General features: G+C 47.2%; 53 protein-coding genes and 3 tRNA genes (1 of these 56 running past the window's edge). 29 read left to right on the forward strand and 27 right to left on the reverse strand.

The window, feature by feature from the left end; genetic code table 11:
- Window positions 1-146 precede the first annotated feature (146 nt).
- From recR to rnr, 4 genes are all read right to left on the reverse strand, one after another.
- Window positions 147-752: a recombination mediator RecR gene (recR, locus tag ACTHR7_RS00005; RefSeq protein ID WP_107868301.1), complete on the reverse strand. Its 606-nt coding sequence runs from the start codon at window positions 750-752 to the stop codon at window positions 147-149.
- Between the two features lie 82 nt (window positions 753-834).
- Window positions 835-2,688 carry a SurA N-terminal domain-containing protein gene (locus ACTHR7_RS00010; RefSeq protein WP_440370107.1) on the reverse strand — a complete coding sequence of 618 codons (1,854 nt, stop codon included), beginning with the start codon at window positions 2,686-2,688 and terminating at the stop codon, window positions 835-837.
- Window positions 2,689-2,833: 145 nt separating this feature from the next.
- Window positions 2,834-3,181 (reverse strand): ArsC family reductase, encoded by a 348-nt coding sequence (locus ACTHR7_RS00015; protein WP_440370108.1) that lies wholly within the window; start codon window positions 3,179-3,181, stop codon window positions 2,834-2,836.
- Window positions 3,182-3,262: 81 nt separating this feature from the next.
- Window positions 3,263-5,743 (reverse strand): ribonuclease R, encoded by a 2,481-nt coding sequence (gene rnr / locus ACTHR7_RS00020; protein WP_440370109.1) that lies wholly within the window; start codon window positions 5,741-5,743, stop codon window positions 3,263-3,265.
- A 94-nt stretch (window positions 5,744-5,837) separates the two neighbouring features.
- Here rnr and ACTHR7_RS00025 point away from each other — a divergent pair.
- The 3 genes from ACTHR7_RS00025 to ACTHR7_RS00035 all read left to right on the forward strand — a co-directional run bounded on the left by ACTHR7_RS00025 (window position 5,838) and on the right by ACTHR7_RS00035 (window position 6,203).
- Window positions 5,838-5,924 (forward strand) — tRNA-Leu (locus ACTHR7_RS00025).
- A 38-nt stretch (window positions 5,925-5,962) separates the two neighbouring features.
- Window positions 5,963-6,049, forward strand: a tRNA-Leu gene (locus ACTHR7_RS00030).
- Between the two features lie 63 nt (window positions 6,050-6,112).
- Window positions 6,113-6,203, forward strand: a tRNA-Ser gene (locus ACTHR7_RS00035).
- A 177-nt stretch (window positions 6,204-6,380) separates the two neighbouring features.
- Here ACTHR7_RS00035 and ACTHR7_RS00040 read toward each other — a convergent pair.
- The 5 genes from ACTHR7_RS00040 to dnaQ all read right to left on the reverse strand — a co-directional run bounded on the left by ACTHR7_RS00040 (window position 6,381) and on the right by dnaQ (window position 9,845).
- Complete coding sequence (locus tag ACTHR7_RS00040; protein WP_107868304.1) at window positions 6,381-7,124, reverse strand: thermonuclease family protein; 744 nt, start codon at window positions 7,122-7,124, stop codon at window positions 6,381-6,383.
- A 73-nt stretch (window positions 7,125-7,197) separates the two neighbouring features.
- A complete protein-coding gene (gene rpiA, locus ACTHR7_RS00045; protein WP_003679072.1) occupies window positions 7,198-7,869 on the reverse strand; it encodes a ribose-5-phosphate isomerase RpiA in 672 nt (223 codons plus the stop codon).
- A 43-nt stretch (window positions 7,870-7,912) separates the two neighbouring features.
- A complete protein-coding gene (gene ispF, locus ACTHR7_RS00050) occupies window positions 7,913-8,392 on the reverse strand; it encodes a 2-C-methyl-D-erythritol 2,4-cyclodiphosphate synthase (protein WP_070608281.1) in 480 nt (159 codons plus the stop codon).
- Between the two features lie 32 nt (window positions 8,393-8,424).
- On the reverse strand, window positions 8,425-9,111 hold the full coding sequence (ispD, locus tag ACTHR7_RS00055; protein ID WP_070585435.1) for a 2-C-methyl-D-erythritol 4-phosphate cytidylyltransferase: 687 nt from the start codon (window positions 9,109-9,111) through the stop codon (window positions 8,425-8,427).
- On the reverse strand, window positions 9,108-9,845 hold the full coding sequence (dnaQ, locus tag ACTHR7_RS00060) for a DNA polymerase III subunit epsilon (protein WP_070585437.1): 738 nt from the start codon (window positions 9,843-9,845) through the stop codon (window positions 9,108-9,110). Before dnaQ ends, ispD begins: the two co-directional genes overlap by 4 nt.
- A gap of 340 nt (window positions 9,846-10,185) precedes the next feature.
- On the opposite strand from dnaQ, the gene ACTHR7_RS00065 reads away from it, so the two are divergent.
- From ACTHR7_RS00065 to ACTHR7_RS00075, 3 genes are all read left to right on the forward strand, one after another.
- Complete coding sequence (locus ACTHR7_RS00065) at window positions 10,186-10,662, forward strand: hypothetical protein (protein WP_049348077.1); 477 nt, start codon at window positions 10,186-10,188, stop codon at window positions 10,660-10,662.
- Between the two features lie 144 nt (window positions 10,663-10,806).
- Window positions 10,807-11,490, forward strand: coding sequence for a 16S rRNA pseudouridine(516) synthase (locus ACTHR7_RS00070; protein WP_107868305.1), 684 nt, complete (start codon window positions 10,807-10,809; stop codon window positions 11,488-11,490).
- Between the two features lie 781 nt (window positions 11,491-12,271).
- Window positions 12,272-13,636: a sodium-dependent transporter gene (locus ACTHR7_RS00075; RefSeq protein ID WP_107810484.1), complete on the forward strand. Its 1,365-nt coding sequence runs from the start codon at window positions 12,272-12,274 to the stop codon at window positions 13,634-13,636.
- Window positions 13,637-13,696: 60 nt separating this feature from the next.
- Here the strand turns inward: ACTHR7_RS00075 and dld are convergent, their stop codons facing one another.
- The 4 genes from dld to ACTHR7_RS00095 form a co-directional block, all read right to left on the reverse strand.
- Window positions 13,697-15,388: a D-lactate dehydrogenase gene (gene dld / locus ACTHR7_RS00080; RefSeq protein WP_107810485.1), complete on the reverse strand. Its 1,692-nt coding sequence runs from the start codon at window positions 15,386-15,388 to the stop codon at window positions 13,697-13,699.
- A 163-nt stretch (window positions 15,389-15,551) separates the two neighbouring features.
- Entirely contained in the window at window positions 15,552-17,675 is a 2,124-nt protein-coding gene (gene pnp / locus ACTHR7_RS00085) for a polyribonucleotide nucleotidyltransferase (RefSeq protein WP_107697060.1), read from the reverse strand.
- Between the two features lie 233 nt (window positions 17,676-17,908).
- Window positions 17,909-18,772, reverse strand: coding sequence for a phosphoribosylaminoimidazolesuccinocarboxamide synthase (locus tag ACTHR7_RS00090; protein ID WP_440370110.1), 864 nt, complete (start codon window positions 18,770-18,772; stop codon window positions 17,909-17,911).
- Between the two features lie 163 nt (window positions 18,773-18,935).
- Window positions 18,936-20,369 (reverse strand): calcium-binding protein, encoded by a 1,434-nt coding sequence (locus ACTHR7_RS00095; protein ID WP_440370111.1) that lies wholly within the window; start codon window positions 20,367-20,369, stop codon window positions 18,936-18,938.
- A gap of 445 nt (window positions 20,370-20,814) precedes the next feature.
- Between ACTHR7_RS00095 and rfbD the strand changes: the two genes are divergently transcribed.
- From rfbD to ACTHR7_RS00115, 4 genes are all read left to right on the forward strand, one after another.
- Entirely contained in the window at window positions 20,815-21,678 is an 864-nt protein-coding gene (gene rfbD / locus ACTHR7_RS00100) for a dTDP-4-dehydrorhamnose reductase (RefSeq protein WP_285069944.1), read from the forward strand.
- Between the two features lie 150 nt (window positions 21,679-21,828).
- A complete protein-coding gene (gene uvrA, locus ACTHR7_RS00105; protein WP_440370112.1) occupies window positions 21,829-24,675 on the forward strand; it encodes an excinuclease ABC subunit UvrA in 2,847 nt (948 codons plus the stop codon).
- Window positions 24,676-24,745: 70 nt separating this feature from the next.
- Window positions 24,746-25,258 (forward strand): hypothetical protein, encoded by a 513-nt coding sequence (locus ACTHR7_RS00110; RefSeq protein WP_107792054.1) that lies wholly within the window; start codon window positions 24,746-24,748, stop codon window positions 25,256-25,258.
- Entirely contained in the window at window positions 25,224-25,829 is a 606-nt protein-coding gene (locus tag ACTHR7_RS00115) for a helix-turn-helix domain-containing protein (protein ID WP_107792055.1), read from the forward strand. Before ACTHR7_RS00110 ends, ACTHR7_RS00115 begins: the two co-directional genes overlap by 35 nt.
- Before the next feature lie 675 nt (window positions 25,830-26,504).
- Here ACTHR7_RS00115 and ACTHR7_RS00120 read toward each other — a convergent pair.
- From ACTHR7_RS00120 to ACTHR7_RS00140, 5 genes are all read right to left on the reverse strand, one after another.
- Complete coding sequence (locus ACTHR7_RS00120; protein ID WP_049344783.1) at window positions 26,505-26,894, reverse strand: DUF5339 family protein; 390 nt, start codon at window positions 26,892-26,894, stop codon at window positions 26,505-26,507.
- Between the two features lie 187 nt (window positions 26,895-27,081).
- Entirely contained in the window at window positions 27,082-28,863 is a 1,782-nt protein-coding gene (gene nrdD / locus ACTHR7_RS00125; RefSeq protein ID WP_070695565.1) for an anaerobic ribonucleoside-triphosphate reductase, read from the reverse strand.
- A gap of 118 nt (window positions 28,864-28,981) precedes the next feature.
- On the reverse strand, window positions 28,982-29,491 hold the full coding sequence (gene nrdG, locus ACTHR7_RS00130; RefSeq protein WP_440370113.1) for an anaerobic ribonucleoside-triphosphate reductase activating protein: 510 nt from the start codon (window positions 29,489-29,491) through the stop codon (window positions 28,982-28,984).
- Window positions 29,492-29,778: 287 nt separating this feature from the next.
- Window positions 29,779-30,921: a THUMP domain-containing class I SAM-dependent RNA methyltransferase gene (locus ACTHR7_RS00135; RefSeq protein WP_440370114.1), complete on the reverse strand. Its 1,143-nt coding sequence runs from the start codon at window positions 30,919-30,921 to the stop codon at window positions 29,779-29,781.
- Between the two features lie 116 nt (window positions 30,922-31,037).
- Complete coding sequence (locus ACTHR7_RS00140) at window positions 31,038-32,429, reverse strand: nucleobase:cation symporter-2 family protein (protein WP_063075522.1); 1,392 nt, start codon at window positions 32,427-32,429, stop codon at window positions 31,038-31,040.
- Between the two features lie 336 nt (window positions 32,430-32,765).
- Here ACTHR7_RS00140 and dapA point away from each other — a divergent pair, with 336 nt between their 5' ends.
- The 8 genes from dapA to ACTHR7_RS00180 all read left to right on the forward strand — a co-directional run bounded on the left by dapA (window position 32,766) and on the right by ACTHR7_RS00180 (window position 38,753).
- On the forward strand, window positions 32,766-33,641 hold the full coding sequence (gene dapA / locus ACTHR7_RS00145; RefSeq protein WP_107867610.1) for a 4-hydroxy-tetrahydrodipicolinate synthase: 876 nt from the start codon (window positions 32,766-32,768) through the stop codon (window positions 33,639-33,641).
- A 125-nt stretch (window positions 33,642-33,766) separates the two neighbouring features.
- Window positions 33,767-34,852 (forward strand): outer membrane protein assembly factor BamC, encoded by a 1,086-nt coding sequence (bamC, locus tag ACTHR7_RS00150; protein ID WP_432760666.1) that lies wholly within the window; start codon window positions 33,767-33,769, stop codon window positions 34,850-34,852.
- 121 nt (window positions 34,853-34,973) lie between these two features.
- On the forward strand, window positions 34,974-35,204 hold the full coding sequence (locus tag ACTHR7_RS00155) for an NGO_0222 family membrane protein (protein WP_003679018.1): 231 nt from the start codon (window positions 34,974-34,976) through the stop codon (window positions 35,202-35,204).
- Between the two features lie 9 nt (window positions 35,205-35,213).
- Window positions 35,214-35,807, forward strand: a complete 594-nt coding sequence (rdgB, locus tag ACTHR7_RS00160) for an RdgB/HAM1 family non-canonical purine NTP pyrophosphatase (RefSeq protein ID WP_293206498.1) — start codon at window positions 35,214-35,216, stop codon at window positions 35,805-35,807.
- Window positions 35,808-35,882: 75 nt separating this feature from the next.
- Window positions 35,883-36,392: a hypothetical protein gene (locus tag ACTHR7_RS00165; RefSeq protein ID WP_293206501.1), complete on the forward strand. Its 510-nt coding sequence runs from the start codon at window positions 35,883-35,885 to the stop codon at window positions 36,390-36,392.
- Between the two features lie 72 nt (window positions 36,393-36,464).
- Complete coding sequence (locus tag ACTHR7_RS00170) at window positions 36,465-36,803, forward strand: thioredoxin family protein (RefSeq protein ID WP_440370115.1); 339 nt, start codon at window positions 36,465-36,467, stop codon at window positions 36,801-36,803.
- Between the two features lie 96 nt (window positions 36,804-36,899).
- The gene (gene hemW, locus ACTHR7_RS00175; protein WP_293206507.1) at window positions 36,900-38,075 is read left to right on the forward strand and encodes a radical SAM family heme chaperone HemW; all 1,176 of its coding nucleotides are present in this window, start codon (window positions 36,900-36,902) and stop codon (window positions 38,073-38,075) included.
- 135 nt (window positions 38,076-38,210) lie between these two features.
- The gene (locus tag ACTHR7_RS00180; protein ID WP_049344773.1) at window positions 38,211-38,753 is read left to right on the forward strand and encodes an opacity family porin; all 543 of its coding nucleotides are present in this window, start codon (window positions 38,211-38,213) and stop codon (window positions 38,751-38,753) included.
- 111 nt (window positions 38,754-38,864) lie between these two features.
- On the opposite strand, the gene ACTHR7_RS00185 is transcribed toward ACTHR7_RS00180, so the two are convergent.
- From ACTHR7_RS00185 to ruvB, 7 genes are all read right to left on the reverse strand, one after another.
- The gene (locus ACTHR7_RS00185) at window positions 38,865-39,233 is read right to left on the reverse strand and encodes a VanZ family protein (RefSeq protein WP_293206514.1); all 369 of its coding nucleotides are present in this window, start codon (window positions 39,231-39,233) and stop codon (window positions 38,865-38,867) included.
- On the reverse strand, window positions 39,230-39,439 hold the full coding sequence (locus tag ACTHR7_RS00190; protein ID WP_107769413.1) for a dioxygenase: 210 nt from the start codon (window positions 39,437-39,439) through the stop codon (window positions 39,230-39,232). Before ACTHR7_RS00190 ends, ACTHR7_RS00185 begins: the two co-directional genes overlap by 4 nt.
- Window positions 39,440-39,542: 103 nt before the next feature.
- Window positions 39,543-40,121 carry an aminoacyl-tRNA hydrolase gene (pth, locus tag ACTHR7_RS00195; RefSeq protein WP_107769415.1) on the reverse strand — a complete coding sequence of 193 codons (579 nt, stop codon included), beginning with the start codon at window positions 40,119-40,121 and terminating at the stop codon, window positions 39,543-39,545.
- Window positions 40,122-40,175: 54 nt separating this feature from the next.
- Window positions 40,176-40,448 (reverse strand): RnfH family protein, encoded by a 273-nt coding sequence (locus ACTHR7_RS00200; protein ID WP_070460839.1) that lies wholly within the window; start codon window positions 40,446-40,448, stop codon window positions 40,176-40,178.
- A complete protein-coding gene (locus ACTHR7_RS00205; RefSeq protein WP_070460841.1) occupies window positions 40,441-40,872 on the reverse strand; it encodes a type II toxin-antitoxin system RatA family toxin in 432 nt (143 codons plus the stop codon). Before ACTHR7_RS00205 ends, ACTHR7_RS00200 begins: the two co-directional genes overlap by 8 nt.
- Before the next feature lie 90 nt (window positions 40,873-40,962).
- Entirely contained in the window at window positions 40,963-42,870 is a 1,908-nt protein-coding gene (locus ACTHR7_RS00210) for an ATP-binding cassette domain-containing protein (RefSeq protein ID WP_293206524.1), read from the reverse strand.
- A gap of 122 nt (window positions 42,871-42,992) precedes the next feature.
- Window positions 42,993-44,024: a Holliday junction branch migration DNA helicase RuvB gene (gene ruvB / locus ACTHR7_RS00215; RefSeq protein ID WP_293206526.1), complete on the reverse strand. Its 1,032-nt coding sequence runs from the start codon at window positions 44,022-44,024 to the stop codon at window positions 42,993-42,995.
- 216 nt (window positions 44,025-44,240) lie between these two features.
- Here ruvB and cmk point away from each other — a divergent pair, with 216 nt between their 5' ends.
- From cmk to ACTHR7_RS00265, 10 genes are all read left to right on the forward strand, one after another.
- Window positions 44,241-44,900, forward strand: coding sequence for a (d)CMP kinase (gene cmk, locus ACTHR7_RS00220; RefSeq protein WP_293206528.1), 660 nt, complete (start codon window positions 44,241-44,243; stop codon window positions 44,898-44,900).
- 154 nt (window positions 44,901-45,054) lie between these two features.
- Window positions 45,055-46,740 (forward strand): 30S ribosomal protein S1, encoded by a 1,686-nt coding sequence (rpsA, locus tag ACTHR7_RS00225; RefSeq protein ID WP_003678994.1) that lies wholly within the window; start codon window positions 45,055-45,057, stop codon window positions 46,738-46,740.
- 10 nt (window positions 46,741-46,750) lie between these two features.
- On the forward strand, window positions 46,751-47,065 hold the full coding sequence (locus ACTHR7_RS00230; RefSeq protein ID WP_003678992.1) for an integration host factor subunit beta: 315 nt from the start codon (window positions 46,751-46,753) through the stop codon (window positions 47,063-47,065).
- A 259-nt stretch (window positions 47,066-47,324) separates the two neighbouring features.
- Window positions 47,325-48,461 (forward strand): cell division protein ZapE, encoded by a 1,137-nt coding sequence (gene zapE, locus ACTHR7_RS00235; RefSeq protein ID WP_049333700.1) that lies wholly within the window; start codon window positions 47,325-47,327, stop codon window positions 48,459-48,461.
- Window positions 48,462-48,555: 94 nt separating this feature from the next.
- Complete coding sequence (ndk, locus tag ACTHR7_RS00240) at window positions 48,556-48,981, forward strand: nucleoside-diphosphate kinase (RefSeq protein ID WP_004519785.1); 426 nt, start codon at window positions 48,556-48,558, stop codon at window positions 48,979-48,981.
- 168 nt (window positions 48,982-49,149) lie between these two features.
- Window positions 49,150-50,238: a 23S rRNA (adenine(2503)-C(2))-methyltransferase RlmN gene (rlmN, locus tag ACTHR7_RS00245; protein ID WP_003683577.1), complete on the forward strand. Its 1,089-nt coding sequence runs from the start codon at window positions 49,150-49,152 to the stop codon at window positions 50,236-50,238.
- 8 nt (window positions 50,239-50,246) lie between these two features.
- Window positions 50,247-51,002: a type IV pilus biogenesis/stability protein PilW gene (gene pilW / locus ACTHR7_RS00250; RefSeq protein WP_107867600.1), complete on the forward strand. Its 756-nt coding sequence runs from the start codon at window positions 50,247-50,249 to the stop codon at window positions 51,000-51,002.
- Window positions 51,003-51,884, forward strand: coding sequence for a helix-turn-helix domain-containing protein (locus tag ACTHR7_RS00255; protein WP_293206541.1), 882 nt, complete (start codon window positions 51,003-51,005; stop codon window positions 51,882-51,884).
- Between the two features lies 1 nt (window position 51,885).
- Window positions 51,886-53,151 (forward strand): flavodoxin-dependent (E)-4-hydroxy-3-methylbut-2-enyl-diphosphate synthase, encoded by a 1,266-nt coding sequence (gene ispG / locus ACTHR7_RS00260; protein ID WP_440370116.1) that lies wholly within the window; start codon window positions 51,886-51,888, stop codon window positions 53,149-53,151.
- Window positions 53,152-53,184: 33 nt separating this feature from the next.
- Window positions 53,185-54,030, forward strand: a complete 846-nt coding sequence (locus ACTHR7_RS00265; RefSeq protein ID WP_070589759.1) for a DUF817 domain-containing protein — start codon at window positions 53,185-53,187, stop codon at window positions 54,028-54,030.
- 58 nt (window positions 54,031-54,088) lie between these two features.
- On the opposite strand, the gene ACTHR7_RS00270 is transcribed toward ACTHR7_RS00265, so the two are convergent.
- Together ACTHR7_RS00270 and ACTHR7_RS00275 are read right to left on the reverse strand one after the other, a co-directional pair.
- Window positions 54,089-55,630 (reverse strand): L-lactate MFS transporter, encoded by a 1,542-nt coding sequence (locus ACTHR7_RS00270; protein ID WP_440370117.1) that lies wholly within the window; start codon window positions 55,628-55,630, stop codon window positions 54,089-54,091.
- A gap of 224 nt (window positions 55,631-55,854) precedes the next feature.
- Entirely contained in the window at window positions 55,855-56,436 is a 582-nt protein-coding gene (locus ACTHR7_RS00275) for a superoxide dismutase (protein ID WP_070460856.1), read from the reverse strand.
- Between the two features lie 154 nt (window positions 56,437-56,590).
- On the opposite strand from ACTHR7_RS00275, the gene dnaB reads away from it, so the two are divergent.
- A protein-coding gene (gene dnaB, locus ACTHR7_RS00280; RefSeq protein ID WP_440370118.1) for a replicative DNA helicase crosses the window boundary here: on the forward strand, window positions 56,591-57,671 show its 5' portion. Its footprint extends 326 nt past the window's final position; only the first 1,081 of its 1,407 coding nucleotides appear in the window; it begins with the start codon at window positions 56,591-56,593; its stop codon lies off the right edge, out of view.

Genomic DNA, 57,671 nt, shown 5'->3' on the forward strand with positions numbered 1-57,671 from the left:
CGATGTGTTTGGCGATCATGGCTTGGACGGTTTGCTGGAAGAAGGTGCTCATGGAAAATCCCCTAAATGTCTTGGTGGGAATTTAGGGGATTTTGGGGAATTTTGCAAAGGTCTCAGACTTTCAGACGGCCTTTTTATATTGGCATTTAAGATTGGATATTTCTTCTATCGTAAACAGCCTGAGCCAAAGTACCGGCATCCACATATTCCATCTCGCCGCCCAAAGGGATTCCCCTCGCCAACCGGCTGACTTTATAAGGAAGATTTTTAAACAATTCCGCCAATACATATGCTGTCGCATCACCTTCGGCTGTGAAGTTGGTTGCAATGATAATTTCCTCAATATCACTCGCCTGCAAACGGACAACCAGCTTATCTAACGCTACTGCCGAAATATCCATGCCCTGCGCCGGACTGACTTGCCCCATCAAAACAAAATACAGGCCATCATGACAATTAGCCGCCTCCATACTGGAGACATCCGCCGGCATATGGACAATCATCAAGCGGCTTTTCTCGCGTTTTTCGTCCGCACAAATTTCACACAAATCGCCTTCGCAAAATGTATTACACATCCGACAATGCTGCACCTGCCTCAAAGCAAACTGCAAAGCATCCACCAACTCCTGCGCTTCTTCGCGTTTGTACTGTAAAAGCCGGTAAGCCATGCGTTGAGCGGATTTCGGGCCGACATTGGGCAGGATTTTTAATGCATTAATCAAGCGGACAAAGGCATCAGGGTTTTTACTCATGATTTCAGACGGCCTTTAAAAAGATAGCTAAAAATAAGAAAACAGCCGGAATTCATCCGGCTGCCCTACTCAAATACTCTGCTTATTCGGCAGCATTATTAACTTGCTGTGCGCCTTGCTTACGATCGATTTTTTTACCCAAATACTGGAGTAAATTATCGAACACATTGGCAGAAAGCTGCTGAACCAAAGCCTGTTTGGCAGCCGGAATCTGTGAATCGGCATTTTCAGGAGCAGAAACACTCTGAACTTCCATAATCACCGGTGCAGGCATACCTTCCAACAATGCGTACGCAGGTTTACCGCCGACAGGGCGCGCTTTCAGCAAAGCCGCATAAGCCTCCGGAGACATGGTTTTACGTGCATCTTGCGCGCTCAATTGAGAAACAGGCGACCATTGAACATCGGCAACTTTACCGGCTTTCAAAGCAGCCAAAGTTTCCTGGGCTTTTTTCTCTGCCAGTTTGGCGGCTTCAGAGCGCTGATATGCTGCACGGACAGTGTCTTTGACTTCCGCAAATGGTGCGATTTTCTCTTCGCGCACTTCTTTCGCACGAATGACCCAAACGGTATCGTTGTTGATGGCGATCACTTCAGAATTGTGTTTTTTCTTCAGTACATCATCACTAAACGCGGCATTAATCAATGCTTCAGGCAAGCCGGCTTCCTTCGCGCCCGCTTTGGTCACCCATTCATCCAGGCTTTCCACTTTCAAACCTGAATTGGCGGCTGCTTTTGCCAAAGAAGATGGATCATTAAAGGTATCTTCACCCAGTTTTTCTTTCGCAGCATTAAAGGCAGAAGCTGCTTTTTTCAGTTTCAAGGCTGATTCGATACGCGCCTTGGCTTGTTCCAAAGTCGGCTCAGCTTCGACATTCAAAACTTTAATGACGTGATAACCCAAAGATGATTTAACGGTATCGCTGACTTCGCCTTTGCCCAATGCAAATGCCGCTTTATCGAATTCCGGCCCAAAGCCGCTACCACCGCTTTTGCTTAGATAACCCAAATTGCCGCCTTTGTTGCTGCTGGACAAGTCTTTGGAGTACTTGGCCGCCAGCTCAGCAAAAGCATCTGGGTGCGCTTTGAGCTCTGCAGCCATTTTGTCCACTTCGGCTTTAATTTCTGCATTGCTTGCTTCATCTCCGTTAGGCATAACCGGAATGAAAATATGCGCAATTTCGGCTCTTGGCGACAAATCTACGCTTTTGCTGTCGTAAGCTTTTTGTACTTCTTCCGCACTGACGGTTTGCTTGTCAGCCAAATCTTTGATGTTCAAAGCCACATATTCCAGCTTAACAGCTTGAGGAATCAAGTAATCTTTTTTATGCGCTTCATAATACTTTTGCAAAGCCGCATCATCTACTTTTACTTGTGCCGCAAATGCTTCAGGGCTGAAAGTAAATGAACGGATGGTACGTGTTGCTTGAGTCAGGTTAATCAACTGACGTGCTTGCGCATCGCTGACCAAAGCGCCGTTTTGCACCAAATTCAACAGATTTTGCAATTGGAACTGTTCGCGGATATCTTCGACAAACTGATCCTCTGTCATTTTGCGCTGATCCAAATACTTCTTGAGCAAATCCTGACTGAATTTGCCGGAAGCATCATGGAAATTCGGATCATCCACGATAACTTGCTTGATTTGTTCCAGAGACACAGCAATGCCCATCAGCTTGGCACCCTGCTTCAGGTAAGCTCTTTGCAATAAAGATTGGAATATAGCATCACGCGAAGGCGCATTATTGCCTGCGGCCTGCTCATTTTGTATTGCAATCTGTAAAGCATGCTCGCTGACCTTCTCATCCCCGACTTTGACAATGTAATCAGAACCCGGCGAAGACAAATTATTGGCACCGAATCCGATAAAGGTCAAACCGATGATACCTAAAACAATCTGGGCGGGTGTTTTATATTTTTCAACAATATGGAACATATTTATCCGAAAGAAAAGTATGGTGCGGCAGCCGGAAAATGCTGCCGCAAAAATCTTAAAATCCTGAAAACAGGCTCAAAGTGCGTATTGTAACGTATTTTTTCGAGGCTTGCTTTTTCAGACGGCCTAAAAACCTAAAAATGCCTTATCCAAAAATTTCCTGATACGCTTCTACGGAGAATCCGACATAAACCTGCCCTTCTTTGACCAATACAGGCCGCTTGATGATACTGGGATTCTCCACCATCAAAGCAATCGCACCTTCTTTTGTGGTGGCAGATTCCTGCGCATCTTTATCCAACTTTCGCCAAGTCGTACCTCTTTTATTGAGCAAAATTTCCAAAACTACCTGCTCCAGCCAGCCATCAATCAATTCGGCAGTCGGGACGTTTTTCTTAAAATCTACAAACTCAAACTCGATGCCGTTTTCCGCCAACCAACTGCGCGCTTTTTTAACCGTATCGCAATTGAGAATACCGTATAGTTTTATCATCTTATTTATCCTTGGTTTTATTCATAAAATCACAAATTCAGGCCGTCTGAAACTTTTCAGACGGCCTGAATTGAATGCTACTTATTTCTTAGCAGCTTTCTTCACTTTAATCTTCACGCTTTTGCCTTGAGCATTATTTTTACGCCCGGCTTTGACGGAAGCTGTTTTCGCCTGCGCTTTTTTATTGCTTGCGGCTTTAGGTTTGCTTGGCTTGGCAGGCTTGGAGGCAGGTTTACTTTTCACCTTGCTCTTCTTTGCCTTCACAGGAGCGGCCAACGCCTCATCAATTTCTTTAGCCGAAAGTTTACGCTTACGCTTTTCGACAGGCTTATCAGCAGCTATTGGCTTGCTTACAGGTTTTGCTTTTCTACCGCCGCGCTTCTTACCGACTGAACCGCCGCTGATTAAGGTCAAATCAATCTTACTGGTATCCAAATCGGCTCGCGCGACTTTTACAGTGACCGTATCGCCCATGTTGAAACGGACACCGCTGCGTTCGCCCTCAATCGCCATAATTTCAGGACGGAAGTTGAAATAATCCTCTCCCAAATCACTGATATGTACCAAGCCGTCGATATGAATATCGTCCAAGGTTACAAAAATACCGAAACTGGTCATGCCCGAAATCTTGCCACTGAAGACTTCACCGACTTTGTCGCGCATATAATAAGTTTTCAGCCAGTTTTCCACATCGCGGCTGGCATCATCGGCCCGGCGCTCGCAGAACGAGGTATGCACACCCAACGCCTGCCAGGTTTTATTGGGTTGGTAAGTTTGCCCGTTCAATACAGCCTTAATGGCACGATGGACCGTCAAATCCGGATAACGGCGGATAGGCGATGTAAAGTGTGCATATGCGCTATAAGCCAAACCAAAGTGACCGTCGCAATGCGGCTCATAAACCGCCTGCTGCATAGAACGCAACATCATCACTTGCAATAGCTCCGCGTCCGGACGGTTTTTAAATTGCTCGGCAAGCGCAGCATAGTCTTTCGGCGTTGGATTGTCGCCGCCACCCAAACTCAGCCCTAGCAAACTAAGTTGCTCGCGTAAAGTGGCCAGTTTTTCGGGAGTCGGACCCAAGTGATTGCGGAATAAAGCCGTATGTTTGTTTTTCAACAAAAATTCTGCCGCGCAAACATTCGCCGCCAACATACATTCTTCAATCAGCTTGTGCGCATCATTGCGGACAACGGGAACGATCTTGTCGATTTTACCATTGTCGTCAAAAATCATCTGTGTCTCAACGCTCTCAAACTCAACCGCGCCACGCTCGAAACGTTTTTTCTGCAAGATTTTAAATAAATTATACAGAGTATTGATTTGCTGCTTAAACGGATGATCCTGGCCGTCTGAAATCCAATCCCAAACTTGATTGTAAGTCAGTCGCGCATGCGAACGCATTACTGCCGGATAGAAACGGTATTCCTTGATATTGCCGGCATAAGTAATCACCATATCGCACACCATACACAGGCGTTCGACATCAGGATTGAGCGAGCAGATGCCGTTGGACAACTTCTCCGGCAGCATCGGAATCACACGACGTGGAAAATACACGCTGGTACTGCGTTCCTGAGCATCTACATCAATCGCATCATCAGGGCGGACATAATGGCTGACATCGGCAATCGCCACCACCAAACGGTAATTGCGGCCGACTTTTTCAGCAAAAACCGCATCGTCAAAGTCCCGCGCAGTTTCGCCGTCAATGGTTACCAGAGGCAAATCGCGTAAGTCCACGCGCCCTTTCAAGTCGGTTTTACGCACATGATCGGGAATTTTCTTCGCAGCTTTGACACATGCTTCGCTGAATTGATGAGGCAAATGGTGCTTGCGTACAGCAATTTCGATTTCCATACCGCTGTCGGCATAATCGCCCAACACTTCAATCAGCTTAGCCACAGCAGGACGATGCGCTTCAGGATACGTCTCAATTTCAGCCACAATCACTTGACCGGATTGCGGTTTAAAGTGCGCCACGCTTTCAGGTTCCAGCACGATACTTTGGCTCAAACGCTTGTCTTCGGCTTCCAAAATAGCCACGCCGCGATCCATATAAAAACGGCCGACCACTTTAGACTGCGCACGCTCCACCACATCCAAAACCGTACCTTCACGACGGCCTCTGCGGTCGATACCGGCAGGACGCACGGTAACAATATCCCCGTGCATCACACCGCGCATCTGACGCTCATACAAAACGAAATCGCCCTCTCCTGTCGGCGTTAGCGGCACGGCAAAACCAAAGCCGTCTTTATGCGCTTCGACACGGCATTTAACCAATGCCAATTTTTCTGCCGCACACACCGCGCCACGTCTGTTGATCAACACCTGACCATCACGCGCCATCGCTTTCAGACGGCGCTCGAAGAATTCATATTCATCTTCTGTAATCGACAATTCATGTGCCAAAGCTTCGATTTTGGTCGGCACACCTTTTTGTTCCAATAATTCAATGACCCATTCGCGGCTGGGCAACGGATGAGCGTAACGTTGTTTCTCCCGCTCCAAATACGGGTCTTTTTCTCGTAAATTTAAAGATTTAGTATTTTTGTTCATTTTGATAGTTGACATTCTTTTTTTAAAATATATAATAGCTGCTTCTTCGCAGTTCAGGTAGTCAACTGTACCTTAAATTGAAGAATAAAGCAAAGCCCAGGTGGCGGAATTGGTAGACGCGCTAGCTTCAGGTGCTAGTGTCCTCACGGGCGTGGAAGTTCGAGTCTTCTCCTGGGCACCAAATAATTTGGTGCTTCTTTGCTTAAGAAAATTTAAATTGCCCAGGTGGCGGAATTGGTAGACGCGCTAGCTTCAGGTGCTAGTATCCTCACGGGTGTGGAAGTTCGAGTCTTCTCCTGGGCACCACTGATAAATCAATCAGTCAAGTTTTCACATTATTCTGAATAATAAGTCAGAATAATAGTCCACAGAGAGGTGGATGAGTGGTTTAAGTCGCACGCCTGGAAAGCGTGTATACGTGAATAGCGTATCGAGGGTTCGAATCCCTTCCTCTCTGCCAGATACTAAAGACACCAGCTAACGGTGTCTTTTTTAATATCCGCTCTTCTTAAAAATATTACACCACACTTTTATTTCTATTACCCTCTAATCAGAAACCTGCCACTCATTCTTATCTTATACTAAACCTTAATGATTAAAGGCCGTCTGAAAATTTTCAGACGGCCTCTCTTAAAACCTACCAAATCCCGAACCATTGTTTATCAGACTGCTTTTTATCACCGTTCTGCTGCTCGTAATTTTGACGGCGAAATTGCCAAGGCGCTTGCGGATTGTCTTTTTTCCATAAGCCTTTACGTTTTTCCTTGGCTTGTTTTTGTGCGGCCGAATAGTCAGTGTAGGCAGTTTTACTTTGTTGTTTTTTGGCATAACTTTCATAATGCCATGCGGCGCCATCCCGTATCTGCATTAAATTCAAGTCAATCGTGCCGACAGATACTTGGGCAACTTCGCGCTGGTAGCGGTCGGCTTCAAACACACGGACTTTGGCTTTTTTATTCAATGCAGCATCAATCAGATTGTCTCGTGATTGCGTACCATAGGCTTGATTGATTTCCGGCGCATCGATATAGGCCATGCGGATTTTGTGTTTCCGGCCGTCGCCATCGATGATGTGCATAGTATCGCCATCATGGATTTTGATGATTTTTCCGTTGTATGTGTAAGTTTGTCGCGATGACTTTTGTTTTTGTTTCTGTTCTTGCTTAGGTTCAGCTTCGGTTTTGGTGTCAGATGTGGCTTTGACGACATTTTCTCCCAGCCATTCATTGACCTTTTCCAAACCGATATTGTCGCCTTGTGCCAATGTTGCAGCAACGCTTACCCCGGTACGAATCAACTCAGTATCGCGTGAGCTGTAACCAAGCGCGCCCAACACGGATAAAACAACGGGCAACCATTTTATAATTTTACTGATTTGCATATTTTGCCAAATTGAAGGCCGTCTGAAAGACCTGATGCACTTTCAGACGGCCTTTAAGATTGATTAATCTTCATTAATCCTGACAAGGCAGGATGACTTTTGCGCCTTCTGCCGTACCTAAAACCAACACATCGGCGGCATCTCGGGCAAAAATACCGTTTTCGAGTACGCCGGTGATTTTGTTGATTTCGTCTTCCATTTTCAGGGCTTGATCGATATTGAGGCCATGAACATCAACGATTTGATTTCCATAGAAAGTAGTATAACCGACACGCAACTCAGGCTGTCCGCCCATGGCAAGCAGTTTACGCGACACCAGCGAACGGGCATTTTCAACCACTTCCACCGGCAATGGGAATTTACCCAAACGGGAAACATATTTGCTTTCATCGGCGATACAAACAAATTTATCGGATGCGCTGGCCACGATTTTTTCGTTCAAATGCGCACCGCCGCCGCCTTTAATCATTTGCAGCGCGTGGTTGACTTCGTCTGCACCGTCAACATAAACCGCCAAACCCATCACTTCATTCAGTGAAACTTCTGGAATCTCGTATTTCGCCAAAAGCTCGCTGGATTTTTTAGAAGTAGACACGGCACCCTTGATTTTCTTACCGCTTTTACCCAAAGCTTCGATAAAAAAGTTGATGGTAGAGCCGGTACCGATACCGATGTATTCGTTTTCAGGAACAAATTCCACCGCTTTTTCGGCGGCAATACGTTTGAGTTCGTCTTGAGTTGCCATGTTGTCAGTCTTTTAGTTTGAATAATAAAGTAATTTTAAGCTCTTAGGCTTTAATCAGCAATACTGCCGCTTGCGCTTCAATGGCTTCCATCCGTCCCAGATAGCCAAGTTTTTCGTTGGTTTTACCTTTGATGTTCACGCAGTTTTCAGGTAAACCCAAATCTGCGGCAATATTGGCGCGCATTGCCGGAATATGCGGCGCAAGTTTTGGCTTTTGAGCAATCACGGTCGTATCGACATTAACCACCTTCCAACCCAACTCCTGCACGCTTTGATAAGCCTCGCGCAATAGCACACGGCTGTCTGCATCTTTAAATTCGGCTGCAGTATCAGGAAAATGGCTGCCGATATCGCCCAAACCGGCCGCTCCCAACAGGGCATCGGTAATCGCATGCAAAAGCGCATCGGCATCTGAATGACCCAGCAAGCCTTTTTCAAACGGAATGTTGACGCCGCCTAGTATCAAATCTCGTCCTTCGACCAACTGATGGACATCGTAGCCCTGTCCGACACGGATATTCATGTTTGTTTCCTTAAATAATAGGTTTTGATTGTTCAGACGGCCTTGAGCAACAATCTGACAATGTATTCGTCTTGCGGCAGCGTCAATTTTAAATTGCGCGTATCGCCCTGCACCAAGCGCGGCCGGATACCCAGTTTTTCAATCGCTGATGCTTCATCCGTAATCTCACTTAAATCATCAACCGATAAAGCACGATGTAACAAGGCCGTCTGAAAAAGCTGCGGCGTTTGCGCCTGCCATAATCCTGCGCGTGCAACGGTTTCATCAATATGATGACTGCCGTCTGAGCGCTTGAGCGTATCAGCCACCGGTATGGCCAAAATACCGCCTTCATCATTCTCACCCGCCTCATCAAGCAAACGTGTTAACGCTTCAACAGGCAGGTAACAGCGCGCGGCATCATGAACCAAAATGTTATCTTGCGCCTCGGCCAAACCTTGCTCCAATAAAACGGACACACCATTGCGTACCGTTTCGGCACGACTTGCGCCGCCTACTCGAAAGACGCGTACTTTCTCAGACAGGGCCGTCTGAAAAACCGAATCTTCCGGCGAAAGAATAACAGCAATTAAATCTATGCGGGGGTGTTGCTCAAAGATTTCTATGGTATGTTGCAATACGGTTTTACCATTGATTTCAACATATTGTTTAGGTTTTCCTGCACCAAATCGCGCTCCCACACCGGCAGCAGGAATCAAAGCGATATTGCGGCGCATCATGCTGACACTCCGGCATCGGCCTCATCCGGCGTTTCAGCCTTGCGCCATACGCACGCTTCGCCCAAATCGTCCAAATATTTTTCATGTGCGGCCAGCTCGTCCGCATTGGCTTTGATAACTTTCAACTGCGAGGTACGTTTGGTTTCCGCAATAACGGTTTGTTTGACTTCGCCCTCTTCTTCCGCCTCGCCGCCCATCAGGTCGAACTGCTGACGCGTCATGGCAAGATAGACTTCACCCAAAAGCTCGCAGTCGATTAGCGCGCCGTGCAAAACCCGTTTGCTGCGGTCAACGGAAAAGCGGTTACACAACGCATCCAAGCTTGCCTTTTGCCCCGGAAACATTTCACGCGCCATAGCCAGCGTGTCGGTGACTTTACAACCCAGTTCCTCGATAGAAGGCAAACCCATGCGGCGGAACTCCATATTCAGGAAGCCGACGTCAAACTTAGCATTATGGATAATCAGCTCTGCGCCACGAATAAAGTCGGCAATCTGTTCACCCACTTGAGCAAACGGCGGCGCATTCTTCGCTTCCAATACTTCAATCGTCAAACCATGCACCTTCGCCGCTTCCTCCGGCATATCGCGTTCGGGGTGGACATATAAATGAAGATTGGAGTCGGTCATTTGGCGGTTGATCATTTCCAAGCCGGCAAATTCGACCAGACGGTCGCCGTTTTCAGGATAAAGACCCGTGGTCTCCGTATCGAGGATAATCTGACGTTGGCTCATGGTTGGTGGTTTCTGCAATTATCAAAACGTCCTGAATCATACTGAAGGCCGTCTGAAATGTATAGTCAGCAAAACTTTAGCTACTTTTGAAATACCCTTTTATAGCTGGATTTTTTCAGACGGCCTTTATTCTTTTTTCATCTATTGGCCAGCTATTACTCCAATTTGAGTAGAAAGCCCAATTTCTAAAAAATTTTTTAAATTTAATTTCTTTAATAATTAATACCTTACTTATAAATTAAATAATAGGAACAATTATCATTTGCAAATTTAAAAAATCGCCGTATAATACAACCCATCGAAACAAAACAACCGCACAACAGAATGAAAGGAGAAGAAAATGCCCGAAAGTATTTTTAAGCAAGTCTCCCTCGACATTCTGAGACTGCACCAGCAAGCCATCCGCTCTTTGATCGCTACCAAGTGTTGCGATGAGTGCGAAGTACACGACGCAGTATTCATTACTTTAGATGGCCGATATTATGTTTGGCTCCCTTGTATGGGCAAATCGCCCCAATCAGAAACCGGCATCCTGCTGATTGAAGATGAAGACGGCAATACACGCTTGAGCTGGGTTGCCGATACACGCGAAGTCAAGCAAAAAGATAGTCTGTACAACCGCGTTGTTTCCGCCCTGCAAAGAAAAATGCAGCGCACGAAAAACAAATTTATTCAGTCGGCAAACGCTAGATTGCTTGAGCTGACGCCTCAGCAAGGCCGTCTGACGACAAACAGCAAAGATTTCTCGCTTTCACCACATGACTTGATGAAAGCACTTTATCCGGCAACACATCAAATAGGAGAATTTGCCCTGTAACAGTTTTTGGTAGTGGTTTGTGTTCCTTTTGCGCCCCTTAAAATTTTAAAGGGGCGATTTTTTTTTGCCCCTACTTTTCAGACGGCCTAAACATCGGTTTTCCAGTACAATAAAGGCCGTCTGAACATTTCCTACTTTTCAACCATGCAACTGCTCAAATACATCCAATCACAAGGCCTCGGCAGCCGCAAGCAATGCCAATGGCTGATAGACAATGACTGCATTGCCATCAACGGCGAAATCCATAATCGTGCTAAAGACGATATCGATCCGTCTCAAGTGTACACCCTGTCTGTTGACGGCGAAGAGATTGCCGCCGTACCCATGCCCTATTTCTACATTTTGCTTCATAAGCCTGCAGATTACGAGACTTCGCACAAACCCCAGCAATATCCAAGCATCTTTAGCCTGTTTCCCGACCACATGCGCAATATCGATATGCAGGCAGTCGGCCGCTTGGATGCAGACACAACCGGCATTATTCTGATTACCAACGACGGGCAATTTAACCACCGCGTTACCTCGCCCAAACACAAAGTTCCGAAGCTCTACCGTGTCACTTTGAAACATCCTGCCGACGATACCCTTTGCACTACGCTGAAAAACGGCGTCCTCCTACATGACGATAATGAAACCGTCGCCGCGGCCGAAGCAGTATTGGCCGACCCAACCACATTGATGATGACCATTACCGAGGGTAAATACCATCAGGTCAAACGCATGGTTGCAGCCGCAGGAAACCGTGTCGAACAGCTCCACCGTGAGAAATTCGGTGACTGGAATGTCAATGATTTGGCCGCCGGAGAATGGAAATTTATCCAAATCTAAAAAAATTCCAAATTTTTTCGATCAATTTTTAAACAATATGGATTTTTTATTTATTTAAAATCAAACATCTAATCCTTATCATTTTTATTTAACAGAATTTAACACTGTAAAGACTGAACTATTGTATAATTCGCCTGTCTGAGTAACACTTGCTTCGAAAGAAGTGAGTAAGTGAGTAAGACGTTTTCCCCGTAATGTGTTTGGCCATCTATACTTTCCCCTTAGTATAGATGGTTTTTTTTATCTAAAATTTGGCAATCAAGCGGGCATGCTTTCAGACGGGCCTTTCTCATCTAAAGAAGCCATCATTGCTAAACCCCATCTCCACTCATTAACTTGCCATTACTCCTTTTCTCTTTCTCGTCTCTTCCGCATCAATCTGTGCCGTTCCAATTTCAGATAAATCATTTTATAGAAAGAAAAACTATCGGCGACTATCCAAGCTAAGGTTACAGGATGTTATTAGGCAGCCTTAGATAAATACCATCTTTGTTGCCGACATACTTGAAAGCAACACCTTAGTACTATCCAATATCCTTACAACACCCCTTTCCCATATCCCACTTTCAGACAGCCTTTATCGTTACGGCTCTTTCAATCATTCATACCGTTTCAGCCAAATTCTCTGTTTGCAGGTTTCAACACCAAGCAAATCAGAGGAACTCACTAAAAATTATTCATTACATAGTTTTTTTAACTAATTTTCTTTTCCGACTTTAGTCAAGATTCGTTAAATCTTTACGGTAAAATGTTGTCTTTATTTTTATGCATCTGAGTATTTATGTCTTCCAATCAACCCCGTCAAACTTGGTCCAACCGTTTGACTTACATCCTTACTGTTGCCGGCGCGACTGTCGGCTTTGGTGCAACTTGGCGTTTCCCGTATTTGGTCGGTGAAAACGGCGGCGGCGCGTATGTATTCCTGTTCTGTATCGCCATGCTGGTCATCGGTATTCCGATGATTTTGGTGGAAAACGTCATCGGCCGCCGTAAAGGCGTGAACGCGCTGGATGCGTTTGGCGGCACAATGAATGGCAAACCCGTTGCCAAAATTTGGAAATTGGTCGGTTGGATGGGCCTGATCGGCGCATTCGGCATCATGGCCTATTACATGGTGCTCGGCGGCTGGGTTATCAGTTACATCATCAATATCATCGGCGGCAATTTGGACATTTCCAGCCCTGTTTCCGGCGAAGTTACCAAAAGTTTCTTTACCGAACACATCGAAAACAGCCCTTGGGAAATTGCTTTCTACACCTTCTTATTTGTGGTTGTGAACCAATGGATCTTGGTCAAAGGCGTGATCGGCGGTATTGAAAAAGCGGCAAAATACCTGATGCCTTTACTGTTTTTATTCCTGATTGCCATGGTTGTGCGCAACGTTACCCTGCCGGGCGCAATGGAAGGCATTACCTTCTATCTGAAACCTGATTTCAGCAAAATTACAGCCGAACTGTTCGTCTTCGTTTTAGGACAAGTATTCTTCGCCTTGAGCTTGGGTTTCGGCGTGATGATTACGTTATCCAGCTATCTGGATAAAAATGAAGATCTGGTTCAGACGGCCGTAATTACCGCGATTACCAACACTTTGATTGCCGTGTTGGCCGGCTTTATGATTTTCCCTTCCCTCTTCAGCTTTGGCGTTGCCCCTAACTCAGGCCCGACACTGGTGTTCCAAAGCCTGCCGATCGTGTTTTCCAATATGTGGGCAGGCCCAGTGTTTGCAGTAATTTTCTTCTCACTGCTTCTGATTGCCGCGCTGACCACTTCTCTGACCATTTATGAAGTGTTGATTACGACCATTCAGGAAAAAACCAAAATCCGCCGCGCAGCCGCGATTACCATCGTACTGGCAGGTATTTTTATCTTCGGCAATATCCCTTCCATCTTGAGCTACGGCCCGTGGAAAGATATTTCCGTGTTTGGTAAAAACATTTTTGATGCCTTTGACTATATCAGCGGCAACATCCTGTTTATGCTGACCGCGCTTGGCTCTGCCTTGTTTGTCGGCTTCGTGATGAAAGATGAAGCGAAGGACGAATTGCTCTACAAAGGCAACCATACCACCGTCAATATCTGGTTTGCCTATGTGAAATACCTCGTGCCGTTGGTGATTCTGCTGATTTTCATCAGCAACCTGTTCTGATAAGCAAACATATAAAAAGGCCGTCTGAAATATTCAGACGGCCTTTGTTTTGACTATGCTTTATTCAGCCCAGTTTTTCTTCTTACTGGTTTTACCGATACCGGGGTTGAAGCTGTTGGTCGGGTCGAGTTTTTTATAGAACTGTTTCAACTCTGGCTTCGCTTCATACAGATGACCGACATTATGCTCGGCAGGATATTGCGCACCGCGTTGGTCAAGCAGATGGAGCATTTCATGTTCCAAAGCCATACAGTCGTTGCCTTTTTTAATGATGTAGTCCTGATGGAACACATGACACATAAAATGTCCGTAATACAATTTATGGATAATTTTATTGTCGATTTCGGGCGGCAGGGTTTCAAACCAATCACGATCATCACGACGCAAGGCGATATCGAGTGCGACCAAATCCTCTACTTCATCATCATGTACAGAACGGTAACGGATCGCGGCAGAAGCCACAGCAAAGCGATGCAGCATGGCCGCCTGCGTTTCTTCGGCATTACATTCGAAGAATGCGCCGCCATGGGTTGCAAAATATTCTTTCAAGAAAGCACGCGCTTCTTCTACGCCCTCCCCGCCCATTTTTAAAATCAGGTGATGTTCATATTTATCCCGATAGTTGCGCATAGATTTCGGCAAGTGATCAGGCAAAATTTTACTGATCAGTTGCATGAATTTATCAGAGAAGTGTTTTGGTAAGAAACTTATCTTTTTACTGAATCTATCCACACGGGCTTTCAGATCAAACAGTTTCGGAAGTTGGTGGGTACCGAACGTCTTGATGATATAAAAAGTATCTTTACCATAAACGGCAGCAATATCAAAAGCATGACGATGGATATACTCACCGGAAATAGGCAGGTTTTTAAACTCGCTCAAAGCGGCACGACGAATATCGGTCAGCTCATTAATATCATTGGTGCCGATATAGAAGACGGCAGTCTGTTTTTCTTGCGGGAACGTATCCAAGCGTACGGCAAACACCATCAGCTTGCCCGCGCAACCTGATGCTTCGTAGTGACGCGCAGGGTCGGCATTAAAACGGGCGGCAGTCGGTTCATTCACTTGGCGGACATGATCGCAGTACGCATGGTCATGCCCTTTGCCGGCATCTTGCGCAATGTCTTTTCGCTGATAATGGAAACCTTGCAAGTTGGTCAAAATTTCTTCAGGGGTTTCGCCCAAATCAATGCCCAAATGGTTGACCAGCTCCAGTTTGCCCTCTTCGTTGATTTGCGCAAACAGGGCCATTTCCGTATAAGCCGGGCCACGCTGTACCAGTGCGCCACCCGAGTTATTACATACGCCACCCAATACAGATGCGCCGATACAGGACGAACCGATCACTGAGTGCGGCTCACGGCCTAAAGGTTTCAGCAGCAGCTCCAATTGATTCAAGGTAGAACCGGGCAGGCAGACAACCTGTTCGTTATTGTTGATCGGCTGAATGATGTTCAGACGCATGGTATTCACAATCACGATATCGCGGTCGTAATCATTGCCGTCAGGAGTCGAGCCGCCAGTCAAACCGGTATTGGCGGCCTGCGTAATCACGATAACATCAGCCTCAACACACGCCTGCAAGATTTGCCACATTTCCAAAACCGTACCCGGACGGACAACAGCTAGCGCCTTGCCCTCGCCAAAACGGTAGCCTTGACGGTATTGTTCAGTTTTTGCCGGGTCTGTGATGATATATTTTTCGCCGACGGTTTGCGTCAGCCGACTGATTAATTGTGTAGCATTCATTGCATACTCCTTGAGAAATGAATATATTTATTAAATTACAAATATTGTAGTAATCCCTTTTATCAAAGTAAAGGCAAACTCATTTTTAAATTCATCATTCAAATAAACAAAAGGCCGTCTGAAATTTTCAGACGGCCTTTTGTTTCAAGCTTGCACAATCAAATTATTCAGCTGCTTTCTCTTCGCGAGCAGGAGCTTCTAGCAAAGCTTTGATAGACAGGCGTACTCGGCCGCGATCGTCTACTTCCAATGCTTTCACGTTCACAACCTGACCTACTTGCAGGTAGTCGCTGACATTGCGTACGCGCTCGTGGGCGATTTGGCTGATGTGTACCAAACCGTCTTTGCCCGGCATCACGCTGACAATCGCACCAACGTTGTTGTCGAGGATTTTAACCACAGTACCTTCGTACACTTTGCCCACTTCCACTTCGGCAGTGATTTCTTCGATACGTTTTTTCGCTGCATCGCCTGCTTCTTGAGTAGTCGCAGCGATAGTGATGGTACCGTCTTCAGCGATGTTGATTTCAGTACCGGTTTCAGCAGTAATCGAACGAATAGTTTCACCGCCTTTACCAATCACATCACGGATTTTGTCTTGGTTGATTTTCATGGTGAACAAGCGTGGCGCGTGTGCAGACAGTTCTTGCGGGCCTGCAACAGCGGCTTTCATCTGATCCAAGATGTGCAAACGTGCTTCTTTGGCTTGAGCCAAAGCGATTTGCATGATTTCTTTGGTAATACCTTGGATTTTGATGTCCATTTGCAGTGCGGTCACACCTTCGGTTGTACCGGCTACTTTAAAGTCCATATCGCCCAAGTGGTCTTCGTCGCCCAAGATGTCGGTCAGGACGGCAAATTTGTTGTTGTCCAAAATCAGGCCCATGGCGATACCGGCAACGTGTGCTTTCAAAGGCACACCGGCAGACAACAGGCTCAAGCAGCCGCCGCAGACGGAAGCCATAGAGGAAGAGCCGTTGGATTCGGTAATTTCAGAAACCACGCGCATGGTGTAGCTGAAATCTTCAGGTTCTGGCAATACGGCCAACAACGCACGTTTAGCCAAGCGGCCGTGACCGATTTCACGACGCTTTGGCGCGCCTACGCGACCCACTTCGCCGGTAGAGTATGGAGGGAAGTTGTAGTGCAACATGAAGCGGTCGGTGTATTCGCCGGACAGCGCATCAATGATTTGCTCGTCGCGTGAAGTACCCAAAGTTGCAACGGCCAAAGCTTGGGTTTCGCCACGGGTAAACAATGCAGAACCGTGCGTACGCGGCAATACGCCGGTTTGAATGTTCAGCGGACGAACAGTGCGGGTATCGCGACCGTCTATACGCGGTTGGCCGTCCAAAATTTGGCTGCGGACGACATCGGCTTCCAAATGTTTGAAAATGCCTTTGATTTCGTTGGCTGCCAAAGTGTCGGTTTCTTCGGTAATCAACGCTTCTTTTACAGCATTCCAAGCTTCGTCCAATTTAGCAGAACGCGCTTGTTTTTGACGGATTTTGAACGCTTCTTTAATGGTTTCGCCGGCAATTTCGCGTACTTTTGCAACCAATTCTTCATTGGTTTCAGGAGCTTTCCAATCCCAAACTTCCGGGTTGACTTCGTCGGCAAACTCATTGATAGCATTAATGGCCACTTGCATTTGATCGTGACCGTAAACAACCGCACCCAGCATCACTTCTTCAGACAAGATGTCGGCTTCGGATTCCACCATCAACACGGCTTTAGAAGTACCGGCAACAACCAAGTCCAATTGTGATTTGGCCAACTCGGCTTTAGTCGGGTTCAGAACGTACACGCCGTTTACATAACCTACGCGTGCCGCGCCAATCGGACCGGCAAATGGTACGCCGCTCAACACCAGCGCAGCAGATGCGCCGAGCATGGCAGGAATGTCAGAATCGATTTCAGGGTCAACAGACACCACCATCGCTACGATTTGGATGTCGTGGTAGAAACCTTCAGGGAACAAAGGACGGATCGGACGGTCGATCAGACGGCTGGTCAGGATTTCTTTTTCGCTTTGTTTGCCTTCGCGTTTGAAGAAACCGCCGGGGATTTTACCTGCTGCGTAAGTACGCTCGAGGTAATCGACAGTCAGAGGGAAGAAGTCTTGGCCTTCTTTCACTTCTTTGTTAGTGGTAACGGCAACCAAAACAACGGTGTCGCCCATAGATACTTTAACGGCAGCAGCGGCTTGGCGAGCGATTTCGCCGGTTTCCAAAGTAACGGTTTGATTACCGTATTGGAAGGTCTTAACGTGTTTATTGAACATCATTGTTCCTTTCAAAATACCGCACTGCTAAAACACTAATAATGCACACTAAAATCCGAATGTGCATAGTTAGGGTTTCAGACCGTGCGGCAGGTTATAAACAAGCTTTCAGACAACCTTTAAGGCGCTGAAAACAACTCTCGATTATAAAGGCAACTATCCTTAAAATCCAGTATTGATACAATAAAAAGGCCGTCTGAAACATATCTCTTTCAGACGGCCTTCAACCTTAAAAATCAACCCTGAGTCAGCAAAGTCAATGCTTCCTGATATTTTTCGACTGTTTTCTGAATTACATCGGCAGGCACTTTAGGCGCAGGCGCTTTTTTGTTCCAACCGCTTTGCTCCAGCCAGTCGCGGACAAACTGTTTGTCAAAAGACGGCGGATTGATGCCGACTTTGTATTGATCGGCAGGCCAAAAACGGCTGGAGTCAGGCGTCAACACTTCGTCCATCAAAGTCAGCGTGCCTTCTTCATCTAAACCAAATTCAAATTTAGTGTCGCAAATAATGATACCGCGGGATTTGGCATATTCGGCCGCTTCCTTATAAAGCTGAATCGCCTTGGCGCGTACTTCCGCCGCCAGCTCTTTGCCGATAATGCGTTCGCATTCTTCAAAGCTGATGTTTTCATCATGATCGCCAACTGCGGCTTTGGTCGACGGCGTAAAAATTACTTCGGGCAACTGCTGCGCTTCCTGCATACCTTCAGGCAGTTGAATACCGCAGACAGAGCCTGTCTTTTGATAATCTTTCCAACCGCTGCCTGCCAGATAACCGCGCACAATAGCCTCCACTTTCACCGGAGTGAGTTTTTTAGCTACAACAGCGCGTTTTTCTAAAACTTTGGCTTCGTTTTCTGGCAAAACATCGTAAACCGTTTGGCCGGTAAAATGGTTAGGCATGATATGAGCCAGTTTTTTAAACCAAAAATTAGAAATCTGCGTCAGAATCTCCCCTTTACCCGGAATCGGGTCATCCAAAATCACATCGAATGCAGACAGGCGGTCGGAAGCAACCATCAACATTCGCTTATCGTCAATTTCGTATAAATCGCGTACTTTGCCGGAGTAGATTTTTTTTAAGCTGATTTCAGACATTTTGGGTATCTCTTTGGTAGACAGAAGAATGCGGTATTTTAGCCCAATTTGGAATTTTTCGTCAGATTGTTTACAAAATAAAGGCCGTCTGAAACCTTATATTTTGGTTTCAGACGGCCTTATCCGTTGATTTCAGAGAAAAACCCTGAAAATCACCATCCTATCAGATTACAGAAGCTTGAGTCTGATCTTGGATTTGGTTTACAGCAGACAGAGAGTAGTAGTCGCCGTGGCCGGTTACTTGGTAAGTGCTACCGTCAGCAAACTTGAAGTTCTCAACTTTGTGATTGTTACCGGTGAACCAGTCGTCAATGGTGATGCTGTCGTTAGTACCGACAGAAACAGTCAGGTTAGCACCTGATTTGCTCAGCAATACGTCAGAAGCTGTAACACCTTTACCGAACAACAGGGTGTCATTACCGCTTTCCTCACGGATAGTGTCGTGACCGTAACCTTTGTCGAAGAAGTAAGTATCGTTACCGGTACCGCCGATCAGGATGTCGTTGCCGACACCACCGTCGAGGTAGTCGTTACCGTCTTTACCAACCAGGCAGTCGTCGCCGGCCAAACCGTACAGATGGTTGTTGCCGCCGTTACCTTCGATGTTGTTGTTCAAAGAGTTACCGGTACCGTTCAGGTTTTGCATACCTTGCAAAAACAGGTTTTCAACGTGATCGGTCAAGGTGTAGTCAATAACGGTACGAACAGTATCGATACCGGCTTGTGCATTGCCGTACTCGATAACTTGGTCGTTGGCATTGTCAACGAAATAAACATCGTTACCGTCGCCACCGCGCATGATGTCAGCACCAGAGCCACCGTTCAGGTAGTCGTTACCAGCACCACCTTGCAGGTAGTCTTTACCTTCTTCACCGTATAGAGAGTCACCGTCGGCATCACCGTAAATGGTGTCGTTACCAGCACCGGCGTAGATTACGTCTGTGCCGTTGCCACCGTAGATGATGTCTTCGCAAGCAGTACCATAAATGGTATCTTTAGCATCAGTACCGCGGATAACGTTGCCGTCTTTGCAGTCTTCAGCTCGAATGACATTACCTGGGTTTTTGTCTTCCTGACCGTATGAGTTGTTTTGGTTATGGTCGTCAACACAGTCTTTGCAGTCTGGCTCAGGTTTCGGTTCTGGTTTAGGCTCAGGTTTTGGCTCTGGCTTAGGCTCAGGTTTTGGTTCTGGCTTAGGCTCAGGTTTTGGTTGAGGTTTTGGTTCTGGTTGCGGTTCTGGTTGTGGCTCAGGTTTAGGCTCAGGTTTTGGTTGAGGTTTAGGCTGAGGTCGTGGTTTTGGTTGTGGTTTTGGTGGTGTCGGTTTGATTGGATCACAGTTGTAAGGTGGGCAAACCGGAACACATTTGTAAACGGTGGTTTTTGCTGGTGGGCAGAAAGCCGCAATAGCAGAAACCAAACCAGTTACCGCATTAACTACTGACACGCCGACGCTGGCAATGCTAGCGATGCTGCCGATAGAAACAGAAGATTTTGCTGCAGGAGCGCAGTAGTAAGATGAGAAGGAAGCCTTAGGCGCAGGAGCGCAGTAAGAACTAACCAGGGGTCTAGCATAATACCCCCCGTAACAGTATGCCATAATAATTACTCCCAAAATAGTTAATAAAGATATTGAGCTGACGGAACGAGCAAATTCCGCCCTTGCTCAATTATTATTTTAGTAATATTTTTCAAAATATTTACTCAAAAATATCAAACGGTAGAATTTGCCGATAAAAGGATGGAGTTTCGCCTTTTTTTAAATTCCATTATCCTAGAAACAATAAAAACATTAACATTGATTCACAATCTCTCAAACGACATAGATTCTTTATCTATCTTGTTAAAAGCTAAATTTTAACTATAGTTATAGTAAACAAACATAATACCAATAAGAAGTTATTATTATGAATAGATAATATCGACAATTTACCCAAATACAGCCGCATCCGGATTTTGTTCTACGCTAATAATGTGAATTTGTCGTATTTACACTATAATGACACGAATACCTATTTAACAGCTATCAGAGGAGATACTCAACCATGCGTACTTTATTGACCGGAGCCAAAGGTCAGCTTGCCCGTTGTCTGCGCGACCGCCTGCCCGAAGATTGGGAACTGATTGCTACTGACTCTACTTCGCTGGACATTACCGATACCGAAGCCGTGCATCACATGATCAAAAACTTCCAACCAGATGCCATCGTTAATGCCGCAGCTTACACTGCCGTCGATAAAGCGGAAGAAAACGCTGAAGCCGCTTTTGCCGTCAACGCAACCGCTGTTCACAACCTGGCCGCAGCCGCCCGCGCCGCACACGCTCGCTTTATCCATATTTCCACTGATTATGTATTCGACGGCGAAGGCAAACGCCCTTACCGTGAAACCGACTACACCAATCCGCGCAGCACTTACGGTCAATCTAAAGTAGCAGGCGAACTTTTGGCTTTAGCCGCGCATCCTGAAAGCACTATTGTCCGTACTTCATGGCTGTTTAGCGAATACGGCAGCAATTTCGTCAAAACCATGCTTCGCCTTGCCAAAGAACGCGACTCCCTCTCCATTGTCCACGACCAAACCGGCTGCCCGACTTATGCAGGCGACTTGGCTCACGCCATCATCAGTTTATTGCAACAGCCTACTTCCCCACGCGGCATCTTCCATTACTGTGGCAATAAATCGGCAACATGGTACGAATTTACCAAAGCCATCTTTCAGACGGCCCACCAATTAGACGACAGCTTCCGCATTCCAGAACTGAACGCAATCACCACCGAACAATACCCCCTGCCCGCTCCGCGTCCGGCATACAGCATTATGGATTGCTCACGCTTAGAGACCGAGTTCGGTATCAAACCGTCCGACTGGCAAAAAGCCCTGCGCGAAATTCTCCGCAAAATCGACTGATAAGCTGATTCATCTATATCAAGGCCGTCTGAAAACATATTTTCAGACGGCCTCTTTGTTTCTTTTATATCAAATGCTTTATCTATCCAGTCTGTCATTTGAAAAGTGCTACAATAGCCGTTTATTTTATTTTTCAGACGGCCTGACAATATGTGCAACCATCATCCCAAACATTCACACGATAATGACACCATCCGCATCCGCGGCGCGCGTACACATAATTTAAAAAATGTCGATTTGGACATTCCGCGCCACAAACTCGTGGTGGTAACAGGATTGTCAGGCAGTGGCAAATCGTCGCTGGCGTTTGATACTTTATATGCCGAAGGCCAACGCCGTTATGTTGAAAGCCTTTCTGCCTATGCCCGTCAATTTTTGCAGATGATGGACAAACCCGATGTCGATTTGATTGAAGGCCTGTCGCCCGCAATTTCCATCGAGCAAAAATCCACCAGTCACAATCCGCGCTCAACCGTCGGCACGGTTACGGAAATCCACGATTACCTGCGCCTTTTGTACGCACGCGTCGGCACGCCGTATTGCCCCGAACACAATCTGCCGCTATCCAGTCAAACCGTATCACAGATGGTCGATGCCGTATTGAAACTGCCGGAAGACACGCGCGTGATGATTTTGGCGCCGGCAGTGCGCGAGCGTAAGGGCGAGTTTGTCGATTTCTTTGCCGACTTGCAGGCTCAGGGTTTTGCGCGTGTACGCGTGGACGGCGAAGTCTATCAGCTTGACGAAGTACCGAAGCTGGAAAAAAACATCAAACACAACATCGACGTCGTCATCGACCGTATTAAAGTAAAAGCCGACATTAAACAACGACTGGCGGAAAGTTTTGAAACCGCGCTTCGCCACGGCAACGAACGCGCACTGGCGATGGAAATGGACAGCGGCGAAGAACATTGGTTCTCCGCGCGTTTCGCCTGTCCTGTATGTTCATACAGCCTGCCCGAATTAGAGCCGCGTCTGTTTTCGTTCAACAACCCGATGGGCTCCTGTCCGACTTGCGACGGTTTGGGCAATACCAACTTCTTCGATCCCGAAAAAGTGGTCGCGCATCCCGAATTATCCTTAGCCGCAGGCGCGATTGACGGCTGGGACAAGCGTAACCAATTCTATTTCCAAATGATTCAGTCGCTGGCGCGGCATTACGGTTTCGACGTGCAGGCTGCTTGGGAAACGCTACCTGAAAAAGTGAAAAAAGTCGTGTTGCACGGCTCGGGCAAAGAAGTTATCGACTTCACTTACCTGTCCGAACGCGGCACCACCTTTAACCGCAGCCATGCCTTCGAGGGCATCATTCCCAATCTCGAACGCCGCTACCGCGAAACCGACAGTGAAACCGTGCGCGAAAAACTGCGCGAATACCAAAACCACCGCGCCTGCCCGAGCTGCGGCGGCGCACGTTTGCGCAAAGAAGCACGCTACGTTTACGTCAGCGGCGAACCCTTGCACGAAATCTCCGCTTGGCCGCTGACCAAAACCCACCAATTCTTTGAAACGCTGGATTTGGACGGCAACAAAAAACAAATCGCCGAAAAAATCCTCAAAGAAATCATTGAGCGACTCGGCTTCCTGATTAACGTCGGGCTGGATTACCTGAATCTCTCCCGCTCCGCCGAAACCCTCTCCGGCGGCGAAGCCCAGCGCATCCGCCTCGCCAGCCAAATCGGCAGCGGCCTGACCGGCGTGATGTACGTTTTGGACGAACCCTCCATCGGCCTGCACCAGCGCGACAACGACCGCCTGCTCGCCACCCTCAAACGCCTGCGCGACTTGGGCAACAGCGTGATTGTGGTCGAACACGACGAAGACGCCATCCGTGAAGCCGATTTCGTCGTCGATATGGGCCCCGGCGCGGGCGAACACGGCGGCAACGTATTGATTGCCGACACCCCCGAAAACGTCGCCAAATGTGAAAACTCCGTTACCGGACAATACCTCAGCGGCAAAAAATCCATTGCCGTGCCGTCTGAACGCACGCCCGTCAATCCCGACCGAATGCTCGTCCTTAAAGGTGCGCGCGGCAACAACCTCAAAAACGTTACCCTCGAACTGCCGCTCGGTTTGATTACCTGCATCACCGGCGTATCCGGCAGCGGCAAGTCCACCCTGATTAACGACACCCTCGCCAAAATCACCGCCCGAGAACTCAATCGCGCCCAAGAAGAACCCGCCCCATACGACGACATCCGCGGCCTTGAACACCTCGACAAAGTCATCAATGTCGACCAATCCCCCATTGGCCGCACCCCGCGCTCCAACCCCGCCACCTACACCGGCCTGTTCACCCCCATCCGCGAACTCTTCGCCGGCGTCCCCCTCTCGCGCGAACGCGGCTACAACGTCGGCAGATTCTCCTTCAACGTCAAAGGCGGCCGCTGCGAAGCCTGCCAAGGCGACGGCGTGATTAAAGTCGAAATGCACTTCCTGCCCGACGTGTACGTCCCCTGCGAAGTCTGCCACGGCAAACGCTACAACCGCGAAACCCTCGAAATCCAATACAAAGGCAAAAACATCAGCCAAGTCCTCGACATGACCGTTGAAGAAGCCCGCGAATTTTTCGACGCCGTCCCCACCGTATCGCGCAAACTGCAAACCCTCATGGACGTAGGCCTGGGCTACATCCGCCTCGGCCAGTCCGCCACCACCCTCTCCGGCGGCGAAGCCCAGCGCGTCAAACTCGCCTTGGAACTCTCCAAACGCGACACCGGCAGAACGCTCTACATCCTCGACGAACCCACCACCGGCCTGCACTTCGCCGACATCGCCCTGCTGCTCGAAGTCATAGGCCGTCTGAAAGGTAAAGGCAACTCGATTGTGATTATCGAGCATAATCTGGATGTGATTAAAACTGCGGATTGGATTGTGGATTTGGGGCCGGAAGGCGGAGATGGCGGGGGGAGGATTATTGCTAAAGGTAGCCCCGAGCAGGTGGCGAAGATTAAGGGGAGTTATACTGGGAAGTATTTGGGAGGAATATTATAAATAAGCTATTCTTAAATAGCTCCCATTGTGTGCTATTTTTTGATAAAATAACTTATAGGTTAAGTTGCAAATGACTATCACATTAAATTCATTAACCACAATAGGACATCCAGATCCGAAAATACTCTTTCGAGTTTATCGAAATTCTTGGCGCATTTTTACTTATCATAGTAAGGACCATGATTATTATAAAATTGCAGCAGAAGTTATTCGTAAGGATAAAAAATATATAAATGATCATAGAAACTTACTTACAAACCTTGGAAATCGATGCGAATCAGGGCTACCACTAACTACTATGTATGATGAAAAAGAATTGCATGAGATTTGTAAGGCAAAATGTAGTAATTTGAAAAGTGAGTTAAAAATTTTTAGGATTAGAAAAAATGATTTGAGATTAATTTTTATATACTATCCACCCAATAAGGAAATTATTTTATTAGATTTACTTATCAAGAAAAAAGATAAATATAGTAATGGAGAATTAGATAAGATACGTCGTATTGCCTGCTCTATTTTTACAGATGATGACATTAAAAAAGAACTAAATGATGATGAAAATTATGAAGAACAACTTACCTAGCCATAATGTATTGAATAAAGACGATTTTTCTTATTTATTCGATTTTTCTGATTTTGATACTGTAGATTTATCTAAAGAAAAAATAGCTTCTAGTTTAGCAGCATTAATTTCTTATTCTGGAATTAAGAGAAAAGACCTAGCCAAAAAGCTAAAATGGAAAGAAAGCAGACTAAGTAAAGCTTTGTCTGGTAGGCAAAACCTTACGTTAAAATCCATTACAGAAATAACAGTAGCCCTTGGATATGATTTTGATATTATTTTCCATAAAAACTATGGCATAAAGCCTTATATTCAACCATGGGAAATCAATCAACATAATAGCCATGGTATTTCATCTAAGATTCCCAATACCATTACCTTTATTAATTTAAATATTAATTTTCTTGATAAGAATACAATAAGTTCTAATTTTAATGTTATTAATGGTCTAGAAAATTTGAATTCTAATTTTAATGTTATTAATAGTCTAGAAAATTCGAATTCTAATTTTAATGTCATTAATAGTCTAGAAAATTCGAATGATGGGTCTCCTTATTTATTTAAAAAAGATCTCATTACAATTAACAACTAATAACTCATTTAATTAATAGGATTGCAATTATGTCAAATAATAGTTTTAATTCCAATGGCTATCAGACTATTTTCTGCGATAGAATTATGAGAATGTCAGTCAGTGCCTCCGTGTCTAAGTTAGATTTCGGTAGTTTTACCAACGAGAATGAAAATTCATCTTTAGAAATAACGACAAGATTAGTTATTCCCACTGAAGTTTTAGTACAGACACTTCCGTTATTACTTGAACAAATATCCAATCAAGATATGAAAAATGGCCTAGTAACTGATTTAAAGAAACTAATCGATTATTTGAATAATAATTGATACCTTACATACTGAATAATCTGCAAGCCGTAGCCTGCATATCCAACCGACTGCGTGCGTCGCTGCACCATACACCCTACCTGTGAATTACGCGGAACTTCAAAACCAACGCGTAGGGTGTGTGCGGTACGCACGCACGCGGTTGTTTGATTGACGGCTTGCCGTTTTAATTTTTAACTTCGTTGAAGTTGTTTGATTGACCGTTACGTTTCAACTTTTAACTTTGTTGAAGCTAGCGCTTTCAGACGGCATGAGAAATGGCCGTCTGAAAACTGAAAAAGCTTTATCTAAAACAACCACCCTAACTCACAAAACAAAAAACGGATTCCAAATTATTGGAATCCGTTTTTCTGTAAAGCTATCCGAATTATTTAGCTTCTTCTTTAGCATCTTCAGCAGCTTCTTTTGCATCTTCCGCTGCGTCTTTTGCGTCTTCTTTAGCCTCTTCAGCAGCATCTTTGGCTTCTTCGGCTTTTTCTTCAGGAGTTTCGGCAGCAGGAACGCCTTTCAAAGCGTCCAAAGAAGTTTTACAAGTTGCATCGCGTTGGTCTGCAGGCAGGTTTTTCAATGCTTCTTTGGTTTGTTCGAAAGATTTTTGCATCATGTCTTTGGTTGCGGCATCTACGTCTTTAGTTGCTTCGGCAAATGCTTTTTCGTATTCGTCACAAACGGCAGAAGAAGATGAGCCTGAACCGCCGCCGCATGCTGACAGGGACAGGGCTGCCAACAAAGCCGCCAATAAAGCTGATGTTTTCATGTGTCTCTCACTTTTTTAAATTTAGGTTAAAGGATGTTATATGTTAATTCATTATATGAAGGTGTCAAGAATTTTTGTTTAATTTAATCAAAACTATATCATTGAAAGAGCCTGCCTATCTCAATATGATCAAGGCCGTCTGAAATTTCAGACGGCCTTAGGTTTGCAAGCAATCTTTTTCCAACGATTACGCCGCTTTACGGTGATAATGTCTGAGCGCGTGTTCTTTACGTCTTCCGCTTGAGAAGGCGGATACGCGTTTCAGGTAGCCGATCACTCGGGTGCCGTAGTCGATGTCGTGGCTGCCGCAGGCGGAACAGGCGTGCAGGGTGCGTTTGTCGATATGGCCGCATTCGTTGCAAATGGTAATGCGTACGTTCACGCAGAAGTAGTTGCAGCCGGTTTGTGCGGCGATGTCCAAGAGCGAGCGGTAGCCGGATTCGGGCAGGGCTTCGTCGAGGTTCAGGTGCAGCGCGGAGCCGCCGTCGAGCCAGTCCACCAGTTCTTTGCCGTGCAGCAGGAATTTGTCAAGCGCGTTGATTTCTTCGTCTTCGACGACGTAGAAATAGGAGTTGTAGCATTCGCGGCTGACTTTGTAGCCGTCGGCTTTGTCCCATTTGGCGTTTTTCACGCCGAGATTCTCGGCGGGAACAAACTCGGTGTTGAACTTCACGCCATAGTGTTTGCTGGCGGCTTGGTTGGCTTCGAATATGGTTTTCAGACGGCCTTGGACAAAGTTGATGTAGTCGTCGTTGTAGCCGACTTTAATGCCTTGCGATTCGGCGGCTTCCGCCATGCCGTTGATGCCGATGGTGAGGAATTGTTTGTCTAGCGTGATGAAGCCTGCATCGTAAACGGGCAGCATTCCTGCGGCTTGATATTCTTCCATCAGTTTGCGGTAGGCGTATTGGTATTTGTGGATTTTGGCGACTTCGGCGGCAAGGTCGCGCCCGTCTTGCTCCAGTCGGTTCATGTTGATGGTGATGACGTTGATGGAACCGGTCGCCACGCCGCCCGCGCCGAGGGTGTAGCTGAAGGTGCGGTCTTCAATGGCGTTACGCAGGCGACAGCAGGAAGCCAACGAGTCGGGGTTGTCGGAAAGATAGACGAAGAAGGAATTACCTTCCGCCAACTCTTTCGCCATTTCATCGGCAAAAACGGTGTCTTTGCATTTGCCGCCGTCGGTCAGCATTGCGGCGGTCACGACAGGGAAGGTCAAAACGGCTTTGGTGCGTTCCTGATTGAACCATTTAAGGAAGAAGTTTTGCAGCTTCGCCACGCTCGCCCACACTGGTTTGCTGAAATCGGGAAAGACGAAATCGCCAAACATCGCGTCGAAATAGTATTGATCGTAAACGGAAATATTCCAAAACACGCTCTGATAACCGCGTGCGGCGGCGGGCTGGTTGATGCTGTACACCACCTGCTGCATGTGGTTGGCGATTTCTTTGGCGTGGGTTTCCAAATAATCGTCGCCGTAGTCTTTGCGGGCGAAGTAGTCGAAATAAGTCAGAAATTCCACCGTCGCCACCGCGCCGGCAAACTGCGCGCTGATGGCAAACACAAGATTGATAAACGAGCCGCAAAACGATGCCAGATGCTGCGGCGCCTTAGATTCGCCGCCGAGTTTGCTTAAGCCGTCGAGCAGGAAAGGATACAGCGTAACCGACACACAATAAGGCTTGAGGCTGGTTTCGTCGTGCACATAAATCTCATGCGCCTCAATCTGGCGGATGTATTCGTCAGCCACGGATTGGTCGAAAATTTCGGCGATTTTGCGCGATACTTGGGCGCGGTTAATCTGCACGAAAAAGTCTTTCATAATTTCCGCTTCCATCGTGGCGATGTTTTTCTGGGTAACGTTGGCGTTGGCATCCATTTTCGAGCCGTCCGCCGCGTTTTGCGCGCTGATGTAGTCGCGCATAAATTGTAGTTTTCCGTTTAACTGTTCGGGATGCAGCCGAATCATGTTAATTCTCCTGTATGGGTTTGGATGATTTATCAAGCAATGACGGTCAGGCCGTCTGAAACATCGCTGTCAGCGAATACAATAAATTCAATTTAAATCAGTGCAATACAGCACGAGGCTAAATTGAAGCCACTGGAAACACTTTAGGCGCGGGTTTGTCTTTGATAAACAGTCGGTTCAACACTTCACCCGTGCGCAAATCGACAAACTTCTGATTGGTGGTCGGGCTGTCCAAGCCGCCCAGCTCCATCTGCCAGCGGCCGGTTTTCAGATACGTCAGATAAGGCAGAATGCCGTCTGAAACCGCCTCTAACTCCTCGCGATCCAAGCCGGTGTACAAGCAGGCTTTTAGACCTTCCTGAGTAACAATGGCCAGCATTTTCTGCAAGGATTTCGGTTGCCATTCTCCTCCCATAAACAACACACAGCTGATTAATCCGCGATAGCGTTTCAGACGGCCTTTTAAATAATCCTCGGTCAATTCCGTGCCGATACCCTCTTTCCATGTATCGGCACTGTGGCAACCTTTGCAACGCAACGGACATCCTGAAAACAGAAATGCCAGCGACACTTCGCCCGGCACTTCCTGCCATACAATTTGCTCAACTGTAAATTTCAAGCTGCTCATTGCAATACCATAAAACACAAGATATGGTGCAAATTAAAACACAAGACTACTAGATATGGTATTTATATTTAACAATGCATTTTACTCATGTAATAGATTTTTATTATTTATATGATTGTCTATTACTATAAAATAGCAGTTTTAAACCAATAAAAAGGCCGTCTGAACACGATTCAGACGGCCTGAAATTAAAAAAAGAGAAGCAAAATCCGTTATAGCAAAGTCTATCCAAAAAAATAAAAAAAGGCCGTCTGAAATCATCTTTCAGACGGCCTCGATTTCAGGTTTTAACCCCGATTCGAGCCTTTAACCATATCCATCAAAAACAATCGGCAATCCAAGTTGCCATTGAACAGCGGAATCTTACGCTTCGGAGAAAGGCGCATAAATTTCGGCATATCGCGATCGCCGGTAAACATCCCAACCAGCCAACCTGCGTAATGCTGTTTCAACCATGTGCCCAGTTGCGGATAAAGCGCCTGTAAAGCCTGAATTTCGGCAAGGCGCACGCCATAAGGCGGATTGGAAATCATAATGCCGTGTTCGCCGTTCGGCCGCGCGGCTTGCGCATCTTGCACGTCAAAGCGGATGAAATTATCCACTTCGGCGGCTTGGGCATTGGCCAATGCAGCACGAATCATATAGCGGTCATTATCGCTGCCGGAAATTGGCGCGGTGGCCGGTTTGATTTGTTTTTCAGCTTCACGGCGCAGGGCTTGCCATTTTTCTTTGTCGAAGTTTTGCAGTTTTTCAAAACCGAAACGGCGCATCAAGCCCGGCGCACGGTGTGTCGCAATCCATGCAGCCTCAATGGCAATCGTGCCGCTGCCGCAAAACGGGTCTTGGAAAGGTTGCGTACCGTCATAGCCTGCCAAAAGCAGCAAACCTGCCGCCAAGTTTTCCCTTAATGGCGCTTCACCGGTATCCTGACGATATCCGCGTTTGAAGAGCGCTTCGCCGGAAGTATCGATAAAGATTTCCACATTGCGCTCATCGATAAAGGCATGAATGCGGATATCAGGGTTGATTTTGCCCACGCTCGGACGCGCATCATAAATATCGCGGAAGGCATCACAGACGGCATCTTTGATTTTCAAACCGACAAAATCCAAGCTTTTCACATTGGCGCGCTTGCCTTCAACTTTGACTTTGAAGGTCTGCTCCAGCTTAAACCAACCTGTCCAATGCAGATTTCGTGCCAGTTTGTAGATATCGTGTTCGTTGCGATAACCGCCTTTGGTCAAACGCAGCAAAACGCGGCTGGCAACGCGCGAATGCAGGTTGATGCGATACACCTGCTCCATTGTGCCTTTACATGCCACGCCGCCGTCAACAGCGCGGATATCCTGACATGCCATGCGTTCGAGTTCCTGCGTCAAAGGCGCTTCCAAACCGCGGGGACAAGTGATAAAAAGTGAATAAACCGTCATATAAAACCTTTCCGGGTAGAGCTATCCGAACCACTCGGATAATAAATAAAAACAATATTATAGCCGAAAAACCAAAGGCCGTCTGAAACTTCAGACGGCCTTTGAACAAAGTTTGCTTAGTGATCCAAACTGTCGGTTTCAACCTTAACCGCTTTATCGGTTTTATCTTCCGGCAAAACCAAGTTCAACAATACCGCCATAATACCGCCGGCAGAGATTGAGTTTTGGAACAATACCGGCAGGTTTTTGAACACTTCCGGCTCAAATGCCACACCCAAACCCAAACCTACAGAAGTTGCCGCGATAACCGCTTCACGGCGGCGAATACCGTGGCTGACCAAAATCCGCACACCGGCAATCGCAATCAGGCCGAACATCAACACCATTGCGCCACCCAAAACCGGACTCGGAATCGTAGTAAACGCGCGGCCGATGACAGGGAACAAGCCCAACAATACCAAAATCGCCGCAATATATTTGCCCACATGACGCGAAGCCACGCCGGTCATTTGAATCACGCCGTTATTTTGCGCAAACGTGGTTAAAGGCAAAGAGCCCAACGCAGTCGCAATTACAGAAACCAAACCATCTGCCAATACGCCACCGCGCAGACGTTTGGTGTATTCCTCACCCTCAATCGGCTGCTCGGAGACCATCGCAGTCGCCGTCAAATCGCCAACTGCTTCAAATACGCTCAACAGGAAAATCGCACCGGCAACGATAAACGCGTGCCAATCAAATGCGAAACCATATTTAAACGGAACAGGCAGGGTAATCAGCGGCAGGTTTTGCAGGGCGGAAAAATCTACTTTGCCCAAAAACAGCGCAACAATATAACCGACAATCAAACCCACCGCGATGCCGCTCATACGCAGCAATGGGTTTTTCAAGCAGTTGAAAACCAATACAATCAGCAACACCAGCGATGCCAGACCTAAGTTTTCCATCGAACCGAACGTACCGTCTGCTTTCGCACCGAAGCCGCCGCCGAAATCGGTAATGCCGACATGCACCAAGCTCAGGCCAATCAGCATGACGACCACGCCGCTTACAGTCGGCGTAATCACTTTTTTCAAATAAGGCAAAAGCCAAGCGGAGAAGCACACCAAAAACGCGCCGACAAAGGACACGCCCAAGAGCGTTGAAATCATCACATCTTTAGTCAAGCCGCCCTCTTTCATACCGGTACCGAGCGCAATCATCACGGTAACAAAAGAGAAGTTGACCGACTGAATCGACAACATACCCGAACCGACCGGCCCGAAACGGTTAACCTGCAAATAAGTGCCGACACCTGAAGCCACCATCGCCATCGACACCAAATAAGCCGTCATTTCAACCGGCAGCTCCAACGCCCCGCCGACAATCAATGCCGGAGTAATCATCGGGACAAAAATCGCCAGAAGGTGCGTAACCGCACTCAACAACGCATTCCCAAACGGCGGCTTGTCTTCCAAACCATAAACCAAATCAAGCGATTCCGCCTGTTTTTCAGTCATTCCGGCCATGTTGAACCTTCTCTCAAGAATCGTTAAAAAATATTAAGATGCATATTTTAACCAATTTGAAATGTATCAGCAAATTCAAAACCATCAGGCCGTCTGAAAGTTCCGCCCAATCGTTTTCAGATGGCCTCAAACCGCCTTAACACATTTTAATTCTTGACATCATTTTTCCATCTCAAAACAAACAAATCAATGATTTAAAAATGTATTATTCATTAAGATAATGACAAGTTACCATTACACGGCAAAGCCTCATAGCGGATATGTTTCACACAAACAACAAAGTAAGCTACAATCCGATGAATAATTCACCCACACCATAAAATTAAAGGTTTCCGTATGTTAAAAGGCAGTCTGGTTGCCCTGATTACTCCGATGAATCAAGACGGCAGCATCAACTACGAACAACTTCATGACTTAATTGACTGGCACATTGAAAACGGCACCGACGGCATCGTCGCAGTCGGCACCACCGGCGAGTCAGCCACCCTGCCTGTCGAAGAACATTTGGCCGTTATTGAAGCCACTGTCAAACACGTCAGCAAGCGCATTCCCGTTATCGCCGGTACAGGCGCCAACAATACTGTCGAAGCCATCGCCCTTTCCAAAGCAGCCGAGCAAGCCGGTGCGGACTACACCTTATCTGTTGTTCCCTACTACAACAAACCTTCGCAAGAAGGCATTTACCAACATTTTAAAGCCATCGCCGAAGCCACTTCGATTCCGATGATTATCTATAATGTTCCCGGCCGTACCGTCGTGAGCATGAGCAACGACACTATTTTGCGTTTAGCCGAGATTCCGAATATCATCGGCGTGAAAGAAGCCAGCGGCAATATCGGCAACAACATCGAATTGATCAACAGCGTTCCTGAAGGTTTTGCCGTGTTCTCCGGCGATGATCCTACCGGCCTGCCTTTCATGCTGTGTGGCGGTCATGGCGTGGTAACCGTCGCAGCCAACGTTGCACCGAAACTCTTTGCCGATATGTGCCGAGCCGCCCTTGAGGGCGATATTGCGACCGCCCGTCGTCTAAACGAGCAACTTATCCCAATTTATAACACCATGTTCTGCGAGCCCAGCCCGGCCGCGCCCAAATGGGGCCTGAGCTTATTGGGCAAATGCGAACCCCATGTTCGTCTGCCTTTGGTAGCACTGACCGAAGCCGGTCAAGCCAAAGTCCGAGCCGCTCTGGAAAAATCAGGACAAATCTGATCCGGAAATAAGGCCGTCTGAATCTAAACACCCTTTTCAGACGGCCTCCCTGTCAAGAACTTCATCCACAGGAAAACAAGATGACCTATATCAAACCCATCGTAGTAGCCCTCGCCCTGATTAGCATGACTGCCTGTTCCGGCAGCAAAAAAGAACAACCCGAACTCGACTATCAAAGTCAATCGCACCGCTTGGTCAAACTGGAAGTACCACCTGATTTGAACAACCCAGACCAAGGCAACCTCTATCAATTACCGGCAGGCAGCGGCGCCGTCCGCGCCAGCGACCTCAACAAGCGCCGCACTCAGGCCGTACAACAACCTGCCAATGCAGAAGTTTTGAAATCCGTTAAAGGTGTACGCCTTGAGCGCGACGGCAACCAACGCTGGTTGGTTGTCGATGGCAAATCGCCTCGCGAAATTTGGCCGTTGCTGAAAGTGTTCTGGCAAGAAAACGGTTTCGACATCAAATCTGAAGAACCAGCCATCGGCCAAATGGAAACCGAGTGGGCTGAAAACCGAGCCAAAATCCCTCAAGACAGCCTGCGCCGTCTGTTGGACAAAGTCGGCTTGGGCGGCATCTACTCTACCAGCGAACGTGACAAGTTCATCATCCGCATCGAACAAGGTAAAAACGGTTCGACCGACATCTTCTTCGCCCACAAAGGCATGAAAGAAGTTTATGCCGACCGTAAAAAAGACACTACGATGTGGCAACCGGGTGAAAACGACCCTAACCTCGAAGCCGCATTCCTCGCCCGCTTTATGCAATATTTGGGCGTTGACGGTCAGCAAGCCGAACAGGCTCTGACCCAAAGCGTTGCCGCCCGCAGCAATGCTTCTGAATTGGCGCGTGTGGACAACGGCACTTTGTTGCTGGCAGGTGATTACGGCCGCAACTGGCGCCGTACCGCCCTTGCGCTTGACCGCATCGGCCTGACTGTTATCGGTCAAAATGCCGAACGCCGTGCTTTCTTGGTTCAACAAGCACCAACCGAAGGCGAAGCAGTTGCCAATAAAAAACCGGGCCTGTTCAAACGCGTATTTGGCAAAGGCAAAGCAGAAGCGCCAAAGACTTATCCTGAAATCATTGTTTATGTTGAGCCTATCAACAATGGCGCACGCCTCCATCTGTTGAACAAAGACGGCAGCCCATACAAAGGCAGCGATGCCTCCACATTGCTGAGCCGCCTGCACACAGAATTGCGTTAATCCGTTATTCGACTTAAGGCCGTCTGAAATATTCAGACGGCCTTTTTAACGAATCCAGCATGGTTTCAAATTCCCAATCTGACGTTATAATCAGAACATTTCCCCCCTCCCCCAAGCTGCCATGACCCGACAAAAAGCCTATCTGCTCCTGACCGCCCTGTTTACCCTGATGTTTATCGTACTGATTCTGTTGGGCGCTTATCTTCTGAGCATTCACAGCAAACAATTTGCCGTTGCCGCCTTTCTGTTTGCCTTTGCCGCCGTTTTTGCCCAAATCGGCAGCCTTGCCCTTTACATCCGCCACAAAGCACGCGCACAAATGGCTCGTATGCAGCAAACCGAAAACCATTAAGGAAAAACCATGTTTGAAAAAATCGTCCTTGCCAGTGGCAACGCAGGCAAACTCAAAGAATTTTCCCGCCTCTTCGCCGACTTAAACATCGAAATCCTGCCGCAATCGCAGTTCAATACGCCCGAATGTCCCGAGCCGTACCATACCTTCGTTGAAAATGCCCTGGCTAAAGCACGTCATGCCGCCAAATACAGCGGCTTACCGGCACTTGCCGACGACTCCGGCATCTGCACCAACGCCTTAAACGGCGCACCCGGCATTTTCTCCGCACGTTATGCAGGCGAAAACCCTAAATCCGATGCTGCAAACAACGCCAAACTGTCTGCCGATCTTGCCGATAAGGACGATAAAAGCTGCTACTACGTCTGCGTCCTTGTCCTCGTCCGCCACGAAAATGACCCACAACCCATCATTGCAGAAGGCATCTGGCGTGGACAATGGCAGGCAGAAGCAGCCGGTACAAACGGCTTCGGCTACGATCCACATTTCTATCTGGCCAAACATGGTTGCACCGCTGCCGAGCTTGACCCTGAAATCAAAAATGCCGAAAGCCACCGCGCCCAAGCATTGCGTGAACTATTAAGAAAAATCGAATCCTTATAAATCAATAATAGGCCGTCTGAAAACCTGAAACGTTTTTTTAGATGTTCTAAATCCAACAAATAATGGAAGAAATCCATGTCCCCTAAGCAAATCCTGATTGTCGCCATCCGCTTGGTCGCTTTAATCGGTATCGTACAAACACTTGGTAGCATTGCTACCATTTTCGTACAGACAGAAAGCATGTATGACAGTAAACAAATCTCATCCGTAATGATGCTCTACGGCGTGTATTTAATTGCATGGCTGCTGCTATGGTGTTTCCCTGCCGCCATTGCCAACCGCCTATTGCCCGAACATCTGCAAACCGTGCAGGAAGCCCCAAAACACCCTGCACCATGGCTGACGACCGGTATTGTATTAATAGGCATATATACTGTTTTCCAAGTCATCCCTGACCTAATTTACCAGTTCTCTCTCTATCTTTTTGTACAGTCTATTGCTATCGACACACATACATCCGTTTGGGCGGACCTCGGCGCACAAAACCAAGCCGGTATACTTGCCAACATCGCGCAGCTTTTTATCGGCATTTTCCTGCTATTCGGCGCACCAAAACTCTCGTCTTGGATACGCAAAAGACTTTAACAACAGGCCGTCTGAAACCTTCAGACGGCCTACCTCACATTCATTCCCATGCCCAAGCCCACACCTGAAGAATTGGCAGCCTTTGCAAAACACGTCGCTGCCTTCATCCCAACCACACCTGACGAACTTCTTCAACTCATTGACAGTCAAGAAGCTGCTATCGTCTTTTTAGGCAAACCAAGCTGTTCATACTGTCGCCGTTTTGTTGCAAAACTGTCTACCGTTTCCTTAAACAAGCAGCTTACCATCCGCTTTACAGACAGCAGCAACAAAGCAGCTTTAAAAACTTTTCGTGAACAACACGGCATCAAAACTGTTCCCGCACTACTCAAAATCTCACAAGGCAAAATAAAATTCGTCTGCAATTCCAAATTATCAGAAGAAGAAATTGAAGCTTTTTTGAGCGCTTAGACTTCGCATATTTCCTACTGATTACTTTCCCAGCCTACATTTCAGTTAAAATAACGGCCTAAAAATTTCAGACGGCCTTAAGCCTCAACACATACCATGACCCAAATCACTTTCCAACGCCCCGGACAACTCACCGCCCTGCCGCCCTTGTCGCTCTACATCCACATCCCGTGGTGCATCAAAAAATGTCCGTATTGCGACTTTAATTCCCACAGCCTGAAAAACGGCCTGCCGGAAGAAGCCTATATCGATGCCCTATTAACCGACTTGCAACTTGAATTGCCCAATATTTGGGGCAGACCGGTGGAAACCATATTCTTCGGCGGCGGCACACCCAGCCTGTTTCAAGCGGAATCAATTGACCGTTTGTTAAGCGGCGTGCGTTCGCTGTTGCGCTTACAACCTGAAGCGGAAATTACTTTAGAAGCGAACCCGGGCACATTTGAAATTGAGAAGTTTCAAGGATTTAAAGACGCAGGCATTACGCGCCTGTCTATTGGCGTGCAGAGTTTTAACGACGATATGCTTGCTCGATTGGGACGCGTTCACAATGGCAAAGAAGCCCTGACAGCTATTGATACTGCATTGAAATTATTTGATAAAGTCAATATTGATTTGATGTATGCCCTGCCAAACCAAACGGTTCAGACGGCCTTAAACGATGTGCAAACCGCTATCGCAACAGGCGTATCGCATATCAGCGCATATCATCTGACAATGGAACCGAACACGCCTTTCGGTCATACGCCGCCCAAAGGATTGCCGCAAGATGAAGCAGCATTGGATATTGAAGATGCCGTACACGGTGCATTGGAAGGCGCAGGCTTTATCCACTATGAAACATCGGCTTTTGCAAAACCTGGTATGCAGTGCCGCCATAATTTGAACTACTGGCAGTTCGGCGATTACTTGGGCATAGGCGCGGGCGCGCACGGCAAAATTTCCTATCCCGACCGTATCGAACGCACCGTCCGCCGTCGTCATCCCAACGACTATCTTGCCGCCATGCAGAGCAATCCGCATGAAGCAGTTGAACGAAAAACCATTGCCGCCGAAGACCTTCCATTCGAATTCATGATGAACGCCCTGCGCCTGACCGACGGCGTACCTGCCGCAATGTTGCAGGAACGTACCGGCGTACCCACTGCAAAAATCATGGCACAAATCGAAACCGCCAGACAAAAAGGCCTGCTTGAATCAGACCCGACCGTATTCCGCCCGACCGAACAAGGCTGTTTGTTCTTAAACGATTTGTTACAGTGTTTTTTATAAGTGCGATTTTACAACAGCTGACACATTTTTAGATTTGCTTAATTTTCCACAAGAAAATACAATCAGAATAATTGTTGGGAATGAACAATCCCGGCGATTATCCACTACTCCTAATCCTACATTAAGGACAAAACAATGAAAAAAGTTCTGGTAACACTGATTGCTCTTTCCCTGCCTGCATTTGCATTGGCTGATGAAACCAAAGGTTTTTATGTTCAGGCTGATGCTGGTCATGCTACTGTAAAACTGGGTGGCGCATCAATTAAAGGCTTTAGCCCTCGTATTTCTGCAGGCTACGATTTCGGCGATTTCCGTGTTGCTGCCGACTATACGCATTATAAATCTGCAAAGATTAATGTACCTTCGGTATATGCTGAGGCTAAATATCACAGTGCCGGTGTATCTGCTATTTATGATTTTGACCTGCAAGCTCCTGTAAAACCTTATGTAGGTGTTCGCCTGGGTCTTAACCACTCTACTCATAAATATCAAACAGCCGAACAAACAGCTGAACGTAAGGATACTAAAATTGGCGTAGGTGCAATGGCTGGTGTAAGTTATGATGTAACTCAAAATGTAGCACTGGATGCAGGCTATCGCTATAACCACTGGAGCAAGATCAATAACGTTAAGCTCCATTCCCACGAAGTATCTGCCGGTGTACGCGTAAAATTCTAATATTTAAATACTTGGCATGAAGTAACGATTGCTTCATGCATCAAGTAACAAAAGGCCGTCTGAAACCTGTTTCTCAGGATTTTAGACGGCCTTTAAGTTGTTTAAATATGTCTAACTTTTTGCTGCTTTTACTTTTGCTGCAAACCACAGCGCCGCAGCCGTACCTGCCATATCGGCAATGCCGTCCGCGATCGAACCCTGGCGCGTAGTAGTCAGAAATGCCTGAGCCAGCTCGCTTCCTATGGCAAACAATAAAGCGGCAAACAGAATGCCTTTATAGGGAATATTCCTATTGTCTTGAATAAATATTTTTGCGCACAGCCATGCCTGTCCGAAAAACAGTCCGAAATGGCCAACTTTATCAAAATGGGGAAATGGTGGAGCGCTATTGCCGCCCTCTTTGAAAAGTAAGGCATAAATGGCGGCGGCAAACCAGATAAAGGCAGCGGCAGTGAATTTGTTTAATGGTAAGGCTTTCATTTGTCGGCCTCTTCATCCAGCCATGTTTGGCAGATATCTGCCAAGCGGACAAATTTCCCACCCCGCGCCTTCAAAATATCACGCCATTGTGCCACTTCTTCTGCATCCGGGGCATCTTCAATACTGCATTCGTAAAGGCAGAAGTCTAATGTTTCGCCAACAATGCCCGGGGGTTCGGTCTGCATAAGGCTGATCAGTTCGTTCATATTTACTGTTTCTTCGATTGGTTTATCGCTAGCCAGACTGCGCCGTCTGTTTTCAGGCCGTCTGAACATGATGTACAAGGTTGCCCGTTTGATTCGGGTACGCTTACTTACTGTGTAAAAAACGTGTTGCTTCTTCCCATTCGCCATTCAACACGGCCGGCAATCCTTGCAGGGATTTGGCGATGGAATCATCAATTTGTTGTCTGTGTTCTGCCGACGGTTTATTCAACACATAACCGATAACCAAATTACGGTCGCCCGGATGATCAATACCCAAGCGCAGGCGGTAGAAATTAGGCGTACCTAAACGAGCCTGAATGTCTTTGAGACCATTGTGTCCACCGTTGCCGCCGCCAAGTTTGAATTTGATACGACCGCATGGAATATCCAGCTCGTCATGAACCACCAAGATTTCCTCCGGCTTGATTTTGTAAAACTGAGCCAAAGCGGCAACGGCCTGACCGGAACGGTTCATAAAGGTCATGGGTTTGAGCAGCCAAACATCACCATCAGGCGTAGTGGCGCGTGCTACTTCGCCGTAAAATTTCTTTTCGTCTTTAAAATTAACTTTCCATTTCCACGCCAGTTCATCCAACAGCCAAAAGCCAACATTGTGGCGCGTTTGTTCGTATTCTTGGCCTGGATTGCCCAAACCGACGATTAATTTAATTTTCAAGCTCATTACTGTTCTTTCAGTTTGACAGGCCGTCTGAAAAAGTTTCAGACGGCCTTTGATTTATTCTTGCCCAGCGCGTTTACGTCGCGCTTCTTTCGGATCAATCAACAATGGACGATAAACCTCAATCCGATCGCCATCGCGCAACACAGTCTCACTTTTCACGACCTTGCCGAAAATACCCAAAGGCGCTTGCTGTAAATCCAACTCTGGGAACTCCACCTCCAAACCGCTTTGCAGGGCAGCTTCGCGTACGGTTGTACCTTCGGCAACGGTCATACCCTTCAACACTTGCCTATCGGCTAGTCCGTAAACAATTTCAATCTCAAGCATAGCGGCGGTCGGCCTCTTTAATAAAAGCATCCACCAATGTACCGGCGAGATGGCCGAACACCGGGGAAATCATGGCAGAGAGTATGGCATTGGAGAAATCGTATTCTAATCTGAATTCGACTTTACACATATCATCGCCCAAGTCGATAAATTTCCAAGTGCCACGCAGGATTTTAAACGGCCCTTCGAGCAAATCCATGCGGATTTCCTGCCCCGGGATATTGTGATTGTGCGTCGCAAATGATTGCTTGACACGCATATAGTCCATAAACAGGCGCGCTTTTAGCTCATTGCCTTTGCGTTCGATGACTTCGGTCTTGCTGTACCACGGCAAAAATTTTGGATAGTCCTCAACTTTGTCCACCAGCTCAAACATTTCCTTAGCACTATGCAGCACCAATACGTTTTTCTCGACTTTTTTCATGTTGGTTGTAGACCTTGTTTTTGAATATTCGGGGTTCAGACGGCATGATTTAGAAAAATATCTGCCCTACTTTGGGACAAAATTCCTAATTTAAACCGCTTCGCCATTTTGTTTCGCTTCCAGCCATTCCCAACGTTCCAGCTTTTCCAAAAGCGACATCTCGATTTCTTCAGCCCTGCTTTGTAACGCACCTGCTTTTTCGTAATCTTTGAAAATTTCAGGATCGGAAAGCTGGGTATTGATTTCAGCCTGCTCAGTTTCCAAAGCAGCGATTTCATCAGGCAGGGCATCGAGTTCGCGCTGTTCTTTATAGGAAAGTTTGACCGTGCGGTTGGCTTTGGGTTTGACTTTCTCAGTCTCTGCAACCGCTTTAGGCGCAGAGGCCGTCTGAATTTTATCTTCCCGCGATTTTGCGTCGATATAGTCCTGATAGCCGCCGATGTATTCTTTCAGACGGCCTTGTCCTTCGAAAACAATGCTTTGAGTAATCACATTATCCAAGAACATACGGTCATGCGAGACAAGGAATACCGTGCCTTGGTAATCTCGCAACAGGTCTTCGAGCAGCTCTTGGGTATCGATGTCCAAGTCGTTGGTCGGTTCGTCCAAGACCAGGATATTGGCAGGGCGGGTAAAGAGTTTTGCCAACAGGAGTCGGTTGCGTTCGCCGCCGGAGAGTGATGAAACGGGACTTTGTGCGCGGGCTGGATGGAACAGGAAATCTTCCAAATAGCTCATCACATGCTTTTTCTTACCACCGACTTCAACGTAATCATTGCCCTGTCCGAGCGTGTAAAACACGGTGTCGTTTTCGTTCAACGCGCTGCGGAACTGGTCGAAATAAGCAACTTCCTGTTTACTGCCGATACGGATTCTGCCGTAGGTCGGCTGCAATTCGCCCAAAATCAGCTTAAGGAAGGTGGTTTTACCGATACCGTTTGGACCGATTAAGCCGATTTTGTCGCCGCGCTGCAAAATGGCGGAGAATTTGTCCATGATGACTTTGTCGCCATAGGCAAAAGAAGCGTGTTCCAATTCGGCGATGATTTTGCCGCTTTTTTCGCCGCTGTCGAGCTTAAAGTTGACCTGCCCTTGTACGTTGCGGCGTTCGGCGCGCTGGCGGCGCAGCTCTTCCAAACGGCGCACGCGGCCTTCGTTACGGGTACGGCGCGCTTCGATGCCTTTGCGTATCCATGCTTCTTCCTGTGCGTGGAATTTGTCGAAGAGGCGGTTATGTTCCGCCTCGACTGCCAACTCTTGCGCTTTTTTCTCGCTGTATTTGGAGAACGAGCCAGGATAGGAGCGCAGAATGCCGCGGTCGAGTTCAACGATGCGCGTGGCGATATTATCCAAAAAACGGCGGTCGTGGGTAATCACGACCAAGCTGCCTTCAAACGCTTTGAGCAGGTTTTCCAGCCAGATAATCGCGTCGATATCCAAATGGTTGGTCGGCTCGTCCAGCAGCAATACGTCGGGCTTTTGCACCCAAGCCTGCGCCAAAGCGACGCGCTTTTTCTGACCGCCGGAAAGGTTGCCGATTTTTTCGTTTTCCGGCAAACCGAGTTCCCCCAAAGTCTGCTTAACTGCCGCATCCAGCTTCCAGCCGTCCTTCGCTTCGATTTCAAGTTGCAATTCGTTGAGTTCTTTCAACAAAGCCTCACTCGAACCATTTTCCAACTCATGGCTGACATGATGATAACGGCGCAATAAATCGCGAATTTCGCCCAATCCTTCGGCAACGGTATCAAATACGGTTGCATCCTTATCAAAAAAGGATTCTTGCGGCACATAAACGATTTTGAGGTTGTTTTGAACAATAATCTGTCCATCGTCAAGCTTTTGTACACCGGCGAGGATTTTTAAAAACGAAGACTTACCCGCACCGTTGCGGCCGATTAAACCGATTTTCTCGCCGCTGTCGAGTTGAAAAGAAGTTTTGTCGAGCAAGGCGACGTGGCCGACGGCAAAAGAAGCATTTTCTACAGATAAGATATTCATGGGGAAACTTCAAAAAAGAAAAGGGGGACATTTTAACCGATTATCGGCAGATATTTACCGACAATCATATGAAATTGAAAGTATCAGGCCGTCTGAAAGCAGTTTTCAGACGGCCTTCATTATTATTCTTGAACCTTCAAACCGAAATGCAGATAGGCTCGTTCAGTTGCTACGCGTCCGCGCTGTGTACGCTGCAAAAAGCCCTGCTGAATCAGATATGGTTCAATCACATCTTCGATGGTATCGGTCGATTCGCCAATCGCAGCAGCCACGTTTTCCAAACCGACAGGACCGCCGCTGAACTTGTGCAAAATCGCCTCAAGGAATTTCCTGTCCATCACATCCAAACCTTGCCCGTCTACATCCAGCATACTCAAGGCAGCATCGGCAATTTCCGCATCAATGACGCCGTTGTTTTTCACATCGGCATAATCGCGTACACGTCGCAAAAGGCGGTTGGCAATACGCGGCGTACCGCGGCTGCGCTTGGCCACTTCCATCGCGCCCTCTTCGCCCATATCCAACTGCAATAATTGAGCAGAACGGGCAACAATAGTTGCCAAATCTTTATTCTGATAAAACTCCAATCGGGACACAATTCCGAAACGGTCGCGCAAAGGATTGGTCAGCATACCGGCACGGGTCGTCGCACCCACCAATGTAAACGGCGGCAAATCTATTTTGACCGAACGCGCGGCCGGCCCCTCGCCTATCATGATGTCCAACTGATAATCTTCAAGCGCAGGATAAAGGATTTCTTCAACCACTGGGCTTAAACGGTGGATTTCATCGATAAACAGCACATCATGCGGCTCGAGGTTGGTCAATAAGGCTGCAAGGTCGCCGGCACGTTCCAAAACCGGACCGCTGGTTTGACGCAAATTAACGCCTAACTCTTTGGCGATAATGTGCGCCAAAGTAGTTTTACCCAAACCCGGAGGACCAAACAGCAAAGTGTGGTCAAGCGCTTCGCCACGTTTTTTCGCCGCCTGAATAAAAATGGCCAACTGCTCTTTTGCTTTATCCTGTCCGATATAGTCGTCTAAAGTTTTCGGACGTAAAGCGCGTTCAAGCAATTCTTCCTGAGCGGAAATATTTTGAGCAGTGATAATACGCTGAGGTTGTGCAGAAGTAAGATTATCGGTTTGTAACATAATGTTTCTAAATTCTAAGACCGTTCCCGACCCGTTGTTTCAGACGGCCCGAACAATCAGATAAAGCGGTTAAATTATGATTTTGGCCATTATACCCGATAAGGCCGAACCACTTTTCCCTCAAATCTAAATCCCACAAAAATTTTCGTTTTCAGACGGCCAAAGCAACGTATAATAAACGGTTAATTCAAATACCTATCGCATTCAGGAGAACACATGAGCTTCAAGCAAAAAGTTATCGCCATCGACGGCCCCAGCGCATCCGGCAAAGGGACGGTTGCCTCACGCGTAGCCGAAGCCTTGGGTTTTCTTTACCTCGACTCCGGTGCGCTTTACCGTCTGACCGCACTTTACGCACAAAAACAAAATGTTGCCTGGACAGATGAAGATGCTGTCAGCACATTGGCAGAAACCTTGCCCGCACAATTTGAAGGCAGCGTCGTATTATTGAACGGCGAAGATGTATCCGAGCAAATCCGTACCGAAGCGATCGGTATGGGCGCATCTGCCGTCGCGCAGTTGCCTAAAGTGCGTACCGCCCTTTTGCAGCGCCAACGCGACTTCCTAACCGAAAAAGGTTTGGTCGCCGACGGCCGCGATATCGGCTCGGTTGTTTTCCCTGATGCCGCATTAAAAATTTTCCTGACCGCAAGTGCCAATGTCCGCGCCCAACGTCGTGCCAAACAACTCGGTATCCCATGCGAAGGCGTTGCATTCGAGCGTATTTTGTCGGACATTGAAGCGCGCGACGAAGCAGACCGCCGCCGCCCTGTTGCTCCGTTGAAACAGCTGCCCGACGCCCTGCTTTTAGATACCGATAACCTTTCTATCGAAGAGGCTGTAAAAAAAGTGCTTGATTGGTATCATAAAGTTTAAAATTTGGAGTATAATCGCGAAGTTTTCATTTCAGACGGCCTGTTAACCCTATAACAAGGCCGTCTGAAAACATTTCCCAACCTGCCGCGCCAAGGACGGCAGGTCATTTCAAACCTAACCCGCACCCCTTGGCGGTGTACCGAAAAGAGTATATATGACTATGGAAAATTTTGCCCAGCTGCTGGAAGAAAGCTTTACCCTGCAAGAGATGAACCCAGGTGAAGTGATTACTGCCGAAGTAGTCGGCATCGATCAAAACTTCGTTACCGTTAACGCAGGTCTGAAATCAGAATCTCTGATTGATGTTGCTGAATTCAAAAACGCTCAGGGCGAGATTGAAGTTAAAGTTGGCGATTTCGTTACTGTTACCATCGAATCTGTTGAAAACGGCTTCGGCGAAACCAAACTGTCCCGCGAAAAAGCCAAACGCGCTGCCGACTGGATCGCTTTGGAAGAAGCTATGGAAAACGGCGACATCCTGTCCGGCGTTATCAATGGCAAAGTCAAAGGTGGTCTGACTGTTATGATCAACAGCATCCGTGCATTCCTGCCGGGTTCTTTGGTTGACGTACGTCCTGTAAAAGACACTTCTCACTTCGAAGGCAAAGAAATTGAATTCAAAGTGATCAAACTGGACAAAAAACGCAACAACGTTGTTGTGTCCCGCCGCGCTGTTCTGGAAGCTACTTTGGGCGAAGAACGCAAAGCCTTGCTGGAAAACCTGCAAGAAGGTTCAGTTATCAAAGGTATCGTTAAAAACATCACCGATTACGGTGCATTCGTTGACTTGGGCGGCATCGATGGTCTGTTGCACATTACCGACTTGGCATGGCGCCGTGTGAAACACCCAAGCGAAGTTTTGGAAGTTGGTCAAGAAGTTGAAGCTAAAGTCCTGAAATTCGACCAAGACAAACAACGCGTTTCTCTGGGTATGAAACAACTGGGCGAAGATCCTTGGAGCGGCCTGACCCGTCGTTACCCACAAGGTACCCGCCTGTTCGGTAAAGTATCCAACCTGACTGACTACGGTGCGTTCGTTGAGATCGAACAAGGCATCGAAGGTTTGGTACACGTTTCCGAAATGGATTGGACCAACAAAAACGTACACCCAAGCAAAGTTGTTCAACTGGGTGACGAAGTTGAAGTAATGATCCTGGAAATCGACGAAGACCGTCGCCGTATCTCTTTGGGTATGAAACAATGCCAAGCTAACCCTTGGGAAGAGTTTGCTGCCAACCACAACAAAGGCGACAAAATCTCCGGCGCAGTTAAATCTATCACTGACTTCGGCGTATTCGTAGGTCTGCCTGGCGGCATCGACGGTCTGGTTCACTTGTCTGACCTGTCTTGGACCGAAGCTGGCGAAGAAGCTGTACGCAAATACAAAAAAGGCGAAGAAGTTGAAGCCGTTGTATTGGCCATCGACGTTGAAAAAGAACGTATCTCTTTGGGTATCAAACAACTGGAAGGCGATCCGTTCGGCAACTTCATCAGCGTAAACGACAAAGGTTCTTTGGTTAAAGGTTCTGTGAAATCTGTTGACGCCAAAGGTGCCGTAGTCGCTCTGTCTGAAGAAGTTGAAGGCTACCTGCCTGCTTCTGAATTCGCCGCTGACCGCGTTGAAGACCTGACTACCAAACTGAAAGAAGGCGACGAAGTTGAAGCCGTTATCGTTACCGTTGACCGCAAAAACCGCAGTATCCGTCTGTCTGTTAAAGCGAAAGACGCTAAAGAAAACCGCGAAGCGCTGAATTCAGTTAACGCCGCTGCAACTGCCAATGCCGGTACTACCAGCTTGGGTGACTTGCTGAAAGCCAAACTGTCCGGCGACCAAGAATAAGGTTGCAGACATGACGAAGTCTGAATTGATGGTTCGCCTTGCAGAAGTGTTTGCCGAAAAAAATGGCAACCAACTGCTGGCTAAAGATGTCGAATACAGTGTAAAAGTCTTGGTTGATACCATGACCCGCTCACTGGCTCGTGGACAACGTATCGAAATCCGCGGCTTCGGCAGCTTCGACTTGAACCACCGCCCTGCCCGTATCGGGCGCAACCCGAAAACCGGTGAACGCGTGGAAGTGCCAGAAAAGCATGTCCCTCACTTCAAACCGGGTAAAGAGTTGCGTGAGCGTGTAGACTTGGCATTGCAAGAAAGTGCTCATTAATACTTAGTAGCAAAACGCCGCAGAAATGCGGCGTTTTTTTGTTTTCTCAAGAAATACAAAGCCAGATCTTTTCACGCATACCTTAATCACACACTATTTCAACTATATTTACTACAATGCTTTTGCAAAAAACGCAGGCCGTCTGAAATCATTTATAATAGACCGACTATTCTGTAATGAAAACATCATTCCAACTACTGTCCAAACTATTGCGGATGATGTTTCAACTATCGCCAGCAAAGCATAATAAAGGTTACACATGAGCAATAGAGACCAACTATTCACACCACCTCCATTTGAAAACCACAGCCCATTGACTTGGTATCAAGCTGCAGCCGAACAGCCCAACTTTATCCGCGACGAAGCCCAAGCGCGAGCCATTGAATATTTGGATCGTTTGTGGACCGAGCTGATGATGTTCAAACGCAAACGCAACCGTTTTCTCGGCCGTAGCTTGCGTTCCCCTCAAGTACCTAAAGGACTCTATTTTTATGGCGGCGTAGGACGCGGTAAAAGCTTTTTGATGGATGCTTTTTTCGGCTGTCTCCCTTATCGTCGTAAGCGTCGCGTGCATTTCCATGCCTTCATGGCCGAAATCCATCAACGCCTTAAAGTCTTGAAAAGCGAAGCCAATCCCTTAAAAGCCGTTGCAACAGAAATTGCCAAAGAAACACGCGTATTATGTTTTGACGAGTTCCACGTCAGCGATATTGCCGATGCCATGATTCTAGGCCGTTTGCTGGAAAACCTGTTGAGTGAAGGTGTAGTCTTGGTAGCCACTTCCAACTACGCTCCATCCGAACTCTATCCTCAAGGCCAAAACCGCAGCAGCTTTCTACCAACCATCGCCCTTATCGAGTCCAACCTGACCGTTTTAAATGTGGATGGCGGCGAAGATTACCGCTTGCGTACGCTGCGTCCTGCTGAAATTTTCTTTGTCCCCAATAATGAAGAAAATGAGCAAAAACTGGCTGCTTTATTTAAAGAAATGAGCGGAATCTCTGAATTAAACCCAGGCATTAGCATTATTCATGGACGGGAAATTCCTCATAAAGCCCAGTCAGAACGCGCCATCTGGTTTGATTTCCGTGCATTATGTTTTGGCCCGCGCTCACAAGCTGACTACCTGTACTTGGCCGAACATTATGAGATGGTTTTCCTTTCAGGATTAGAACGTCTAACCCCTCAAGAAAAAGCAGAAGCACGCCGTCTGACATGGTTAATTGACGTTTTATACGATTTCCGTGTGAAATTGTGCGCTACCAGCGCAGTTGGCGTAAACGATATTTATGTCGAAGGCGATTTCGCCGAAGAATTTACCCGTACAGCCAGCCGTATGATCGAAATGCAATCCGAAGTCTATTTGGAACAACCACACCTAACTTTAAGCAAATAATGCCTTTCCCAAAAAGGGGCGAAATTTGGTAGAATACACTTCCCTTGCCTCTTGGCTGCGACAACTTACTTATCAATAAAAACAAGGACATAACATGGCCATCGAACGTACGATTTCCATCATCAAACCCGATGCAGTAGAAAAAAACGTCATCGGCAAGATTTATAGCCGCTTTGAAGAAAACGGCTTGCGCATTATTGCGGCGAAAATGAAACATCTCTCTGAGCGTGAAGCAAAAGAGTTTTATGCCGTACATAAAGATCGCCCTTTTTATGAAGACTTGGTTAAATTCATGACTCGCAATCCTGTTATGATTCAAGTATTAGAAGGTGAAAACGCCGTTGCCAAAAATCGTGAATTGATGGGCGCAACCAATCCAGCCGATGCAGCTCCTGGCACAATCCGTGCCGACTTTGCAGAATCTGTCAGTGTTAATGCCGTACATGGTTCTGACAGCGTTGAAAATGCTGCAATTGAAATTGCTTACTTCTTCAGCCAAAGCGAAATCTGCCCACGCTAAGAGTAAAAGCCTGTAGCCGCTTTACGGCCGTCCGATTTATATCGGACGGCAAAACTGCTTTGTATGTCCTACAAATTAAAGGCCGTCTGAAAACCCAAAGGCTTTTAAAGCAAAGCTGCCCAATAAGCCTCTTTGCTTTAAAAGCTTTACTGAGAAACATAAAAATACATGAAAACCAATCTACTGAATTACGATTTAAACGGACTGACGCAACACTTTGCCGAAATGGGTGAAAAGCCTTTTCGTGCCAAGCAGGTAATGCGTTGGATGCATCAAGCGGGTGCACAAAACTTTGAAGAAATGACTGACTTAGCCAAATCATTGCGTGCCAAGTTAAATGAACAAGCCACAATCGAAGTGCCCAAATTAATGATGGCACAAGAATCTACTGATGGCACACGCAAATGGTTGCTGGATGTAGGCACGGGCAACGGTGTAGAAACCGTCTTTATTCCCGAAGCCGAACGCGGTACTTTGTGCATCTCTTCCCAAGTAGGTTGCGCATTGGAATGCACTTTCTGCTCTACCGGACGACAAGGTTTCAACCGTAACCTGACTGCCGCTGAAATTATCGGTCAGCTTTGGTGGGCCAATAAAGCCATGGGCGTTACCCCTAAAAATGAACGCGTTATCTCCAATGTTGTGATGATGGGCATGGGCGAACCCATGGCAAACTTTGACAATGTTGTTACCGCTTTAAGCATTATGCTGGATGATCACGGCTACGGCTTGAGCCGTCGCCGCGTGACTGTTTCCACTTCGGGCATGGTTCCACAAATGGACAGACTGCGTGATGCAATGCCTGTTGCTTTGGCTGTATCTTTACACGCATCCAACGATGAAGTGCGCGATCAGATTGTTCCCCTCAACAAAAAATACCCGCTCAAAGAATTGATGGCGGCCTGTCAACGTTATCTGGTCAAAGCCCCCCGCGACTTTATTACCTTTGAATACGTTATGCTCGACGGCATCAACGATAAAGCACAACATGCACGTGAATTGATTGAATTGGTTAAAGACGTACCCTGCAAATTCAATCTGATTCCGTTCAATCCTTTCCCAAATTCCGGCTACGAACGTTCTACCAACGAAAATATCCGTGTCTTCCGCGATATTCTGCAACAAGCCGGCTTTGTCGTTACTGTCCGCAAAACTCGCGGCGACGATATTGATGCCGCTTGCGGACAATTGGCTGGACAAGTACAAGATAAAACACGCCGCCAACAAAAATGGCAACAAATTTTGGTCGAACAATAAGGTTAATTATGAAAATCAAGTTCGGATTCGCTTTACTTACCGCACTGACTCTTTCTGCCTGCGCATCCTCTTCCGGACCAAGCCCCAAAGAACGTGCCATTCAGGTTTCCAATATCAAAACCCAGCTTGCCGTGGAATATATGCGCGGCCAAAACTACCGCCAAGCTACCGAAAGTATCGAAGAGGCGCTTAAATTCAATTCAAAAAACGATATTGCTTGGCTGGTACGCGCTGAAATCTATCAATATCTGAAGGTCCGCGATAAAGCTCAGGAAAGTTTTCTTAAAGCATTGTCTTTAAAACCGGATAGTGCGGAAGTTAACAACAATTACGGTTGGTTCTTGTGCAATCAAATGAATGCACCTGCCGAGTCTATGGCTTATTTTGATAAGGCACTGGCCGACCCGACCTACCCGAGCCCCTTTATTGCCAATATGAATAAAGGCATTTGCAGTGCAAAGTTAGGCCAATACTCTTTGGCTCAAGCCTATTTGGAAAGGTCTTTGGCGGCCAATCCACAATTCTTCCCTGCTTTCAAAGAGCTTGCCCGAACCAAAATGATGGCAGGCAATCTGAACGATGCCGACTATTATTTCCGCCAATACCAAAGTAAAGTCGATGTCCTGCAGGCTGACGATTTACTTTTAGGCTGGCGTTTGGCCACCGCCTTGGGCAATAAACACGCCGCATACGAATACGAAGCCCAACTTAGGGCAAACTTCCCTTATTCAGACGAACTACAAACTGTCACAACAGGCCACTAAATGGAAAATAACGATAAAATCAACTACGACACACAAGCCGCCAAAACATTGGGGGATGAATTACGCAAACACAGAACTGATGCCAAAATCGATATTCAAGATGTTGCTTCACGTTTGAAACTGTCTGCCGAACAAATTGATGCTTTGGAAAAAGGGAAATATTCAGGCTTTCCCGGCTTAGTCTTTGTTTCAGGCTATCTTCGTTCATATGCACGATTCCTCAAAATCGATGAACAAATCATCGCCAAACATTTGCTCTCCATTACTCCGCAACTTGAAGACCATGTATACGCGGTAACACGCAGTGCCAATGCCGGCTTAAGCTACAAAGACACTGAAAAACAAGGTTTCCCAAAATGGATATTGGGGATAGCCGCACTGGCTTTGGTTGTAGGCGGTGTTTACTTTTGGCAAAGCAAATCCAGTTTTGAAAACGAGCAGGCAAATATTCAAAACAGCAAAGATGTTGCTGATACGATGAAAACGCCTGCCTTAAAAACGGATAATGTTGCCGTTAGCGAAATGACGGAAGAGGGCAAAAAAGAAATTACCAATAAGCCTGAAGTGGCTAATGATCAAGCAGCTTCAGCAGCTTCTGCCGTTGTAGAAGAAAAACCTGCCGTCAAAGTCGAGAAAGACGAGCTGTGGATTAAAGTCCAATACCGAAGCAATCTGATTATTACAGACAAAGATGGAAAAGTAGTATTCAGCCGTATCGTTCCGGCCGGAAGCGAACAACGTCTGAGAGGCGGCGCGCCTTACAATGTTTGGATCGGTATTGCAGCCGGCTCGGAAGCCAATTACGGCGGCACACCTATCGAACCTTTGAAATACCGTGTTGCCGGTGAAAAATCCGCCTCTTTTGTTGCAGGAAAAAACTAAAATGACCACACCTAAACGCCGTCAGACACATCAAGTCAAAATTGACCACCTCATCATCGGCTCCGATGCGCCCGTTGTTGTGCAATCTATGACCAATACCGACACCGCAGATGCAGAAGCAACCGCCCGACAGGTCAAAGAGTTGAGCGATGCCGGCTCAGAAATGGTACGCATCACGGTCAATACTCCGGAAGCTGCTTCAAAAGTAGCCGAAATCCGCAGCCGCTTAGACGATATGGGTTACACCACGCCTTTGATTGGTGATTTCCATTTCAATGGCGAACGCTTATTGGCTGAATTTCCCGAATGCGGCAAAGCCCTGTCTAAATACCGTATCAACCCGGGTAATGTCGGCAAAGGTGCAAAAGGCGATGAAAAATTTGCCTTTATGATTCGTACTGCCGCAGAAAACAATAAAGCCGTACGCATCGGTGTGAACTGGGGTTCACTTGATCAAAGCCTTGCCAAGCGCATGATGGATGCCAACCTAGCTTCTGCTACACCGAAGCCGCCTGAAGAAATCATGAAAGAGGCTTTGATTGTTTCTGCGCTGGAGTCGGCAGAAAAAGCCGTGGCTTTGGGCTTGCCTGAAGACAAAATCATTTTGTCGTGCAAGGTCAGCGCCGTACAAGACTTGATTCAGGTTTACCGCGAATTGGGCAGCCGTTGCCGCTATCCGCTCCATCTCGGTCTGACTGAGGCCGGCATGGGCAGCAAAGGTATTGTGGCATCTACCGCTGCCTTGGCTGTATTGTTGCAAGAAGGCATCGGCGACACCATTCGAATTTCCCTTACGCCCGAACCCGGCTCCCCGCGTACACAAGAAGTCATTGTCGGTCAGGAAATCCTGCAAACCATGGGCTTGCGCTCCTTTACGCCAATGGTTACAGCCTGCCCGGGTTGCGGCCGCACCACCAGTACCGTATTCCAAGAATTGGCGCAAGACGTACAAAACTATTTACGCCAAAAAATGACTGTTTGGCGCACTGAGTATCCAGGCGTTGAATCATTGAACGTTGCCGTAATGGGTTGCGTAGTCAATGGCCCGGGCGAAAGCAAGCTTGCCGATATCGGTATCAGCCTGCCAGGTACAGGCGAAACACCGGTTGCGCCGGTTTATGTAGACGGCGAACGAAAAGTTACCCTCAAAGGAGACAATATCGCTGCTGAGTTTTTACAAATCGTTGAAGATTATGTCAAAACCAACTACTGTGAAGGTGGCGCAAAACGTAAGCAAAACCGCGTTATTCCGATTCAATCTGCCTAAAACATTTTCAAGATAAAGAGGCCGTCTGAAAATATGTTGGGCAAACTGGATACTTGGCTGACTGAACATCCCAAACGCAAGGATTTGCATGGTTGGCGACGCTTTATCGTTGAATTTTGGTTTTTCGGTTTGAAAGAAGCACGAGCCTGCTTATTTGCAGGCTTGTTTTTCATTGCCATGTTCCTCGTTCCGAAAACAGGCTGGTTGGGAATTTCGCGCTACGACCTACTGCTGATTTTTGCCGTCTCCGTGCAAGCAGCCATGCTGTATTTCAAGCTGGAAACTTGGGATGAAGTGAAATCGATTACGCTGTTTCACTTGGTGGGCTTTGCTTTAGAATGGTTCAAAACATCAGGCGATATCCAGTCTTGGAGCTATCCGGATGAGGCATACACCAAAATCGGCGGCGTACCGCTGTTTGCGGGCTTTATGTATGCCGCAGTCGGCAGCTATATCATTCAAGCATGGCGGCTGTTTGACCTTAAAATCAAAAGTCATCCGCCGTATTGGTTGGGCACTTTGTGCGCGCTGGCGATTTATATCAATTTTTTCACCCATCACTATATCGGCGACTATCGCTGGTATCTTGCTGCTTTTGCTCTCGGCCTATACGCTCGGACAACGGTCTTATACACGCCCTATGACACCACTCGCAAAATGCCGCTCCTGCTCGCTTTCGTCCTGATCGGATTTTTTATTTGGCTGGCGGAAAATTTGGGAACCCTATTCGGCGTTTGGCGCTATCCCAACCAAATCGGCGCGTGGGCATCGGTACACATCAGCAAATGGAGTTCATGGGCTTTATTGGTGATGATGACTTTTACCATCGTTGCAAATTTAAAACATATTAAACATACCATCAGCGTATCGAAAGATTAGTTGCTTAATATTTTAAAAGGCCGTCTGAAACTTTCAGACGGCCTTTAATTTTCAACAATTAATTAAACAAACTTAAGGCTTTCACAAAAACCATAATGACGCCATAGCCCAAAGGGATACAGACCAAAGCCCAGCGCCACCATACTCCGATACCGCCCGCTGATACTTTCTTGCTGATCAGATAGGCATCGGATACAGCGGTTTCATCATCGGGGTTGCCGCTATGTGCCGCTACTTTAATGTCTTTCTCGTGATGCTTTTCATGAACCGAACGAACACTCAAGTTACACAGTAAACCGACAATCAACAAACCCGCCATAATATACATGGTAATGCTATAAGCTTCAGCAGCCGGAACGCCGCTTTCAATTTGGCTTTGGCGGATATAGTTGACCAACACCGGACCAATAACGGCCGCAGTTGACCATGCCAGCAAAATCCTACCGTGGATTGCACCGACTTGATAAGTGCCGAACAAATCCTTCAGATACGCCGGAATCGCTGCAAAACCGCCGCCATACATGGAAATGATGACGCAGAATCCAATAACAAACAAAGCCTTGTTCCCGCTCTCGCCAATCGACGGAATGGCAAAATACAACAGCGAGCCGAGCACAAAGAAAATAGTATAAGTATTTTTACGGCCAATTTTGTCGGACACGCTGGACCACAAAAAGCGCCCCCCCATATTAAACAGACTCAACAGGCTCACAAAACCTGCCGCCGCACCCGCACCAATGGCAGCCTGTTTACCGACAGAAGTTTCAGAAAACAGCTCCTGAATCATGACAGAAGCCTGACCCAAAACGCCGATACCCGCCGTCACGTTCAGACACAACACCCAAAACAAGAGCCAGAATTGCGGCGTTTTCATGGCTTGTGAGACATTGACATGATTACTGCTGACCAATTTGCTTTTGATTTTCGGCGCAACATAACCTTTAGGTTTCCAGCCATCGGTAGGTATGCGGATGGTAAACGCGCCGAACATCATCAAAACCAGATAAAACAATCCTAAAACGACAAAAGCCTGCGCTACGCCAACCGAAGTTTCACTGGAGAAAAAACTCATCAACGACACGGATAAAGGCGAAGCCAACATCGCGCCACCGCCAAAACCCATAATCGCCAAACCTGTCGCCATGCCCGGTTTATCGGGAAACCATTTCATTAGTGTCGATACTGGCCCAATATAGCCCAAGCCCAAACCAACCCCGCCAATCACACCGTTGCCCAAATAAAGCAAAAACAGATTGTGCGTATGAACGCCGATCGCCGACACAAAAAAGCCCAAGCTAAAGCAGCAGGCAGCAACAAACATTGCTTTACGCGGCCCAACGCGCTCCATCCATGTACCGAACATGGCCGCTGACGCGCCCAACATCGCCAAGGCAATACTGAAAATCCAACCCACCGTGGTCAGCTTCCAATCTCCTGCAGCCGACTCAGTAATACCGATAAGCTTGGTCAGCGGCGCATTGAACACGGAATAAGCGTATATCTGCCCGATGGCAAGATGCACGGCCAAAGCGGCAGGCGGTACCAGCCAACGATTAAAGCCGGGTTTGGCAATGGTTGCCTCACGGTCTAGAAATTTCATAAAATCCTCTTGTGTGATATGTGTCAAACGCTGATTCCATATCATGTGGAATCGAAAAATTGTTGACAATATTTTAGCATAATCTCTCGTTTATCCTTTTTTCTGCTCCATGATAATTTTGCGCATCAAACAGAAAAAACATTCATCTAAACCATTTCATCACCCCAATATCGACAAAAAGGCCGTCTGAAAATTCTTCAGACGGCCTTTTCATTCATATCGTTTTATGCGGCAAAGCGTTTGGCAACTTCATCCCAGTTAACGATTTCCCAGAAACCTTTCAGGTAGTTAGGACGGCTGTTGCGGTAGTCGATATAGTAGGCGTGTTCCCATACGTCGCAAGTCAACAGCGGAGTGTTTTCAGTAGTCAGCGGAGTACCTGCATTGGAAGTAGAAACCAGATCCAATTCACCGGCAGGCGTTTTCACCAACCATGCCCAACCAGAGCCGAAAGTACCGGCCGCGCAAGCATCGAACGCTTCTTGGAATTTCTCGAAGCTGCCCCATTTGGCATCGATGGCCGCAGCCAATTCGCCGGCAGGTTTGCCTTGGCCTTTAGGGGTAAAGCCCAGCCAGTAGAAAGTATGGTTCCACGTTTGGGCAGCGTTGTTGAACATACCGCCGGAAGATTTTTTCAGGATTTCTTCCAAAGGCATTTCTTCAAACTCAGTGCCTTTGATTTGATTGTTCAAATTGGTGATGTAAGTTTGATGGTGTTTGCCGTAGTGAAACTCCAAAGTTTCTTTGGTCAGATGAGGGGACAACGCATCCAGTTCATAAGGCAATTGTGGCAGCTTGTGTTCCATTTTTATGCTCCTAATTATTGATATTTATATTTTGGTAGTGTACGTCGTCATATTGACAACATAGCTATTTTACCTGCTTTAGCCTAAACAAACCAATTGAACTTACACTGCGTTATAATAGCGGATTACAATTTTCCAGCCAGAGATGCCCGTCATGAGCAATTATTCCGATATGCCGTCTGAAGACCGTGAAATCAGCGCATTATCATTGCCGCCGCATTCCACAGAAGCGGAGCAATCCGTTTTGGGCGGCCTGATGCTGGAAAATTCTGCTTGGGACCGTATTGCCGATGTCGTTTCCGGCGAGGATTTTTACCGCCACGAACACCGCCTGATTTTTCGTGCCATTGCCAACCTGATTAATGAAAGCCGTCCTGCCGACGTCATTACCGTTCAGGAAAGTTTGGAACGCAATGAAGAATTGGAAGCGGCAGGCGGATTCAACTATCTGATTACGCTGGCGCAAAACACGCCATCCGCTGCCAATATCCGCCGCTACGCCGAAATCGTGCGTGAGCGTTCCATCATGCGCCAGCTTGCCGAAGTCGGCACGGAAATTGCACGCAGCGCATACAATCCGCAAGGGCGCGATGCAGGCCAGCTTTTGGACGATGCGGAAAACAAAGTATTCCAAATTGCCGAAAGTACCGCCAAATCCAAACAAGGCTTCCTTGAGATGCCCGACCTTTTGAAAGAAGTGGTCGAGCGCATCGATATGCTTTATTCGCGTGACAATCCTGATGAAGTAACCGGCATATCGACAGGTTTTATCGACCTCGACAAAAAAACATCAGGCCTCCAACCGGGCGATTTGATCATCGTCGCAGGCCGTCCTTCCATGGGTAAAACTGCCTTTTCGATCAACATTGCGGAACACGTTGCCGTAGAGGGCAAGCTGCCTGTTGCCGTATTCTCGATGGAAATGGGCGGTGCGCAGCTGGTTATGCGTATGCTGGGTTCGGTCGGACGTTTGGATCAAAGCGTTTTAAAAACCGGCAGATTACAAGACGAACACTGGGGCCGTCTGAACGAAGCGGTCGTTAAACTCTCCGATGCACCCATGTATATTGATGAAACTCCGGGCTTGACCGCGCTCGAACTGCGCGCCCGCGCCCGTCGTCTTGCGCGCCAGTTCAACGGCAAATTGGGCTTGATCGTCATCGACTACCTGCAATTGATGTCAGGCTCCGGCCGTTCTGACAACCGCGCTTCCGAGCTTGGCGAAATTTCCCGCT

This window comes from Neisseria sp. P0007.S010 (genome assembly GCF_051962875.1).
GTDB lineage: Bacteria > Pseudomonadota > Gammaproteobacteria > Burkholderiales > Neisseriaceae > Neisseria > Neisseria subflava_A.

Coding starts and splice junctions, on each gene's coding strand:
- ACTHR7_RS00040 (WP_107868304.1), bottom strand. CDS start 7,124: ATGCAAATCAGTAAAATTATAAAATGGTTGCCCGTTGTTTTATCCGTG.
- ACTHR7_RS00230 (WP_003678992.1), top strand. CDS start 46,751: ATGACGAAGTCTGAATTGATGGTTCGCCTTGCAGAAGTGTTTGCCGAA.
- ACTHR7_RS00265 (WP_070589759.1), top strand. CDS start 53,185: ATGTTGGGCAAACTGGATACTTGGCTGACTGAACATCCCAAACGCAAG.
- hemW (WP_293206507.1), top strand. CDS start 36,900: ATGACCCAAATCACTTTCCAACGCCCCGGACAACTCACCGCCCTGCCG.
- ndk (WP_004519785.1), top strand. CDS start 48,556: ATGGCCATCGAACGTACGATTTCCATCATCAAACCCGATGCAGTAGAA.
- ispF (WP_070608281.1), bottom strand. CDS start 8,392: ATGAATATCCGTGTCGGACAGGGCTACGATGTCCATCAGTTGGTCGAA.
- ACTHR7_RS00015 (WP_440370108.1), bottom strand. CDS start 3,181: ATGATAAAACTATACGGTATTCTCAATTGCGATACGGTTAAAAAAGCG.
- dld (WP_107810485.1), bottom strand. CDS start 15,388: ATGAATGCTACACAATTAATCAGTCGGCTGACGCAAACCGTCGGCGAA.
- rpiA (WP_003679072.1), bottom strand. CDS start 7,869: ATGGCAACTCAAGACGAACTCAAACGTATTGCCGCCGAAAAAGCGGTG.
- ruvB (WP_293206526.1), bottom strand. CDS start 44,024: ATGTTACAAACCGATAATCTTACTTCTGCACAACCTCAGCGTATTATC.
- ACTHR7_RS00205 (WP_070460841.1), bottom strand. CDS start 40,872: ATGAAAAAAGTCGAGAAAAACGTATTGGTGCTGCATAGTGCTAAGGAA.
- ACTHR7_RS00200 (WP_070460839.1), bottom strand. CDS start 40,448: ATGCTTGAGATTGAAATTGTTTACGGACTAGCCGATAGGCAAGTGTTG.
- ACTHR7_RS00270 (WP_440370117.1), bottom strand. CDS start 55,630: ATGAAATTTCTAGACCGTGAGGCAACCATTGCCAAACCCGGCTTTAAT.
- ispG (WP_440370116.1), top strand. CDS start 51,886: ATGACCACACCTAAACGCCGTCAGACACATCAAGTCAAAATTGACCAC.
- ACTHR7_RS00120 (WP_049344783.1), bottom strand. CDS start 26,894: ATGAAAACATCAGCTTTATTGGCGGCTTTGTTGGCAGCCCTGTCCCTG.
- ACTHR7_RS00155 (WP_003679018.1), top strand. CDS start 34,974: ATGACCCGACAAAAAGCCTATCTGCTCCTGACCGCCCTGTTTACCCTG.
- ACTHR7_RS00095 (WP_440370111.1), bottom strand. CDS start 20,369: ATGGCATACTGTTACGGGGGGTATTATGCTAGACCCCTGGTTAGTTCT.
- ACTHR7_RS00110 (WP_107792054.1), top strand. CDS start 24,746: ATGACTATCACATTAAATTCATTAACCACAATAGGACATCCAGATCCG.
- ACTHR7_RS00275 (WP_070460856.1), bottom strand. CDS start 56,436: ATGGAACACAAGCTGCCACAATTGCCTTATGAACTGGATGCGTTGTCC.
- nrdG (WP_440370113.1), bottom strand. CDS start 29,491: ATGAGCAGCTTGAAATTTACAGTTGAGCAAATTGTATGGCAGGAAGTG.
- ACTHR7_RS00140 (WP_063075522.1), bottom strand. CDS start 32,429: ATGGCCGGAATGACTGAAAAACAGGCGGAATCGCTTGATTTGGTTTAT.
- dapA (WP_107867610.1), top strand. CDS start 32,766: ATGTTAAAAGGCAGTCTGGTTGCCCTGATTACTCCGATGAATCAAGAC.
- ACTHR7_RS00255 (WP_293206541.1), top strand. CDS start 51,003: ATGGAAAATAACGATAAAATCAACTACGACACACAAGCCGCCAAAACA.
- ACTHR7_RS00010 (WP_440370107.1), bottom strand. CDS start 2,688: ATGTTCCATATTGTTGAAAAATATAAAACACCCGCCCAGATTGTTTTA.
- ACTHR7_RS00210 (WP_293206524.1), bottom strand. CDS start 42,870: ATGAATATCTTATCTGTAGAAAATGCTTCTTTTGCCGTCGGCCACGTC.
- pth (WP_107769415.1), bottom strand. CDS start 40,121: ATGAGCTTGAAAATTAAATTAATCGTCGGTTTGGGCAATCCAGGCCAA.
- rlmN (WP_003683577.1), top strand. CDS start 49,150: ATGAAAACCAATCTACTGAATTACGATTTAAACGGACTGACGCAACAC.
- zapE (WP_049333700.1), top strand. CDS start 47,325: ATGAGCAATAGAGACCAACTATTCACACCACCTCCATTTGAAAACCAC.
- ACTHR7_RS00190 (WP_107769413.1), bottom strand. CDS start 39,439: ATGAACGAACTGATCAGCCTTATGCAGACCGAACCCCCGGGCATTGTT.
- pnp (WP_107697060.1), bottom strand. CDS start 17,675: ATGATGTTCAATAAACACGTTAAGACCTTCCAATACGGTAATCAAACC.
- ACTHR7_RS00165 (WP_293206501.1), top strand. CDS start 35,883: ATGTCCCCTAAGCAAATCCTGATTGTCGCCATCCGCTTGGTCGCTTTA.
- ACTHR7_RS00185 (WP_293206514.1), bottom strand. CDS start 39,233: ATGAAAGCCTTACCATTAAACAAATTCACTGCCGCTGCCTTTATCTGG.
- recR (WP_107868301.1), bottom strand. CDS start 752: ATGAGTAAAAACCCTGATGCCTTTGTCCGCTTGATTAATGCATTAAAA.
- ACTHR7_RS00180 (WP_049344773.1), top strand. CDS start 38,211: ATGAAAAAAGTTCTGGTAACACTGATTGCTCTTTCCCTGCCTGCATTT.
- ACTHR7_RS00115 (WP_107792055.1), top strand. CDS start 25,224: ATGATGATGAAAATTATGAAGAACAACTTACCTAGCCATAATGTATTG.
- ACTHR7_RS00090 (WP_440370110.1), bottom strand. CDS start 18,772: ATGTCTGAAATCAGCTTAAAAAAAATCTACTCCGGCAAAGTACGCGAT.
- ACTHR7_RS00065 (WP_049348077.1), top strand. CDS start 10,186: ATGCCCGAAAGTATTTTTAAGCAAGTCTCCCTCGACATTCTGAGACTG.
- pilW (WP_107867600.1), top strand. CDS start 50,247: ATGAAAATCAAGTTCGGATTCGCTTTACTTACCGCACTGACTCTTTCT.
- ACTHR7_RS00070 (WP_107868305.1), top strand. CDS start 10,807: ATGCAACTGCTCAAATACATCCAATCACAAGGCCTCGGCAGCCGCAAG.
- rdgB (WP_293206498.1), top strand. CDS start 35,214: ATGTTTGAAAAAATCGTCCTTGCCAGTGGCAACGCAGGCAAACTCAAA.
- ispD (WP_070585435.1), bottom strand. CDS start 9,111: ATGATGCGCCGCAATATCGCTTTGATTCCTGCTGCCGGTGTGGGAGCG.
- cmk (WP_293206528.1), top strand. CDS start 44,241: ATGAGCTTCAAGCAAAAAGTTATCGCCATCGACGGCCCCAGCGCATCC.
- bamC (WP_432760666.1), top strand. CDS start 33,767: ATGACTGCCTGTTCCGGCAGCAAAAAAGAACAACCCGAACTCGACTAT.
- nrdD (WP_070695565.1), bottom strand. CDS start 28,863: ATGATTCGGCTGCATCCCGAACAGTTAAACGGAAAACTACAATTTATG.
- ACTHR7_RS00135 (WP_440370114.1), bottom strand. CDS start 30,921: ATGACGGTTTATTCACTTTTTATCACTTGTCCCCGCGGTTTGGAAGCG.
- uvrA (WP_440370112.1), top strand. CDS start 21,829: ATGTGCAACCATCATCCCAAACATTCACACGATAATGACACCATCCGC.
- rnr (WP_440370109.1), bottom strand. CDS start 5,743: ATGAACAAAAATACTAAATCTTTAAATTTACGAGAAAAAGACCCGTAT.
- ACTHR7_RS00075 (WP_107810484.1), top strand. CDS start 12,272: ATGTCTTCCAATCAACCCCGTCAAACTTGGTCCAACCGTTTGACTTAC.
- rpsA (WP_003678994.1), top strand. CDS start 45,055: ATGACTATGGAAAATTTTGCCCAGCTGCTGGAAGAAAGCTTTACCCTG.
- dnaQ (WP_070585437.1), bottom strand. CDS start 9,845: ATGAGCCAACGTCAGATTATCCTCGATACGGAGACCACGGGTCTTTAT.
- rfbD (WP_285069944.1), top strand. CDS start 20,815: ATGCGTACTTTATTGACCGGAGCCAAAGGTCAGCTTGCCCGTTGTCTG.